General features: G+C 71.0%; 38 protein-coding genes and 3 pseudogenes. 12 read left to right on the top strand and 29 right to left on the bottom strand.

Annotated elements, in window-relative coordinates:
• Window positions 1-263 precede the first annotated feature (263 nt).
• Window positions 264-1,046 carry a 3-hydroxybutyrate dehydrogenase gene (locus DKT68_RS17000; RefSeq protein WP_109818392.1) on the top strand — a complete coding sequence of 261 codons (783 nt, stop codon included), beginning with the start codon at window positions 264-266 and terminating at the stop codon, window positions 1,044-1,046.
• A gap of 14 nt (window positions 1,047-1,060) precedes the next feature.
• Entirely contained in the window at window positions 1,061-2,980 is a 1,920-nt protein-coding gene (locus DKT68_RS16995) for a helix-turn-helix domain-containing protein (RefSeq protein WP_109818391.1), read from the top strand.
• A 49-nt stretch (window positions 2,981-3,029) separates the two neighbouring features.
• Here the strand turns inward: DKT68_RS16995 and DKT68_RS16990 are convergent, their stop codons facing one another.
• From DKT68_RS16990 to DKT68_RS16960, 7 genes are all read right to left on the bottom strand, one after another.
• Window positions 3,030-3,638, bottom strand: coding sequence for a TetR/AcrR family transcriptional regulator (locus DKT68_RS16990; RefSeq protein WP_109818390.1), 609 nt, complete (start codon window positions 3,636-3,638; stop codon window positions 3,030-3,032).
• A gap of 11 nt (window positions 3,639-3,649) precedes the next feature.
• Window positions 3,650-5,218, bottom strand: a complete 1,569-nt coding sequence (locus DKT68_RS16985; protein ID WP_109818389.1) for an MFS transporter — start codon at window positions 5,216-5,218, stop codon at window positions 3,650-3,652.
• Between the two features lie 269 nt (window positions 5,219-5,487).
• Entirely contained in the window at window positions 5,488-6,501 is a 1,014-nt protein-coding gene (locus DKT68_RS16980) for a branched-chain amino acid ABC transporter permease (protein WP_109818388.1), read from the bottom strand.
• On the bottom strand, window positions 6,498-7,379 hold the full coding sequence (locus DKT68_RS16975; protein WP_109818387.1) for a branched-chain amino acid ABC transporter permease: 882 nt from the start codon (window positions 7,377-7,379) through the stop codon (window positions 6,498-6,500). Before DKT68_RS16975 ends, DKT68_RS16980 begins: the two co-directional genes overlap by 4 nt.
• Entirely contained in the window at window positions 7,376-8,626 is a 1,251-nt protein-coding gene (locus tag DKT68_RS16970; RefSeq protein ID WP_201749077.1) for an ABC transporter substrate-binding protein, read from the bottom strand. Before DKT68_RS16970 ends, DKT68_RS16975 begins: the two co-directional genes overlap by 4 nt.
• A gap of 51 nt (window positions 8,627-8,677) precedes the next feature.
• On the bottom strand, window positions 8,678-9,370 hold the full coding sequence (locus DKT68_RS16965) for an ABC transporter ATP-binding protein (RefSeq protein WP_089016639.1): 693 nt from the start codon (window positions 9,368-9,370) through the stop codon (window positions 8,678-8,680).
• Window positions 9,357-10,118, bottom strand: coding sequence for an ABC transporter ATP-binding protein (locus DKT68_RS16960; RefSeq protein WP_109818385.1), 762 nt, complete (start codon window positions 10,116-10,118; stop codon window positions 9,357-9,359). The genes DKT68_RS16965 and DKT68_RS16960 overlap by 14 nt, the downstream gene beginning before the upstream one ends.
• Before the next feature lie 223 nt (window positions 10,119-10,341).
• Here DKT68_RS16960 and DKT68_RS16955 point away from each other — a divergent pair, with 223 nt between their 5' ends.
• Window positions 10,342-11,199, top strand: coding sequence for an SPFH domain-containing protein (locus DKT68_RS16955; protein ID WP_109818384.1), 858 nt, complete (start codon window positions 10,342-10,344; stop codon window positions 11,197-11,199).
• A 60-nt stretch (window positions 11,200-11,259) separates the two neighbouring features.
• On the opposite strand, the gene DKT68_RS16950 is transcribed toward DKT68_RS16955, so the two are convergent.
• The 6 genes from DKT68_RS16950 to DKT68_RS16925 form a co-directional block, all read right to left on the bottom strand.
• Window positions 11,260-12,636: a permease prefix domain 1-containing protein gene (locus DKT68_RS16950; protein ID WP_109818383.1), complete on the bottom strand. Its 1,377-nt coding sequence runs from the start codon at window positions 12,634-12,636 to the stop codon at window positions 11,260-11,262.
• Entirely contained in the window at window positions 12,633-12,998 is a 366-nt protein-coding gene (locus DKT68_RS16945; RefSeq protein ID WP_109818382.1) for a PadR family transcriptional regulator, read from the bottom strand. The genes DKT68_RS16950 and DKT68_RS16945 overlap by 4 nt, the downstream gene beginning before the upstream one ends.
• A gap of 501 nt (window positions 12,999-13,499) precedes the next feature.
• The gene (locus tag DKT68_RS16940) at window positions 13,500-13,979 is read right to left on the bottom strand and encodes a hypothetical protein (protein WP_201749076.1); all 480 of its coding nucleotides are present in this window, start codon (window positions 13,977-13,979) and stop codon (window positions 13,500-13,502) included.
• A 415-nt stretch (window positions 13,980-14,394) separates the two neighbouring features.
• Complete coding sequence (locus DKT68_RS16935; RefSeq protein ID WP_236646933.1) at window positions 14,395-15,534, bottom strand: alcohol dehydrogenase catalytic domain-containing protein; 1,140 nt, start codon at window positions 15,532-15,534, stop codon at window positions 14,395-14,397.
• Window positions 15,531-16,988 (bottom strand): aldehyde dehydrogenase family protein, encoded by a 1,458-nt coding sequence (locus DKT68_RS16930; protein WP_109818381.1) that lies wholly within the window; start codon window positions 16,986-16,988, stop codon window positions 15,531-15,533. Before DKT68_RS16930 ends, DKT68_RS16935 begins: the two co-directional genes overlap by 4 nt.
• Window positions 16,989-17,044: 56 nt before the next feature.
• Entirely contained in the window at window positions 17,045-17,710 is a 666-nt protein-coding gene (locus DKT68_RS16925; RefSeq protein WP_109818380.1) for a TetR/AcrR family transcriptional regulator, read from the bottom strand.
• 98 nt (window positions 17,711-17,808) lie between these two features.
• Between DKT68_RS16925 and DKT68_RS16920 the strand changes: the two genes are divergently transcribed.
• Window positions 17,809-18,981, top strand: a complete 1,173-nt coding sequence (locus tag DKT68_RS16920) for an acyl-CoA dehydrogenase family protein (RefSeq protein WP_109818395.1) — start codon at window positions 17,809-17,811, stop codon at window positions 18,979-18,981.
• Window positions 18,982-19,074: 93 nt separating this feature from the next.
• Complete coding sequence (locus DKT68_RS16915) at window positions 19,075-19,593, top strand: peptidoglycan-binding domain-containing protein (RefSeq protein ID WP_109818379.1); 519 nt, start codon at window positions 19,075-19,077, stop codon at window positions 19,591-19,593.
• Between the two features lie 64 nt (window positions 19,594-19,657).
• On the opposite strand, the gene DKT68_RS16910 is transcribed toward DKT68_RS16915, so the two are convergent.
• The 3 genes from DKT68_RS16910 to DKT68_RS16895 form a co-directional block, all read right to left on the bottom strand.
• Window positions 19,658-20,695: an aminotransferase class V-fold PLP-dependent enzyme gene (locus DKT68_RS16910; protein ID WP_109818378.1), complete on the bottom strand. Its 1,038-nt coding sequence runs from the start codon at window positions 20,693-20,695 to the stop codon at window positions 19,658-19,660.
• Window positions 20,696-20,995: 300 nt separating this feature from the next.
• Window positions 20,996-21,568, bottom strand: a complete 573-nt coding sequence (locus tag DKT68_RS30935; protein WP_146218390.1) for a PASTA domain-containing protein — start codon at window positions 21,566-21,568, stop codon at window positions 20,996-20,998.
• A gap of 121 nt (window positions 21,569-21,689) precedes the next feature.
• A complete protein-coding gene (locus tag DKT68_RS16895; protein ID WP_146218389.1) occupies window positions 21,690-23,870 on the bottom strand; it encodes an FUSC family protein in 2,181 nt (726 codons plus the stop codon).
• A 556-nt stretch (window positions 23,871-24,426) separates the two neighbouring features.
• On the opposite strand from DKT68_RS16895, the gene DKT68_RS30930 reads away from it, so the two are divergent.
• The gene (locus tag DKT68_RS30930) at window positions 24,427-24,612 is read left to right on the top strand and encodes a hypothetical protein (RefSeq protein WP_146218388.1); all 186 of its coding nucleotides are present in this window, start codon (window positions 24,427-24,429) and stop codon (window positions 24,610-24,612) included.
• Window positions 24,613-24,768: 156 nt separating this feature from the next.
• Here the strand turns inward: DKT68_RS30930 and DKT68_RS16890 are convergent, their stop codons facing one another.
• The 9 genes and pseudogenes from DKT68_RS16890 to DKT68_RS16855 all read right to left on the bottom strand — a co-directional run bounded on the left by DKT68_RS16890 (window position 24,769) and on the right by DKT68_RS16855 (window position 33,352).
• Entirely contained in the window at window positions 24,769-25,266 is a 498-nt protein-coding gene (locus DKT68_RS16890; protein ID WP_109818374.1) for a hypothetical protein, read from the bottom strand.
• On the bottom strand, window positions 25,253-26,266 hold the full coding sequence (locus DKT68_RS16885) for a hypothetical protein (RefSeq protein ID WP_146218387.1): 1,014 nt from the start codon (window positions 26,264-26,266) through the stop codon (window positions 25,253-25,255). The genes DKT68_RS16890 and DKT68_RS16885 overlap by 14 nt, the downstream gene beginning before the upstream one ends.
• Window positions 26,260-28,503 (bottom strand): ATP-binding protein, encoded by a 2,244-nt coding sequence (locus DKT68_RS16880; RefSeq protein ID WP_109818372.1) that lies wholly within the window; start codon window positions 28,501-28,503, stop codon window positions 26,260-26,262. The genes DKT68_RS16885 and DKT68_RS16880 overlap by 7 nt, the downstream gene beginning before the upstream one ends.
• Window positions 28,496-29,107 carry a toll/interleukin-1 receptor domain-containing protein gene (locus DKT68_RS16875; RefSeq protein WP_161556675.1) on the bottom strand — a complete coding sequence of 204 codons (612 nt, stop codon included), beginning with the start codon at window positions 29,105-29,107 and terminating at the stop codon, window positions 28,496-28,498. Before DKT68_RS16875 ends, DKT68_RS16880 begins: the two co-directional genes overlap by 8 nt.
• 272 nt (window positions 29,108-29,379) lie before the next feature.
• Complete coding sequence (locus DKT68_RS16870) at window positions 29,380-30,402, bottom strand: hypothetical protein (RefSeq protein WP_236646932.1); 1,023 nt, start codon at window positions 30,400-30,402, stop codon at window positions 29,380-29,382.
• 75 nt (window positions 30,403-30,477) lie between these two features.
• Window positions 30,478-30,675: pseudogene (locus tag DKT68_RS32710) on the bottom strand (helix-turn-helix domain-containing protein); the annotation flags it as partial.
• A gap of 211 nt (window positions 30,676-30,886) precedes the next feature.
• Window positions 30,887-31,147 (bottom strand): annotated as a pseudogene (locus DKT68_RS16865) (serine/threonine protein kinase); the annotation flags it as partial.
• Window positions 31,148-31,181: 34 nt separating this feature from the next.
• Complete coding sequence (locus DKT68_RS16860) at window positions 31,182-31,748, bottom strand: NUDIX hydrolase (RefSeq protein WP_109818368.1); 567 nt, start codon at window positions 31,746-31,748, stop codon at window positions 31,182-31,184.
• Between the two features lie 215 nt (window positions 31,749-31,963).
• Window positions 31,964-33,352 (bottom strand): cation:dicarboxylate symporter family transporter, encoded by a 1,389-nt coding sequence (locus DKT68_RS16855; RefSeq protein ID WP_109818367.1) that lies wholly within the window; start codon window positions 33,350-33,352, stop codon window positions 31,964-31,966.
• Between the two features lie 100 nt (window positions 33,353-33,452).
• On the opposite strand from DKT68_RS16855, the gene DKT68_RS16850 reads away from it, so the two are divergent.
• From DKT68_RS16850 to abc-f, 3 genes are all read left to right on the top strand, one after another.
• On the top strand, window positions 33,453-35,039 hold the full coding sequence (locus tag DKT68_RS16850) for an ATP-binding protein (RefSeq protein ID WP_109818394.1): 1,587 nt from the start codon (window positions 33,453-33,455) through the stop codon (window positions 35,037-35,039).
• Window positions 35,036-35,746: a response regulator gene (locus tag DKT68_RS16845; RefSeq protein ID WP_109818366.1), complete on the top strand. Its 711-nt coding sequence runs from the start codon at window positions 35,036-35,038 to the stop codon at window positions 35,744-35,746. The genes DKT68_RS16850 and DKT68_RS16845 overlap by 4 nt, the downstream gene beginning before the upstream one ends.
• 413 nt (window positions 35,747-36,159) lie before the next feature.
• Complete coding sequence (gene abc-f, locus DKT68_RS16840) at window positions 36,160-37,797, top strand: ribosomal protection-like ABC-F family protein (protein ID WP_109818365.1); 1,638 nt, start codon at window positions 36,160-36,162, stop codon at window positions 37,795-37,797.
• 23 nt (window positions 37,798-37,820) lie between these two features.
• Here abc-f and dnaE read toward each other — a convergent pair whose 3' ends face one another.
• Entirely contained in the window at window positions 37,821-41,351 is a 3,531-nt protein-coding gene (gene dnaE, locus DKT68_RS16835) for a DNA polymerase III subunit alpha (protein ID WP_109818364.1), read from the bottom strand.
• 143 nt (window positions 41,352-41,494) lie between these two features.
• On the opposite strand from dnaE, the gene DKT68_RS16830 reads away from it, so the two are divergent.
• The 3 genes from DKT68_RS16830 to DKT68_RS16820 all read left to right on the top strand — a co-directional run bounded on the left by DKT68_RS16830 (window position 41,495) and on the right by DKT68_RS16820 (window position 43,405).
• The gene (locus DKT68_RS16830; protein ID WP_109818363.1) at window positions 41,495-42,115 is read left to right on the top strand and encodes an L-threonylcarbamoyladenylate synthase; all 621 of its coding nucleotides are present in this window, start codon (window positions 41,495-41,497) and stop codon (window positions 42,113-42,115) included.
• Between the two features lie 102 nt (window positions 42,116-42,217).
• Window positions 42,218-42,763, top strand: coding sequence for an RNA polymerase sigma factor (locus tag DKT68_RS16825; RefSeq protein ID WP_109818362.1), 546 nt, complete (start codon window positions 42,218-42,220; stop codon window positions 42,761-42,763).
• A 78-nt stretch (window positions 42,764-42,841) separates the two neighbouring features.
• Window positions 42,842-43,405: a hypothetical protein gene (locus DKT68_RS16820; RefSeq protein WP_109818361.1), complete on the top strand. Its 564-nt coding sequence runs from the start codon at window positions 42,842-42,844 to the stop codon at window positions 43,403-43,405.
• 27 nt (window positions 43,406-43,432) lie between these two features.
• On the opposite strand, the gene DKT68_RS32420 is transcribed toward DKT68_RS16820, so the two are convergent.
• From DKT68_RS32420 to DKT68_RS16805, 3 genes and pseudogenes are all read right to left on the bottom strand, one after another.
• Window positions 43,433-43,792: a low temperature requirement protein A gene (locus DKT68_RS32420; protein WP_161556673.1), complete on the bottom strand. Its 360-nt coding sequence runs from the start codon at window positions 43,790-43,792 to the stop codon at window positions 43,433-43,435.
• Complete coding sequence (locus DKT68_RS32415) at window positions 43,762-44,610, bottom strand: low temperature requirement protein A (protein ID WP_109818360.1); 849 nt, start codon at window positions 44,608-44,610, stop codon at window positions 43,762-43,764. Before DKT68_RS32415 ends, DKT68_RS32420 begins: the two co-directional genes overlap by 31 nt.
• A 138-nt stretch (window positions 44,611-44,748) precedes the next feature.
• Window positions 44,749-45,345 (bottom strand): annotated as a pseudogene (locus tag DKT68_RS16805) (serine/threonine protein kinase); the annotation flags it as partial.

The following is a 45,345-nucleotide window of genomic DNA, read 5'->3' as shown; positions in this document are numbered from 1 at the left end:
CCAGCAGTACGTGTGTTCGACACCCTACTGCCCCCGCTCCCACCGGCCCCAGGAGACACGCCCGCCCCGGTCGATCATGAAGTTGTGGTGGGTCACAGATGCCACGAAGCCGCCCCGATCGGGCGCCCGACTCCGTGATCGACGGGAGTAGGGCGCGAGGCCCGGCGGGCGGGACGGCTGCCCCGGAGCCACACAGGACAGGTGGCGAGTGTGTGGCGTCGGCCCATGTGCCCGGGGCCACACAGCTCGTAACTTCTTGCGCCATGACGGCAGAACCCGTGGCGGTCCCCCACGTCGTACAGGTCGACCTCGCCGGTCGGACCGCCCTGGTCACCGGGGGCGGCAGCGGCATCGGGCGGGCGTGTGCCCTGCGGCTGGGCGCGGCCGGCGCCAAGGTGCTCGTGGTGGACCGCAACCTGGAGGCGGCCAAGGCGGTGGCCGCCGAGGCCGGCGGCCGGGCCGAGGGCGTGGACCTCGCCGACGCTGCGGCGGTGGACCGCCTCGACGTGGACGTGGACATCGTGGTCAACAACGCCGGGCTCCAGCACGTCGCGCCGTTGCAGGACTTCCCCGTCGAGCGCTTCGCGTACATCCAGCGGGTGATGGTCGAGGCGCCGTTCCTGATCATCCGCCGCGCGCTGCCCCACATGTACGCCCGGGGCTGGGGCCGGGTCGTCAACATCTCCTCAGTGCACGGGCTGCGCGCCTCGCCGTACAAGGCGGCCTACGTCTCGGCGAAGCACGCCCTCGAAGGGCTGTCGAAGGTGGTGGCGCTGGAGGGCGCGGCGCACGGCGTGACCGCCAACTGCATCAACCCGGCGTACGTGCGCACCGCACTGGTGGAGAGCCAGATCGCCGACCAGGCGGCCAGCCACGGCATCCCGGAGGCCGAGGTGATCGAGAAGATCATGCTGGCCCGGGCCGCGATCAAGCGGCTGATCGAGCCGGAGGAGGTGGCCGAGCTGCTGGCGTACCTCTGCTCGCCGCCGGCGGCGTTCATCACCGGCGCGTCGATCGCGCTCGACGGGGGCTGGACGGCCAACTAGTGGGCCCGAGCACAATGTCGACCATGTCGTCGCCGGTGGAGTTCCTGGAGCTGCTCGCCCGCGAGGCGGCGGCGGTCGAGTTCGAGGGTCCGCTGGTGGCCGCGCGGGCCGCCGGGGTGCCCGCCGACCGGCTGGCCGAGCTGGAGCAGGCCAAGTCGGTGGCGCTGCGGGTCCGCGCGCTGCTGGAGCGCCGGCGCCGCCGGGAGACGGAGCTGTCCGGCCTGTACGACACGGTCAGCGACCTGGCCGGGCTGCGCGACCTGGACGACGTGCTGCGGGCGATCGTGCACCGGGCCCGCAACCTGCTCGGCGCCGACGTGGCGTACATGACGCTCAACGACGACGAGCGCGGCGACACCTACATGCGGGTGACCGACGGGTCGGTCTCGGCCCGCTTCCAGCGGCTGCGGCTGCCGATGGGCGCCGGCCTGGGCGGGCTGGTGGCCCAGTCGGGCGCGCCGTACGTGACCGCGAACTACGGCGAGGACGAGCGCTTCCACCACACCGGGGAGATCGACGCCGGGGTGGGCGAGGAGGGCCTGGTGGCGATCCTCGGTGTGCCGTTGCGGCTCGGCTCCACCTCGATCGGGGTGCTCTACTCGGCCAACCGCTCGGCCCGGCCGTTCGCCCGGGAGGAGGTGGCGCTGCTGGTATCCCTCGCCGCGCACGCCGCGGTGGCGATCGACACCGCCCGGCTGCTGGCCGAGACCCGCTCGGCGCTGGCCGAGCTGTCGGCGGCGAACACCACGATCCGCGCGCACAGCAGCTCGGTGGAGCGGGCGGCGGCGGCGCACGACCGGATGACCGCGCTGGTGCTGCGCGGCGGCGGGGTGGAGGACGTGGCGGCCGCGGTGACCGAGGTGCTGGGCGGCGCGCTGCTGGCGCTGGACGCCGAGGGTCGGCTGCTGGCGCGGGTCGGCGAGATCGACGAGCCGGACCGGGCCGACATCGTCGAGGCGGTGGCCGCGTCCCGGACCGAGGGCCGCAGCGTGCGTCGGGGCACGCTCTGGTACGCGGCGGTGGTGGCGGGCGCGGAGAACCTGGGCGCCTTGGTGCTGCGCCCGGACGACGAGCTGGTCGACGCCGACCAGCGGATCCTGGAGCGGGCCGCGCTGGTGACCGCGCTGCTGCTGCTGTTCCGGCGCACGGTCGCCGAGGCGGAGGGGCGGGTCCGTGGCGAGCTGTTGGACGACCTGATCGCCCGGCCGCTGCGCGACACCGACGCGTTGCGCAGCCGGGCCCGCCGGCTCGGGGTGGACCTGGACGCGCCACACGTGCTGGTGGCGGTGGGCGACGACGCGATCGCGGCCACCGGCTCGGCCCGGCAGCGGGTGCTCTCCTGGGCCACCACGTACGCCTCGGCGCGGGGTGGCCTGGCTGCGGCGCGCGACGGTCGGGTGGTGCTGATGCTGCCCGGGCGCGACGCCGGTGGCAGCGCCCGTGCGGTGGCCCGGGATCTGTCCCGGGTGACCGGCCGGCCGGTGACGGCCGGGGCGAGCGGCCCGTCGGCCGGGCCGGCGACGCTGGCGGGCACCTTCCAGGAGGCGGACCGCTGCCTCACCGCGCTGGGGGCGCTGGGCCGTTCCGGGCAGGGGGCGAGCACCGCGGAGCTGGGCTTCGTCGGGCTGCTGCTGGGGACGGTGGGTGACCGGGGCGAGAAGGACGTGGCCCAGTTCCTCACCGCCACCGTCGGGCCGGTGCTCGACTACGACGCCCGGCGGGGCACGGCGCTGGTGAAGACGTTGGAGGCGTACTTCGGGGTGGGCGGCAGCCTGGCCCGCGCCGCCGAGCAACTGCACGTGCACGTCAACACGGTGACCCAGCGGCTGGAGCGGGTCGGGCAGTTGCTCGGCGCCGACTGGCAGAAGCCGGAGCGGGCACTGGAGGTGCAGCTGGCGCTGCGCCTGCACCGGCTGCGCGCCCCGGCCGGCTGACGCCCGCCCGGCGGGCCGGGAGGCGGACGCGCCGCCCGGCCCGGCCGGGTCAGTGGGCCTGGATACCCGCCAGCACGGCGTCGACGACCTGCCCCGGCAGGGTCCGCTCGTCCAGCTCCGGGTTCCACTGGAGGACCCGCTGGATCAGCATCGGCCCGGTGAGCAGGGCCATGGTCACCTCCAGGTCGATGTCGGGCCGGATGAACCCCTCGCTGATGCCGCGCCGCAGCACCTCGCGCATCAGCTGACGACGCGGGGCGATGATGTTCTGGTAGAGCCGGAAGTGGTCCGGGCTGCGGTTCACCTCGGGCACGAGGCACGGCATGATCTTCGCCGCCCGCGGGTCGACGTTCTGACCGATGGCCCCGACCAGCAGCACCAGGTCGTCGCGGACGGAGTGCCCCTCGGGCTGCGGCAGGACGCCCTTGAGCCGGCGCAGCGCGTCCAGCAGCAGCGCGTCCTTGCCGGCCCACCGGCGGTAGATGGTGGCCTTGCCGACCCCGGCGCGGGCGGCGATCGCCTCGATCGAGAGCGCCTCGATGGTGCTGCCCTCGGCGAGCAGGTCGAGGGTGGCCTCGATGATCGCCTCGTCGGCGCGGATGCTCCGCGGTCGACCGGGCGACCGCGGAGCATCGGCAGTGGACGTCATGTCCGACATTGTCCCCGAACCTATGCCGTCCCGGCCAACTCGGGCTCGGCGGCCGGCGCCACCGGAGCGGCGGCGGTGGTCTCCCGGCCGGGCATCCACCGCAGCACCACCAGGATCCCGAGCGCGGCGACGACCGCGGAGAGCGCCGCCGCCCAGTGCATGGCGGTGACGAAGGCGTCGTTGGCCGCCGAGATCAGCGCCGGCGCGGCCGGGCCGAGCTGCCCGGCGGCCGCGTACGCGCCGGAGATCGACTCGGTGGCCGCGTCGCGGGCCTGCGCGGGCAGGCCGGTCAGCGCGCCGTCCACGTCGGCCCGGTAGACCGCGGAGAGCACCGAGCCGAGGACCGCCACGCCGAGCGCGCCGGCCACCTGGCGGACGGTGTTGCTCACGGCGGAGCCCACGCCGGCCTTCTCCCGGGGCAGCGCCGACATGATCGACTCGGTGGCCGGCGGCATGATGTTGGCCATTCCGACGCCCTGGAAGAAGAACACGACCAGCACGACCCAGATCGGGGTGGACGCGTCGACGAAGGCGAACGCGGCGAGCGCCGCCGCGGTCAGCGCCAGCCCGACGGTGGCGACCGCCCGGCCGCCGTAGCGGCGGACCATCGCGGCGCTGCGCGGCGCGAAGATCAGCTGGGCGCCGGCGAAGGGCAGGAAGAGCAGACCGGTCTGCAGCGGGCTGTAGTCGCGCACCAGTTGCAGGTAGAACGAGCTGAAGAACATCACGCCCATCGCGGCGAAGAACACCAGGCCGACGATGGCCACCGGCGCGGCGAAGCGCGGCAGCTTGAACAGGCGGACGTCCAGCGACGGGTGGTCGCTGCGCCGCTCGTGCTGCACGAACCACGCCAGCACCGCCAGGCCGCCCAGGATCGAGCCCCACGCCACCGGCCGGCCGAAGCCGTGCTCGCCGCCGTCGATGATGCCGTAGGAGAGGGCGACCAGGCCGACCACGGAGAGCAGGACGCCGAGGACGTCGACCCGGCCCGGGCGCGGGTCACGCGACTCGGGGACCAGCACCGCGACCAGGACGACGCCGGCAACCACGACCGGCACGTTGATCAGGAAGACCGAGCCCCACCAGAAGTGCTCCAGCAGCGCGCCGCCGAGGATCGGGCCGATCGCCACCGCAAGCCCGACCGCGCCGGCCCAGACGCCGATCGCGCGGCCACGCTCACGCGGGTCGAAGACGTTGGAGATGATCGACAGCGTCACCGGCATGATGGCCGCGCCGCCGACCCCCATCAGGGCGCGGGCCGCGATCAGCTGTGCCGGGTCCTGCGCGTACGCCGAGAGCAGCGACGCCAGGCCGAACAGCGCCAGCCCGATCATCAGGAAGCGCTTGCGGCCGGCCCGGTCGCCGAGCACCCCGAAGGTGAACAGCAGCCCGGCGAAGACGAGCGTGTAGGAGTTGATGGACCACTCCAGCTCGCCCTGGCTGGCCCCCAGGCCGTGCACCGGGTCGGCCAGGGTGCGCAGGGCGACGTTGAGGATCGTGTTGTCGAGGACGACGACGAGGAGGCTGATCACCAGCACCCCCAGGATCGCCCACCTCCTCGGATGTCCCGTGTTGTCGTGCAGCTCCATACCCGGTTCTCCCCCCGGTTCGCCCGCGACGCAATACGATACGGGTCGGACTCGTAACTGCGGTCAGCCTACGGGCGGCATTAACGATACGGAACGGATCCGTATCGTATGTGTCCGGCGTCACGGCCGTTCGGGTGCCCGCTTCTCAGCCGCCTGACCGATCGCGTGGCTGCCAGGTCGGCGTGGTCGCGTGGACGTACCCCCGGGTGTGCGTTCGCCACCCGGGGGTACGTCGCGAGGGCGCGCGGCGGATGCGCCGGCGCGGAAATTTATCGGCGGCGCGCCGCCAGCCGGCGGGCCAGCGCCGAGGCGCTGCCCCAGATGCCGCGCCGGAACAACACCACAACGAGGACGAAGATGCCGCCGGTGACCAGGCCGATCGCCTCGAACCCGGAGAACGACAGCCAGTCCTCCAGCCGGACCACGATCCCGGCGCCGAGCACCCCGCCCCATAGCGTGCCGATGCCCCCGAGCACCACCACGATCACGGCCTTGCCGGAAGTGGTCCAGTGCAGCACGTCCAGCGAGACGAACCGGTGGCCGACCGCGAACAGCCCGCCGCCGAGGCCGGCGATGAACCCGGACAGCACGAACGCGGTGAGCTTGTAGCGGTGCACCGGGTAGCCCAGCGCCCGCGCCCGGGCCGGATTGTCCCGGATGCCGACCAGCACCCGGCCGAACGGCGAGTGCACGATCCGCCAGGCGGCGGCCAGCCCGAGCAGCACGATCGGCAGGATCGCGTAGTAGAAGTAGTAGTCGTCGGTGAGATCCCAGCCGAACAACTCCCGGGGGACCCCCTGCAGGCCGTTCTCGCCCTGGGTCACCGAACGCCACTCGTTGGCGACGTAGTAGACCATCTGCGCGAAGGCCAGGGTCACCATCGCGAAGTAGATGCCGGTCCGCTTCACCGCCAGGTAACCGATCGGCACCGCCAGCACGGCCGCGGCGAGCGCCCCGGCCAGCACCGCGAGGGGGAACGGCAGGCCGGCGTGGATCGCCACCAACCCGGTGACGTACGCCGAGGTGCCCCAGAAGGCGGCGTGCCCGAAGGACATCAACCCGGTGAAGCCGAGCAGCAGGTCCACGGCCACGGCGAACAGCGCCCAGCAGAGGATGTCCACCGCCACCGCCGGGTAGAGGCCGTTGGGCAGCCAGGCGGCCGCGGCCAGCCCGAGGGCGAGCAGCGCGTACCGCACCCAGCCGGGAGCGCGGGCCACGGCGACCAGCCCGGAAGGGGTCGCCGCCTTGGGCGTGTCGGCCGGGGTGTCCACAGTGCTGGTCATGCCGGCGCCTCCTCACGGCCGAACAGCCCCGCCGGTCGCCAGAGCAGCACCACGGCCATCACGATGAAGACGATCGTCTGCGACACGATCGGGAAGTTGGACAGGTACGCCTCGCCCCACGCCTGGACCAGGCCGATGCCGAAGCCGGCGGCCACCGAGCCGAAGATCGAGCCCAGCCCGCCGATCACGACCACCGCGAAGACCACGATGATCAGGTCGGCGCCCATCAGCGGGTTCACCGCACGCATCGGCGCGGCCAGCACGCCGGCCAGCCCGGCGAGCCCGATGCCGAAGCCGAAGACCGGGGTGACCCAGCGCCCGACGTCGATGCCGAACGCCCGGGTCAGGTCGGGCCGCTCGGTGGCCGCGCGGACCACCATGCCGATCCGCGTCCGGGTGAGCACCCACCACACCGCGACGCACAGCAGCACCGCGAAGCCGAGGATGAACACCCGGTACGTCGGGAAGTCGAACAACCCGAAGTTCACCGTCCCACTCAGCAGCGACGGGGTGGCGTACGGGCTGGACTGCACGCCGTAGCGCAACTTCACCAGGTCCTGCAGGATCAGCGTCAGGCCGAAGGTGAGCAGGAAGTTGTAGAGCGGGTCGAGCCTGGTCAGCCGGTGGATCACCGCCCGTTCCAGCGCCATGCCGAGTAGCCCCAGCCCCACCGGCATGATCACCAGGGCCGCCCAGAACGGCACGCCCGCCTCGGTGAGCAGCACGTACGCGCCGAACGCGCCGAGCATGTAGAACGCGCCGTGGGCGAAGTTGACCACCCGCAGCATGCCGAAGATGACCGCGAGCCCGAGGGCGAGCAGGGCGTAGAACGCCCCGCTCACCAGCCCGTTGAACGTGTTCTGCGCGAATCCGCTCACAGCTTGCAGTCCGCCGACGGCGCGCGGAACGCCTCCGCGGCGGGGATCGTCTTGAGCACCTTGACGTAGTCCCACGGCTCGGCCACCTCGGACTGCGGCTTCACCTGGGCCAGGTACGCGTCGTGCACCACCCGGTGGTCCTCGGCGCGGATCTTGCCGTTGCGCAGGAAGACGTCCTCGACCGTCTTGCCCTCCAGGCCCTTGACGACGGCGTCCGCGTCGTCGGTGCCGGCGGCCTGCACCGCCTCCAGGTACTGCAAGGCGGCGGAGTAGTTGGCCGCGTGCGCGAAGGTCGGCCGGGTGCCGGCCTTCTGCTGGAACCGGTCGGCGAACTCGCGGTTCTTGGCGTCGAAGTTCCAGTACCAGGCGTCGGTGTACGTGGTGCCGGCCAGCGCGGCCGGGGTGAGCGAGTGGATGTCGGTGAGGAACATCAGGCCCACCGCCAGCCCGACGCCCTTGTCCCGCAGCTTGAACTCGTTGTACTGCTTCACCACGTTGACCAGCTCGGCGCCGGCCTGCATCGTGCCCAGCACGTCCGGCTTCGGGTTCAGCGTCGGCGCCTTGAGCAGGAAGGTGGAGAAGTCGCCGCTGGTGTTCGGGAACGGCGCGCCGTCCTTGCCGACGACCTTGCCGCCGGCCGCCGTGATCGCGGTGGAGAAACTCTTCTCCATGTCCTGACCGAAGGCGTAGTTCGGGTACAGGATGTACCAGTTCTTGCCGATCTGCTCGGTGGTGGTCTTCCCGGTGCCGTTGGCCAGCATGTAGGTGTCGTAGGCGTAGTGGAAGGTGTACTTGTTGCAGCTCTTGCCGGTCAGGTCGGTGGTCGCCGCGCCGATGTTGAAGTAGAGCTTCTTCTTCTCCTTCGCCACGTCGGCGACCTTCAGCGCCGCCGACGAGGTGGGCACGTCCAGGATCAGGTCGACGCCCTTGCGGTCGTACATCTCCTGGGCCTTGGAGTTGGCCACGTCCGGCTTGTTCTGGTGGTCGGCGGTCTCCACCGTGATGTCCTTGGTCACCGCCTTGTCGCCGTACTTGGCGGTGAAGTCGGCGATGGCCATCTCCACGGCCGTGACCGAGTTCTTCCCGGACAACTCCGAGTACGCCCCGGACTGGTCGTTGAGCACGCCCAGCACGATCTTGTCGCCGGTCAGCTTCTGGTCGCCGCCCGACTGAGGTCCACCGCCGCCGCAACCGGCGACCAGCACCACCGCGGCCGACGCCGCGGCCACACCCACCGTCCTCCGCATGCCCACTCCATCCATTCCGCGCGTCGTCGCGCGGGTCGTTGTCGGAAGAAATCAGATCCCGAGGTACGCCAGCAGCTCGCGTTCCCGCGAGCGCACCTCGGAGTTGTCCATCGCCTCGGCGACGCGTCCCTCGGCCAGCAGGTAGTGCCGGTCGGCGACACCGGTGGCGAAGTGCAGGTTCTGTTCGACCAGCAGCACGGTCACCCCGTGCCGCTTGGCCTCCCGCAGCAGGTCACCGACCTGCTGCACGAGCAGTGGGGAGAGCCCCTCGGTGGGCTCGTCGCAGAGCAGCAGCCGGGCGCCCATCCGCAGCACCCGGGCCAGCGCGAGCATCTGCTGCTCACCGCCGGAGAGCATGGTGGCCGCGGAGTCGCGCCGGGTGTACAGGGCCGGGAACGCCTCGTACACGCGCTCCAGCGACCACGGGTCGGGGCCCACCCGGGGCGGCAGGGTGAGGTTCTCGGTGACGGTCAGCGTGGCGTAGCTGCCCCGGTCGTCGGGCACCCAGCCGAGGCCGAGCCGGGCCCGTCGGTGCGCCGGCAGCTTCCCGACGTCCCGCCCGTCCAGCTCCACCGTGCCGCGCTGGCCGGAGTGCAGGCCCATCACGCAGCGCAGCAGGGTGGACTTGCCGGCGCCGTTGCGCCCCACCAGGGTGACCACCTCGCCCGCGGCGACCTCGAGGCTGACGTCCCGCAGCACCTGCGCCTCCCCGTACCAGGCGGAGAGGTTCTCAATGCGCAGCATCAGCGGCTCCCAGGTAGGCGGTGATCACGCGCTCGTCCGCGCGGACCTGCTCGTACGGGCCCTCGACCAGGACCTTGCCGGCCTGGAGCACGGTGACGGTGTCGGCGAGCCGCCCGACCACGCTCATGTTGTGCTCGACCATCACCACGGTCCGGCCCTGCCGGACCCGGCTGATCAGCTCGACGGTGCGGTCGACGTCCTCCAGCCCCATGCCGGCGGTCGGTTCGTCGAGCAGCAGCACCTTCGGGTCGAGCGCCAGGGCGATGGCCAGCTCCAGTGCCCGCTTGCGGCCGTACGCCAGCGACTCCGAGGGGGCCTCCGCCAGCTCGGAGAGCCCCACCATGGCCAGCAGCTCGTCGGCCCGCTCGGTGTAGCGGCCCATCAGCTTCGCCGAGCGCCAGAACCGCCAGCCCAGCCCGCTGGACGACTGGAGGGCCAGCGCGACGTGCTCACGGGCGGACAGCTGCGGGAAGAGGCTGGTGATCTGGAACGAGCGGGCCACGCCGAGCCGGGCGACCTGCTCCGGTGGCAGCCCGGTGACGTCCCGCCCGGCCAGCTCGATCCGCCCGCCGCTGGGGCGGAGGAAGCCGGTGAGCAGGTTGAACAGGGTGGTCTTGCCGGCGCCGTTGGGGCCGACCAGCGCGTGCACACTCTCCGGCGCGACGTCGAGGTCGACCTCGTCGACCGCCCGGAAGCCCCGGAAGTCTCGGGTCAGCCCACGGGCCGACAGGAGCGCTTGCCCGGTCATCGCCTCATCCTCCGCAGGGTCGCGGCGACGTCCGATCGGTGACCGTGGTCACAGGGCCGTCGCGTGGAGGAAACCTACGGCCGGTCCCGCGAGTCGAGCCATGTCGATGGCATCCATATTCAGCCGGCAGGAGACGTGCGCAAACTCCACTCCCCGGCGTCGCCGCCTTGACCGAGCCCCCTAGGTTGATGATCCACACAGCCCAGCGGAAGGTCCCCACCCCATGCCCGTCGGCTTCACCATGGCGATCGTCTTCGCCGTCGCCCTGGCGGTCTGCGCCGTCCTGGCCCTCGTCACCCCGGCGCGGCCGCTGAAGCGGATGGCCGCACTCGCGGCGCTCGCCTTTCTCGCCCTCACCCTGCTGGTCGGTGTCACCTCCAGCGCCCACTCGGTGCCCATCCGCTCGGTCGGCATCGTCACGAGCTTCGGCAAGCCCACCGGCGAGGTGACCGGCTCCGGCCTGAAGTGGGTCGCCCCCTGGCAGAAGGTCGGCGAGTGGGACGCCGGCCGCCAGAAGTACGACCACATCGGCGGCGACAACTGCGTACGGGTCCGTACCGGCACGCTCGCCGACGCGTGCGTCGAGGTGCTCATCGAGTGGCAGGTCAAGCCGGAGAACGCGCCGAAGCAGTTCATGGACTACAAGGGAGACTTCGACAGCTTCCGGGGCCAGCGGGTGGGCGTGCAGCTCGACAGCGCGGTCAACGACGCGTTCGCCGCGTACAACCCGCTGGAGAAGATCGACGCCCAGACCGGCGACCTCAACGTCGACTTGAAGCCCTTCGCGGCGAACATCAAGACCAGCGCGGAGACCCGGCTCGCCGCCGACGTCGACATCCTCTCGGTGACCATCACCCGGGTGAACCACGACGACAAGACCGAGAGCAACATCAAGGCGTTCCAGGACAAGCTGGCGCAGACCCGCAACCTGGAGCAGGACCGCAAGAACGCCGAGATCTCCAAGCAGATCACCGAGACCAATGCGAAGGTCGACAAGGTGACCCGCTGCCTGGAGATCGCTGAGAAGAACGGCGCCAACCCGGGGCTCTGCATCAACCCGGGCATCGTCACCGGCAAGTGACCTGAAGCCGGCCCACCCGTGGCGGGTGGGCCGGCTTCCGCGTCGCGTTGGTGGCGCCGGCTAGGCGTAGCTGAACAACGGTGGAAAGACGAGGACCACGATCCAGGCCCACGCGGCGTACACCGGCAGGTAGCCGGTCTGCCACCGTTCGAGCGCCGCGAACGATGTGCGCCGACGGATGAAGGTCAGCAGGAGCCACGCCGACCACGCGAGGTTGACCAGCAGGATGACGTTCTCGCCGAGCGCGGCCGCCCGGTTGGGCGTTCCGCCGTACTCGTCGGTGATGCGTCCGGTGATCTCCAACAGCACCAGCACGTCGATGGCCAACGCACTGACCACGAGCGCGAGCTGGAGCTTGTCGAACGGGCCGGGCGGGGCCAGCGGATCGCGGGCCGAGAGCGAGTAGAGCAGCAGCCCCAGCACCACGACGAGCAGCAGGTCGAACAGGATCAGAGCTTCGCGCTCGACCTCGATGCCGTGGCTGGTCCAGACGACAGCGACGAGGAAGGCGAGCAGGGCAGCCGTGAAGAGCGGGGTGAACAGCCGGGTGAGGACCGGCGCGATGTTCTCGACGACACTCTGCTTGGCCTCGACCAGCCACCCGGCCACGACGACCGCGGCCGCGGCGCCGCAGGGCAGGAGCCACTGCGAGACGAACGCCTCCGGGACGATTCCGATGGCCGCGAAGGTGTTGAACAGGAACGCGGCGAGCACGCCGCCACCGAGGGCCATCAGGACGAAGTAGATGAACCACTCGCCGGTGAAGCGGATGAAGTCCATCCGTCGACGGGACGAGCGCCAGTCGTCCGCGACGTAGGCCAGACCGACCACGAGCCACAGGGCGATGGGAAGGTGGACGCTGCTGACGACCACGGACTGCGAGTCGTCCGCCAGGGGATAGGCGTTGGCCGCCACCGCGCCGAGGGCGAACAGCGCCACCAGCACCGCGATCACCACCGGTCGGGCTTGCCGGCGCCAGGCCAGGAACGCCGCCAGCCAGGGCAGCGCGAACAGGGTGGCGTTCCGCGCGTAGAACGAGCCGTCGTCGTCGAAGGTCAGCCCGAACAGCGCTGGCGCCTTGACGGACACCACCGCGCCCGCGGCGCAGCCGAACATGACCCACAGGTCCCGCCGGGAGCGCGTGCCGGCGGCCGGGCTGCCGGCGTCGCCGGTCAGCACCAACTGCTTCCACAGCCGTTCCGAATGCTCGCGGGCGAACTCGCGGGAGATGTCGTCGAGGCTGCCCATCCGCTTCACCGCGACCAGGAACGCCTCATCGGGGCTCAGGCCCGCCGCAACTAACTCGTCGACGGAGCCGCGAAGGTGGTCTTCCAACTCGTCGGCGTCCACCGCTTGCAGTTCCCGGCGACGCAGCACGTACTGGCGCCACTGCGCGAACTGCGCCTCCAACTGCTCCGGCCCGTCGTATGCCGTCATGCGAGGCCCTCCAGCGGGTTCACCGTCAGCGGTGCCCGATCGTGCCAGATTTCCTTGAGCGCGCCCACGACGGTGTCCCACTGCCGGCGCTGCTCGGCCAGCTCGGCCAGACCCTTGTCGGTGATGCGGTAGTACTTGCGTTTCCGCTCGCCGACGACCGACTGCCAGCTCGCCTCCACATAGGCGAGGCGCTCAAGCCGGTGCAGCAACGGGTACAGCAGCCCCTCGGTCCAGTCCAGCTCGCCACCGGACAGCTCGTTGATCCGCCTGAGGATGGCGTAGCCGTAGCTCTCACCCTCGGCCAGGATGCCGAGCACCATCGGTGTCGCCGAGGCGGCCACCAGATCCTTAGCGACCTTCACAAGACCTCACCACGCTCCCCCCAATCAAGCCTAGAACCATTATGCATAGTAGTGCTAGGCATAGGTGGACGCAACGGGCCGATCACCTGGCCCAACCAGCGGCCTGCGGTCGCCCTGCTCGACGACGTCCGGTCGCCTGGTCAGAACGGCCGGCGTACGGATGGTCCGTGACGCGGTCGTAGATCGCGCGCAGCCACGGCTGGCGGACCTCGCGCAGCCGCGCCAGCGTGGACAGGAACACCGCCACGTCGGGTCGAAACAGCCCGAAGGGCGTCAGCGGTGGCGGGTCGTCTCGACGGGAATCGGCGGGCGTCGTGGCGGCTCGCGGTCCGGCCAGGGTAAGGATCTTGACCGGCGGCCCCGGCGGGAGCAGAGCGTCGAGCGCGCGGCGGAACGTGTCGGCGACGAGGCCGTCCGGAACTGCCCGGGTATGCCTCGCGCCCGAGCACCAGCGGGAACCTCGCGGCGAGGGTGCCGCACATCTTCGACAGTCGACAGTTCTTATCGCGGAGCGTCAGGCACCGACGGCGGTAGCCCGTAGATCCCGGTCGCCGTCACGGTGGCGTCGTCGATGGCACTCGGGTCGATGCTCCAACGACCGGCCATTGTCAGGACGTCGTACTCGGCCGGCGCCGTCTCGAACCAGGCTGTCCACTCATCGTCCGACCAGTGTTCACACCCAGGCTCCATGCCGCGAAGGCCGACGCCCAATTCGATCTCGTCGGCTGTGGGGACACCGTCGAACAGCGGCACATCGCCTCGCATACCGTTGAAGCAGTAGGCGCGCACCAGCTCACCATCCAGGGCCCGCGCCCAGGCGTGATAGCTCGGGACTCGTTCATTGGCGAAGAACTGCACCTCGCCCAGCTGGCGACTCAGCACTCTGAGCCAGTTGGGGAAGGGCGGCTCGGTCGCGTCAAAACCCGTCGGTACATGGCGCCGGCCATGGGCGAGGGTCCAGCTTGGCACCGGCGCGGGCAACGTACACACCGTTCTGGTAGGCCCGGTCGGTGCCAGTCGTCCAGTCCAGGACTTCCCGGTCGTGCAGACCCAGCGCGTCGGCTACCTCGCCAGGGGTTCTGTTTCGGACAGCCAGCCAGGACGTCTTGTAACCAAATCCACCCACGCGGCCCATGATCTCAAGAGCCTGCCGCGCGGCCACCCAGAGGCATCTAGATGATCTGTGCCAAGGTCTCGGCGAGCGAAGGCGTTGTTACGTCGAGCGGTCCCGACCGGGCCGGCGACGCCGGTCGGGGCATGGGAGGGACCTGGCAAGGTAGATCTTGGACAGTTTCCGTTCTGCCCGAACGGTAACTGTCCAAGATCGCCAGGTGTGGCGGATGAATGGGGCTCGGTCACACCGCGTTCGACGGGCAACGGCGCCGAGCAACCTCGGCTAGTCCGGGGTGACCACCCAGCGGGCGCCCTCGCCCCGGGCAAGCCGGTCGAACGCCGAGGGCGCGTCGTCCAGCGGGAGCGTGCCGCTGACCAGCACGCCCAGATCCAGTGCACCGTCGGCCAGCTCGGCGGCCAGCACGGGCACCTCCCGGTCCGGGTCGGACGAGCCGTACACCGAGGAGCGCAGAGTCCGCGCGGAGTGGAAGATGTCCAGCGCGCCGAGGCTGACCATGTCGTCCTTGGCACCCATGCCGACCACGGTCACCGCTCCCCCGCGCCGGGTGAGCCGCCAAGCCGCCCGGATGGTGGCGGCGCGACCGACGCACTCGAAGGCGTGGTCGGCGCCCCGACCCTCGGTGCGCGCCCGTACCTCCTTGGAGAGCCGGTCGTCGGAGAGCAGGAAGTCGGTCGCCCCGGCGGCGAGCGCCAGGTCACGTTTCGCCTCGGCGACGTCGACGGCGAGGATCGTCGTGGCGCCGGCCCGACGGGCGGCGGCGAGCACGGCGAGCCCGACCCCACCGAGCCCGACGACGGCGACGGACTCGCCGGGCGCCACCCGGGCGGTGTTACGGACCGCGCCGACGCCGGTGAGCACCGCGCAGCCGAGCAGCGCCGCCTGTTCGGCGGGCAGCCCAGCGGGGATCGGGATGACGGCGCGTTCGGGTACCACCACCGCCTCGGCGAGCGCGCCCAGGCCGAGGGTCAGGTGCAGCGGGACGCCGTCGTCGGTCTCGCCGCGTGGCACGGTCGGGGCCGTGGTGGCGGCGCACAGCCACGGCTCGCCGCGCCGGCACCACCAGCAGGCCCGGCAGGCCGGCGCCCAGTTGAGCACCACCGGCGTGCCGACGGCCAGGTCCACGCCCGGCCCGGTCTCGGCCACCACCCCGGTCGCCTCGTGCCCGAGCACCAGCGGGAACCTCGCCGCGAGGGTGCCGTTGGCCATCGACAGGTCGGAGTGGCAGACACCGGCGGCGGTGATCGTCACCCGCACCTCGCCGGGGCCGGGCGCCGGCAGGCGTACCCGCTCGACCCGCAGCTCAGCCCCGGCCCCGCGCGCGACCAGGGCGCGGACGGTGACCGGCGCGGCCGCCGGGTCAGCGCCGACCGTCGGCGCTGCCGCCGGCTCGGGGCCGCTCATCGCTGGATCGCCTTGAGTTCGCAGAACTCGGCCAGGCCGTGCACGCCCAGCTCGCGGCCGAGGCCGGACTGCTTGTAACCGCCGAACGGAGCGAGCGGGTTGAACGGCGCGCCGTTGATGTCGACCGCGCCGGTGCGCAGCCGCCGGGCCACCGCGAGCGCGGCGTCACCGTCGGCGGACCAGACCGCGCCGGCCAGCCCGTACCGGGAGTTGTTGGCGATGGCGACGGCCTCGTCGGTGTCGGCGAACGGGATGACGGCGAGCACCGGGCCGAAGACCTCCTCCTGGGCGAGCGCGCTGTCCGGGTGCACGTCGGCGAAGACGGTCGGGGCGACGAAGTGCCCCCGGGCCGGCACCGGGGCGTCGGGGCCGCCGGCGACCAGCCGGGCGCCGTCGGCGAGGGCCCGGTCGATGTGGCCACGGACCCGCTCGGCCTGGGCGGCGGAGACCAGGGGGCCGAGCCGGGTGGCCGGGTCGAACGGGTCGCCGAGCCGGTAGCCCGCGACCGCCGTGGCGATCAGGTCGAGGGCCTCGGCGTACCGGTCGCGGTGCACCAGCATCCGCGTCCACGCGGTGCAGGTCTGGCCGGAGTTGAGCAGGGCGTTGCCGACGCCGACCTTGACCGCGGTGGCCAGGTCGGCGTCGGGGAGGATCACGTTGGCGGACTTGCCGCCCAGCTCCAGCGCGACCCGGGCGATCCGGTCGGCGGCCAGCCGCGTGATCCGGGCGCCGGTGGCGGTGGAGCCGGTGAACGAGACCAGGTCGACGTCGGGGTGCCCGGCGAGCGCCTCGCCGACCACCGGGCCGGTGCCGGGGACCAGGTTGAGCACACCCGGTGGCAGCCCGGCCTCGGTGACCGCGTCGAAGAGCAGGTACGCGGTCAGCGGGGTCAGCTCGCTGGGCTTGAGCACGACCGTGCAGCCGGCGGCGAGCGCGGGCGCCAGCTTCGCCATCACCTGGTGCAGCGGGTAGTTCCAGGGGGTGATCGCACCGACCACGCCGATGGGCTCGCGGACCACCAGCGAGTTGCCGATCGTCTCCTCGACCGGCGGGCGGGCGGCGAGCGCGACGTGGTCGCGCAGCACGGTCAGCGGCAGCCCGACCTGCACCCGGGTGGCGAGCTTGAGCGGGGCGCCCAACTCCAGCGCGATGGTGCGGGCGAGGTCGTCGGCGCGCGCGGCGAGCGCGATGTGCAGCCGGTCCAGGCACGCGGAGCGCTCGGCGGGTGCGGCGGCCGCCCAGCCGGGGAAGGCGGCGCGGGCCGCGGCCACGGCCCGGTCCACGTCGGCCGGGGTGCCGGCCGGCACCTGCCCGATCAGGTCACCGGTGCTCGGGGTCTCCACAGCGATCACGTCGCCGCCGGTGGACTCGGTCCACTCGCCGGCGATGTGCAGGTGGCGCCGGAGGCGCTGGGCGTCGGGCAGCAGCCGCGACGGCGGGGCGGCGAGGTCCATGTCGTCCCTTCGGGGGTGGGCGATGGGCGATGAAACTAGCGCTGGGAGTTTGGACGCTACCCGCTGGGCCGGGCGGACTCCACCGGGTCGAGGGGGCCGACGGTGCGGTCGTACTCGGCGGCCAGGCCGTGCAGCAGGGCGTCCAGGCCGAGGGCGAAGGCCCCCTCGTCCACGCTCTGCTGGTGCTCGGCGAGCCGGTGTGCCTGGCGCAGGTGCGGGTAGTGCGCGGCGTACAGCTCGGGGTCCTCGACGAAGCCGCGGGCGAACGACCCGAGCGCCGACCCGGCCACGAAGTAGCGCAGCGCCGCGCCGATGTGGGTGGCCCTGGCCGGCGGCCAACCGGCGCGCACCAGCCCGCCGTAGACCGCGTCGGCCATGGCCAGCCCCGCGGGCCGGCGCCCGGGCCCCTGCGCCAGGTACGGCACGATGTTCGGGTGCGCGGTGAGCGCCCGCCGGTACGACCAGGCCCAGTCGCGCAGCGCGGCGGCCCAGTCCCGGCTGGCGAAGCCGCTGGTGTCGACGGCGCCGGTGACCGTGTCGGCGACCGCGTCCAGGATCTCGTCCTTGGTGGCGAAGTGGTTGTAGAGCGAGGGACCGCGCACGCCCAGCTCGGCGGCGAGCCGGCGGGTGGAGAACGCCGGCAGGCCCTCGGCGTCGATCACCGCGGTGGCGGTCTCGACGATGAGCTGCCGGGTGAGCCGGGGCTGGCGTGGTCGGGGCACTGCGCTCCTCGCGGGTCTCCGCCATGGGGTCTGGACGCGGCAAAACTTACACCGCTAGTTTAAGGGTGACCGGCAGCACCGACGCCAGGAGGACCACCGTGGACTTTTCGCTGACCGACGAGGAGCGGGCGGTACGGGACACCGTCCGGTCGTTCATCCGCCGCGAGGTGATGCCGCTGGAGGCGGAGGTGCTCCGCCGGGAGCGGGCGCACCAGCCGGGCCTGGACCACTCCGAGCTGCGCGAGCTGCAACAGAAGGCCCGCAAGTTCGGCTTCTGGGGCCTGGCCACCCCGGAGGAGTACGGCGGGATGGACCTGCCGGCCGTGCTCCAGTCGCTGATCTGGACGGAGCTGGGCCACACGTTCGTGCCGTTCCGGTTCGGCGGCGAGGCGGACAACATCCTCTTCCACGCCACCGAGGAGCAGAAGCGCGAGTTCCTCATCCCGACCATCGAGGGCGAGCGGCGCTCCTGCTTCGCGATCACCGAGCCGGGCGCCGGCTCGGACGCGGCGAACATCCGGCTGTCCGCCCGCCGCGACGGCGACGACTGGATCCTCGACGGCGAGAAGACCTTCATCACCGGCGGCAACGACGCCGACTTCGCCATCGTGGTCGCGGTGACCGACCGGGAGAAGGGCGCCCGCAACGGCGGGGCCACCGCGTTCCTGGTGGACCGGGCCATGGGCTGGCGGTCGGAGTTCATCCAGACCATGGGCGAGGGCGGGCCCGCGTCGCTGATCTTCGACGGCGTACGCGTGCCGCACCGCAACATCCTCGGCGAGATCGGGCAGGGCTTCACGCTGGGCATGGAGTGGATCGGCAAGGGCCGCTACACCATCCCGTCGCACGCCATCGGCATCGCCGAGCGGGTCCTCCAGATGGCGATCGACCACGCCAACACCCGGGAGACCTTCGGCACGAAGATCGGCGCCAACCAGGCCATCCAGTGGATGATCGCCGACTCGGAGACCGAGCTGGAGGCGGCCCGCTGGCTGGTGCTGAAGTCGGCGTGGACGGTCGACCAGGGCATGGACCCGCGGCACGCCTCGTCGATGGGCAAGCTCTACGGCGCCGGCATGGTCAACCGCGTGGTCGACCGGGTGCTCCAGATTCACGGCGGCATGGGCTACACCCGGGAGCTGCCCATCGAACGCTGGTACCGGCAGGTCCGGCTGTACCGGATCTTCGAGGGCACCGACGAGATGCAGCGGCTGATCATCTCGCGGGACCTGCTGCGCGGGTACACGAAGATCGGCGGTCACCTGGCCTGAGCCGCAGTGTCCGCATCCTGACTGACCTGCAACGGGACAGGGTCGCCGAGCGTGTAACCGGCACAACCCGCCCGACCAGTCAGAGGGGGATGCATGTTCCTACGAATCAGGGCCGTTGCGATGGCGGTGGTCGCGATGCTCGGCACTCTCGCCATCTCGGCCGCGCCGGCGTCGGCCTCCGTCAGCCAGGGGTACGTCGCGGGCTCGGGCACCTGGACCGACGACTGGGGCGACGAGGGCCCCATCTCCGCGTCGACGCGCCGGTACAACAATGTCGTCGCCATGTGGCAGATGATCCTGTGGGCCGACGGCTATCTCGCCCGCTCCGGTGTCGACTGCCGGTTCGGGTCGGCGACGACCGCGGCCACGAAGAAGTGGCAGAGCGCCCGAGGTCTCGTCAGCGACGGCGTCGTCGGCCCCCGGACCCTGGCCAAGGCAGCGACCCGCCTCGGCGTATGGGAGGGCGAGGGGTGGTTCTACTACGACGGCGCCGGCACCGAGATCATCCACTTCGGTCGCCTCCCCAACGGGCGATGGGACATGAGCCTCGGTCCCGACCTGGAGTCGCGTCCCCTCTCGTACACCTCCGCGACCTTCAGCATCTGTTCCTGACCGCAGGGAAGACGGCCGGCCGTGACCCCTCGGGGGGCACGGCCGGCCGTCCGCACCCGCGGGCTCAACCGGTCAGCGCCGCCAGGGCCGCGTCCACATCGGCCTCGGTGGAGTAGACGTGGAAGGAGGCCCGGACCCGTCCGGCGCGCACCGCCGCCCGGATGCCGGCCGCCGCCAGGCGCCGCTCCGCGTCGGGCACGTCGACGGTGACGATGGCGCTCTCCCCCGGCAGCCGGCCCAGCCCGGTCAGGAACCGGTTGGCCAGCGCCACGTCGTGCGCCCGGATCGCCGGCACGCCGATCTCGGCGATCAACTCCAGGGCGGGCGCCGCGCCGACCCAACTGAACCAGGCCGGTGAGATGTCGAACCGGCGGGCGTCGTCGGCCAGCCGCAGCGGCGGGCCGTAGTAGGAGGCGTGCGGGTCGCGGCCCGCGTACCAGCCGGCGGCGTCCGGGCGCAGCCGGTCGCGCAACGCGGGGGCCAGATAGGCGTACGCGCAGCCACGCGGACCCATCACCCACTTGTAGCCGCTCACCACCACCGCGTCGGCGAGACTTCCGTCGAACGGCAGCCAGCCGCACGCCTGGCTCGCGTCCACCACGACCAGCGCACCGTGCGCGCGGGCCGCGGCCACGATCTCGTCGTACGCCGCGACGGCCCCGTCGGCCGACTGCACCAGGCTGAACGCGACCACGTCGGTGTCACCGTCGATCGCGTCGGCCAGCCCGTCCGCCGGCACGGTGCGGACCGTGACGCCCCGCTCCTCCTGCGCCAGCCACGGAAACAGGTTGGACGTGAACTCGATCTCGGGAACCACCACGGTCGTGCCGGCCGGCAGCGCCGCCGCGATTGGCGCCAGCATCTGCGAGGCGGTCGCGCCGACCGCCACGTCCTCGGCGGGCACCCCGATCAGGCCGGCGAACGCCGTCCGGGCCCGGTTGACGGAGTCACCCCAGCCCTCCCACGACGTGCGGCCGACCCGCCAGTCGGCCAGGGCCTCCTGCATCGCCGTCCAGGCCGGCTCCGGCGGCAGCCCGTAGGAGGCGGTGTTCAACCAACCGGGCTCCGGCTTCCACAACTGCTGCGCCTGCTCGATCTCCATGGCAACGACGCTAGGCGGGGCGGCGCGGGCTGGGCACGGCCAATCGGCGAACGGCGGCCTGCGGCCCATGGAGGAGCCACCTGCCAGCCGCGCTCGGCGGGCCGGTCCCTGACGAGCGTGATGACCCTGAGGTATAGATATGACACTGAGGTATCACGCTCATCGACATGCTGCCGGCTCTCCGGGCTGTTGAGCACTCGGGTCGGCCACAGCCATCGGCGAGCGGACCTGCGACCGACCGGCAGGCCGTCGACGTGAAGCCCCGAACCACCGAACACGGGTGTTCGGGGCCTCATCGCGTCAGCCCTGCTTGGTGCAGGTCAACACCACCAGCTCATCAAGGGCCACCTTGGCGCCCTTCTTGTGGGACTGCTTCGTCACCGTCCAGTTCTCCGGCAGGATCACGAACGTGTCGTTCTCGTCGCCGCTACCGAGCTTGATGGTGGTGATGCCAAGCCTCTTCAACTTGTCCTGAGCCACGGCAGCGTTCAGACCGACCAGGTCCGGCATGACAACCGTGACCGGTGCGGGCGGAGGCGCCGGCTTCGTCGTCGGGACCACGGATGGCGGCGCAGCGGCAGTGGTCACCGGCGCGGCCGGCGTCGCGGAGGCGGCGGTTGGCGTCGGCGCGGCCCCTTCGACCACGGCCCGCGCCGACGCCGAGGGCGTTGCCTCAGGGCTGTCGCCGCCGACGATCGCGCCGACGACGCCGATGCCGCAGCAGAGCAGCACGACAGCGCCCACGACGATGCCGACGATCGCCCAGGTGCCCAGCTTGCGCCCGCCAGGGACGGGCGGCGGCTGGAAACCGGGGTACCCCGCTGGTGGCGGTTGCGGGCCGGGGTAAGGCTGTTCGGGTGGTTGGTAGGTCACGCAGAGGAGTCTGCTGATCTTCACCAGTCTTCGACAGTGGCCACTCGGTCACTGAAGATCGACTAGGAGTGACCTGAGCTGTACAACAGGGTTTCGTGCCTCGCTAGACGTACTGCACCCGTCACCACTTCCGCTCCCGACTGACCGATTCGCCATCGGCGGGCGGGCGGATCCGGGAGAGGCTGTCGGCGAGACCGCCGAGCCACCGGTCGACCTCCACCAGATGCCGGACCGAGGACTGGGAGCCGACCTCGCCGAGCACCGGGCGGATCCGGTCGAGTTCGTGGACGCAGTCAGCCGGGACGGGCACCGGGCCGGACGGCCGGCCGTGCTCGACCTCGTCGGCGAGGTCGTCGTATCCCGATCGCAGTTGACCTGCGGAGTCCCGCAGCAACGCCGCCGCCGCCGGCCAGCCGGCGAGGCAGCCGGGTGGGTTGCGTCGCAGCAGCGACTCGGCGGCCGGCACCGCGCGGTTCCCGGCGGACAGGACGGCGTCCCAGTTCACGCGCCGGCTCGCCGGATCCTGCCGCTCCGAGTGGTACTGGCAGTAGGACGAGTCGACGAGGATCGTGCTCCTGCGGACCCGGTCGAGAGCCTGGTCGGGCGGCGGGCCGCCGAGCACCGCCTGGACGGTCTGCTCGACCACGTCCGCGCTGGCCGTCAGGTAGCGGGCGGCGTTGCGCCGCAGGTCGCGGCTCGCGCCGCGCGGCCACATCGCCACCCCGGCGAGCACACCGATCACGGCGCCGAGCACGACGTCGACCAGGCGGGCCTCGGCGAGTCGCCATCCTTCGGGGGCGAGCTGGGCGAAGACGAACGTCAGCAGCACGGTGAACAGCGCCTGCTGCCAGACCGGCCCCAGCAGGCGACCGACGCCGAAGGCCAGCATCAGGGTGAACGGCAATGCGACGGCGTACACGATCGGCTCCTGGACGACGAGCATCAGCCCGCCGCTGACGACGGCACCGGCGATCGTGCCCAGCACGGCGGGCCGCAGCGCCGTACGGGTGTCCGCGGCCGAGGTGCGCAGGACGGTCAGGGTCGCCAGGAGCACCCAGAAGCCGTGGGTCAGCTGGAACACCCCCGCGGCCACCCGGGCGACGGCCAGCGCCACGGCCAGCCGCAGCGAGCTGTGCAGGTAGGCGGAACGGGGAGCCAGGTGGGAGCGGAACTGCCGCCAGTACAACGTCCATGGGCCGTGCCGCGCGTAGTCGAACAGCCCCGAGTAGGCGTCCTCGCCGTTGAGCCGCGACCCGTTGGCCACGCGGGCGCCGACGGCGAGGACCCGCACCTGGTCGGCGAGGGCCAGCGCGGTGGCGTCCCGGCACAACCGGGGCACGTCCGGCGCGTCGCGGCCGTCGCCCTCTCCAACGGGGTACGCCACCTCGGCCCGCCCGATCGCGGCGTCCACCTCGCCGAGGTTGACCGACGGCGCACCCGGCGACAGGCTTTGGCCAGCGGCACGCGTCGTCTCGGCGCACGAGCGCAGCAGCCGCGCCGCCGCCAGGTCCGGGATCGGCTCGGGCGGCGTGTCCGCCGCCAACCGGTCCGCCTCGGCGAGCACCTCCCGTAACGCGGCCGCGCAGATTCGCAGCGCCCGGTCCCGTGCACCCGCTGCGGTGGGTGCCCACGCCGGAGAATTGCGGCCCAGCGCGAGCCCGTCCACCGCCGCGTACGCCCGCTCACGCCGCGTGTCCCGACCGCCGTTCGGGTCGGTCAGCGCCTCCGCCGTGAAATCGAGGAACGCCGCGACGCCGTCCGCCGCCTCGGCGAGGCGCTGCCGGTAGGTGACCGGCACCGGATCGGGCCAGAGGAACACCTCAGCCACGGCGAGCACCACGATGGCGAGCGTGACCCCCGCCAGCCGCTCCGGCAGGGTGTCCGGCTGGTACGGCGGGAACGACGCCAGGATGTAGAAGAGCTGGAACGCGCTGCCCAGCCCGACCAGTCGCGGATTGCCGACCCCGGCGAACGCCACCACGAACCCGATGACCAGCATCCCGACGGCGGCGGCCCAGGTGCTCCACGCCAGCAGGGTGCCCGCCGCGATGAGGGCCCAGACCACCGGCAGCGACGTCACCAGGATCCGCGCCCGCTGGGGCGCCGGACCGGGCAGCTGCGCGAACGAGCCGGCGGCGACGACGCCGAACAGACCGTACGTGGCGAGCATCGGGCTGCCCGCGCCGTAGCGGCAGACGTAGAAGATGACGGACGCGACGAGGGTCAGCCGTGCCGCGCGCCGCAGGACGGCATCCCCCGGGTCACGGCGGCGAAGCCGGCCCAGGAGGCTGGTTCCGAGCACGCCTGTCCCCCGGGTTCGTCGCGGCACCCTCCCCGGCCCACCATTCTCCAACGAGGGGCCCGGTGGCGGCGGGTTTCGCGACGAATAGCCCGCCGAGATGGCGCTCCGGTGACGGCCGGCAGATCCTTGCCCCCGTGGTCCAATGCGGCGGTCACGCTCTGCTCCCTCGGCGAGCGCCAAGCCTGGGCGGTCGCGCGCAGTCGGTGTGACAGGCTGCCTGACGTTACGGATCTTCAGTCCTCCTAGACGCGGCGGCGGGCGACCCAGAGTCGCCCGCGTGGGACCGCATCTGGCACCAAACGTGCCATCAGGGCACCTGTGATCCGGCGAGCGCCCGCCCGGTGCCGTGGATTGCCCGTACCTGCGCGGCTTTCCGGCTGGATGACCGGGAGAACGCCATCGTTCTCGGTGGGCGGATCGCGGTGGACGCTGACGCCGACGACCGCGCGGTCTAAGCCGGCGACATCGCCGCACTGCGGGCTCTGGCATTAAAGAGCCTCCCGACGGGCGCATCGAGTGACGCGAGTTTGTCTTTCTTTTGCAGGCCGTCCTCGGTATGGAAGGCGACGAGATCTGGGGCAAGGAACTCGACCACGTCAACGATGGCGAGGTCGACGTGCGGTGCCCGGCTTGTGAGGAAGAGTTGCTCGTCGAGCTCGATGAAAACGGTCCGGTTGAGCCGGGCCGGTCCTCAGAGTTGGCCGTTCGCCCTGCAGACAAAAGCCGTGCAGGCGGGACGTGAGTCGGTGGCCACGCGCTCACGTCCCTGTTCGGGAGGGCCAGCTGCACCTCGTGCGGCGCTTCCTTGCCGCTCGCGAACCACCTGGCTGGCATGTATCGCTCCGGCTTCGGACCGGACGACCCCGCCGTCTGAACCTTTGGCCTCGTTGGCTGTGCCTCAGGACGCCTCCACTGCAGCGACCCACATCTCAACCGGTCGTACGCAGTAACCGCCGGTCGAATTCTCCGGACAGTAACCTTGGTTCCACAGCCACAACCAGCCTAGAGCCACCATTAGGACGACGCCGAAATGCACCCGAGCGAGGCGTAGCGACGCCGGCGTTGCCAGTGCTGCCCACCGTCGAAGGCTCAGCGCAATTGTCACCACGGCATCGCCATACCCATAGATCAGTGCGGGGGGCCGATTGCCGGCTCTGCGGTAGACGAACGAGATCAGCACGTCGGGGAGGAGGAGCAGGGCGCCGAGCGTGACCGCCAGCCACCCGAGCCCTGCCGTAGCCAGCCGACCAAGCCATGGCAAAGCCCGGCGTACCAACAGCCGCAGGCCGATGATCACCACGAGGGCGAGTATCGGCAGCCACAGGACGGGTCGGGCCTGCGCTGGCAACACCGGCAGTCGCTGGATCCAGCCGGCGAGTAGGTCAAGAACCCTCATCCGTCACCCTTTGTGTCTCGGAGGATTCCACCGGCGGCCGGGGCGCCGGGGCGGGTTGGTCGGCGATCATGGCGGATTGCCCGCTCAACGCGGTCGGGGTGGTCTGCGCCCCGAGTCGGCTGTCCGTCCGGCCGACCACGGCCTTGAACCGGTCCACGACAGCCTCGACAGCTTCATCGAGGTCGCCGATCCGCAGCTGATTCCCCTCGGCGATCACCTTCAGCGCCTCGACGGCGAGCCGCTCATCCTTTTCGTACAGTGCGACCATGAAATTCGCGGCCTCGGTGGCCTTCTGCGGATCCTCCGCGGCGATGATGGCAGCAACGGCCGCAGGACCAGCAGCGAGCAGCCCAGCGAAGTGCTCCGTCCGCTGTTTGTGCCGGCCGAGCTCGCCCTCCTGGGTGACTCCCTCAAGCTCCTGCCGCCCCTTTTCCTTGAGCATCGCGACCTGATGCCGGAGCGACTCGATCTCCAGATCCTTTGCGAGCGTCCTCTGCTCGGAGTTGATGCTCAACTCCACCTGAAACGCGGAGATGACCAGTCCGCCACCGATCTCAAGAGAACCGGACGAGAGCTGGGCGCGGGCCTCTTCCTCGGCCGCCTGGGACTCCAATGCGGCAAACCGTCGAGTCACCGAACGCAGTCGATCGGTGAGATGCGCCTGGCATCGTGCCGCCGGCTCGGTCACGTTCTCCCGAACGACCGTTGCTGGTTCGGATACCCGCCAGGAGTACTTGACCGCAGCATCAAAATGCAGCGTGTCGCCGGCGCAGGGCAACTGGGCGATGAACGCTTCATCGTGAGCGGTGATGTCGACGACATACATTACCCGCGGGCCCCGCCACCACAGGTCCCCTGCCGTGTACGGGTGCCCGGGAGCAACGAGTTGTCCATCAGCGTTCTGAAAGACCAGCTGCGTGCCTGGCTGGGCAACCGGCCGACGCCGAAACGGCAGCCTACTGAGTTCCTCCCGATTCAGCACCGGATGCGTGCTCACCACCCGTGACTCCTTTGACTCAGCACATGCAACAATCTGGCGGCCAGATCCGGCGCCAGCGGTTCGGGGTCGCGCAATCGTCGGGCGTGGGCCGCGAGCAATCCCGCCTGTCGCTTCGTCATTGCCGCTTCCAGCAACAGACGGACGAGGTGCGGCTGCAGCTGCGGCGATCGTTCGGCGCTCAGCGCCCAGCGGCGGAAGACCCGGTGAACGGCCTGGTCACTTCCCGGCGCGATCAGCGCACGGCTCCACAGTCGGGCGATGATCGGTCGTGCCGGAGCGATAGCTGGGTCCGCCGCGCCCTCGGTCGCCATCCAGAGCAGGGAAGGCCAGTGCGTGTCACCGTCGGGAGTTCTCTCGACTCGCCAGAGAGTGGCAGCTACTTCCAGAAAGGCCGTCACACCCGCTGCCTGACGCCCCGCCGCCCGCTCAGCCGACCAGTTGTCCAGCAGCCGCAACAGCTCGATCTGCCGATCGCCGTCGGCGTCGGTCATCAGTTCGGCCAGGCTGTCGCCGATGCAGACGTGGAGCACGGCGTCGGGCTTCTCAGCCAGCTCGCTCAGCCGATTGTCTGGACCGGTGGCAAGCACGGCGCCGACGCTGGAGCCCAGGGCCCGCGCTGCCGTACGGCGCAGGGGGCCGTTCCGCTCACACCACTCCAGGACCATGCGGATGACCCGGCCTGCCGTGTCCGGGTGACGAGCCGGCAGTGACAGAGCAGCCACAGCCCGCTCTCGTTCGTCGCCGTCCCCGCTGCGCGCCCAAGGGGTGATGATGTCGCGGCGAATGGTGTCGAAGGCGAACTGACTGAGGTAGCCGATGGCCATCGCCGACCTGATCCTCACCCGGCCCTCGACGTCCGAGGCCAGCCCGTTCAACCAGGCCAGCACCAGGTCGCGGTCGTAATCATGCTCATGCCAGATGTGGCGTAACAGCCGTTCGGGATAGCTGCCGTCGAGAAAGGAGGCAATTTCCAGCTCGGCACGCCCATACCTGGTGTTCCGGGCTTCGTTGGTGATCCGCGCCCGAGCCGCCTGCAGCCGCGCCCTTCGGGGTCGGCGCGCCCGTCCTGACACAGGACCACCGCCCGCATCATCATCGCGCCAAGCCTGTTCCAAGCGGGCTGCCGCACGCGTCACCGCGTCGTATGTCATGGAATCCAGGACGGACAACGCCACGACGATCGACCGCTGGTCGGGGCCGTCGATGCCGTCGTACCAATCTTCGACGTCACGCTGGGCACGGTCCTGAAAGCGGATTAGGGCTTCCTCGAACGTGCCCCGGCCGCCCGCGGCCTCCGCCAGGTCGCGGGCCAGCTCGACCAGCTGCGACGCGTCGAACGAGCCGGGTTCCACCGTGGCCAACTGGTTGCCGAGCCCGTGCTCCGTCAACAGCGTTGCGGCCTCAGAGCTGGAGCCGAGCAAGTCGGTCAGATGGCTGGCCAGCACCTGGTCGGCTGGCGGAGGACAGGTGATCCGCTGAACGGCGCGCTCCACCCCATGATCCTGGGTACGGGCATCAGCGTCGAGGATGACGACGAGTTTGCTGTGCCGCTTCTGGAACCGGTCCTCCAGCGCGGGAAGATCTCGTGCGCGCAGGGTGGCGAGCTGGCGGATGGTGATCCGGTCCAGGATGAAGCCGCATCCTTCCGGCAGCGACTCGACCGGCACCGCCGCCAGGTCGCCGCTGAACCGCAGCTCGTGCACCTGCCGGAGGTCGGCGAGCAACCGTATTGCCGTGCTGGTTCCACCCCAGCGGGGTGACACGCGCAGCAGCATGAGGGATGCCTTGTCACCGGCGCGCTGGATTTCGCCATAGCCATCGGGACAGACGTACACCCTCACGACCTCGGCTACGGTGCGACGGGACACCGTCGTGAACACCAGGCCACTGCCATCGCCGCCTTTGACGCTGTCGCCGCCGCTGATCTGGCCGCTGAAGCTGTGTCCATCTCCCGTGATGAAAACCGCACTAGACCGGAGCCCGAATGAGCCTAGGCCGTCGGCCCGCGTCGCCCGGAACTCCTCCTGACGGCGAGTACGGTCCTCATCGCCCGCTCTGCCGTCCCCCTCGACGTCATCGGCGGCGGAGCGCGACTCTTTGCCGGCCCGCGCTCCGGACAGGGTTGCGGCCAGATCTTCCGCACCGTCGGCGACCGGCACCTCCGGCGCTGATTTCACCTCAGCGTCGTGATGGCCACTGAGGCTGTCCGCCTCGGAGCCGTCTCTCGTCTCAGGCACGATTGTCCCCGCCGATGATGGTGCCGCTGATGTCGTGGCCGTCCCCGTGCAAATACACCGCCGTGTGTCGCGCATCGATGCCACCGACCGGTGGATGCTCGTACCACCGAGGCTTCGCTGCGTCCTGCGGGACTGCAGCAAGACGGGGAACCTCCAACGCCAGTTGTGCGACGAGGGCATTCAGATCCACTGTGACGCTCCGGACCCGCAGCTCCATGAACTGCCGCCGGCTGAACTGCCGAATGTCAGATGGGAGTTCCATCGCGCGCGGGATGGACGTGTCGTTGAGCAACAGCGGGATCACCACCATGTCTCGCTTCAACGCATACCGGATCTCCCGCCGAACGTAGTCGCGCGGATGGTCCAACCGACGCTGGCCGGTGTCGTCGCTCAACGTCAGCCAACGCGGCCCGATCAGCGCGAGCAACACGGTGCTCATCTTCAATCGACGCCACAACTCGGGATCGAAGTCCAGGCCCGAGACCAGCGACCGGCTGTCCCGGAAGACGTTGCCGTCACCGAACTCCTGACGAAGCCTCTCGTCCACAAGTGCGGCGGCAGAGGCGTCGTCGTCAACCCGGTAGTTGATAAAAATTCCACTCATTGGCGGACCTTCCGCGAGTGCTCGCAGGCTACGTCGATCGGCGGGAAGCCATGCTTTCGTGCCCTGAAGAGAGTCGACTCTGATACGGCCAGCAGCGAAGCTGCCACTACCGTTCGATCCCCGGCTTTCCCGCCAGGCTGTCATCCAGCATCGGCGAAAAGCAACGTGTTGCCCTCGGCCGACCGGGCCGGCAACAGCACACGGGTGGGCGGAGGAATGGGCCGCCTTGACAGGCACAATCGGCGATTAAGGCCGATCACCTGGCGGCAGCGTCAATGCCTCACTACCTGAAGCGCCCGTGCGAGCGATGGCATCAATTCACGGACGGCCGGCTGACTGCGCCAACGCCGTAGGATTCGACTGAGATGACGCAGGTCGTACCGCACCGTGGCCGAGTCGAGCAGACGCATATCCGACACCACGGGATCAGCCACCGCACAGGCCTGGTCAATGTCGCCGGCTTGGGCGTGTGCCAGTGCCAGGCGCGCCCCATAGCGGGCTCGGGTGCGCATCGCCGACGCCGGCAACCTGGTTAGCTCGGCGGAGAGGATCTCGGCTGCGTCGCGTGGATGGCCCAGGTCGAACAGGCACCAACCCGTAGCGAACGCAACGGGGTCGGTCATCGTCGTGCTCCCGAGCACCGGCCCATCCACATCCTCTGTCACCGACTGCGCCATCAACGTGGCTGAACGGTCGAGACATCGCCGGCTGGCCCGTTCGTCTCCAGCCAGTGCGTGTGCCTGCGCCTCGCGCTGGGCGGCATGCGCCCGGACCCGGGCCAGCCCAGACCTGGCCTGCGCGTCCTGGGCGAGCGACAGGGTAGCTACCCAGTCGTCCCGGTACAGCGTCAGGTCCGCCCGACGCAGCAGGGCATATGCCGCCAAATCCTTGTCCCCACCTGACGCTGCCATCTCCACCGCCCGGTTGGTCCACCAGGCCGATGCGTCGTCATCACCCTTCTCCTGTGCCATCCAGCCGGTGTACTCGGCGAAACGGGAAGCCAGGCGAAGCGCGGCGGAGCGCTCGGGAGAACCGGGAGAATCGCTGATCAGCGCGCGCAGTGTGTTGGTGGCCACGACACTCATCTGAATGATCATGGAAGGATCCACGCACTGCCCCAGCCGGCGAAAATCGTCGAGCCACGAGCGGAAGGCGGGCAACACCGTTTCCACGGATCCGTGCGACTTGGAGCGCTCGGGGAGCACCCAGCTCATCATGCCGACGCCCACGCTCGTCATGGCGGTTCGCCGATCAAAGGCGCTGAAGGTGGTGCCGCCACCTGGATCCAACTGCATCGTCCACACCTCGCTCGGCTCCGCGGTGTCCGGCAGTGACTTGGCAGCAGCTGCGATAACTCGCCGGCTCAGCGCACCCTCGGCCTGGAGTGCTTGATCACAAAGGCGTGCAAGGTCAGAACTTGCGTGCTTCGCTCCGGACTCGACCTTTGACAGATGCCCCTTACTGAAGTTGGTTCGCCTGGCCAGGTCGGTCAACGAAAGTCCCGCAGCCATCCGCCGACGACGAAGCTCCTCCCCAAAAGTTACCGAAGGTTCAGGATCTCTGACCATGACACCTACCGCGTTTCCGTCGCCCTATACGGATGGATTCGGACAACCATAACCGCCACAGGCAACGTTCAGGACTAGTGATTTCGGGGAGATGGAGCGACGAGCTATTCGTGACCATGCCTGTTGGGCGAGGTGGCGGCGGAGCGACGATCACCCGCGCCAGCTCCAAAGCAGCGTCGCGATGTCATGCTCTGGCCGTACCCGGGTTGAGGAGCGCGCCAAGCCCGATCCGCGCGGCGCGGGCCACCGGCATCGGACCCTCTGCTTCGAGCACCTCATGCAGGGAACGGGACGGGACAAGCTCGATCACGATCCAGGGGGCGTCGCCCGAGTGCAGCACGTCGAAGACGCGTACCACGTAGACATGTAGCAGGCGGGCAACGGCCGGCGCCTCGCGCACGGACCGTTCGCGCATCTCCCGGCGCTCGTCGTTATGCAGGCCGGACGGTGTCACCAGTTCCTTGACGGCCACGCTCGATGCGGTCCTCGGCGCCCGGCGCTGATGCCTACAACTCCCCGCGCGCCTGTCGGGCGACCAACTCCAGCACCGCAATCACCGTGCCGGCTCCGACGATCTCGCCACTCGCCACGAGTTCGCGCGCCTCGGCCAGTGGGATCCAGGCGACCCGCTCGGCCTCGTTCACATCAACCGGACCATCCGTGTGCTCCGCCGCCCGGGAAAGGAAGAGCAGGTTCTCGGCGTCCGCGGTGCCTACCCATGGCTGGAACGACAGCAGCGGCTCTACCTGGTGCGGACGCCAGCCGGTCTCCTCCTCCACCTCGCGTACGGCGCACACCTCGGGCAGCTCGTGACCGTCGACGTAACCGCCGGGCAGCTCCCACACCCACCGGTCGAACACGAAACGGTGCCGCCTCATCAGCAGCAGCCGCTCCCGCTCGTCGAGGACCGCGACCATGGCCGATCGGGGTGCTCGGATCACGTACTGCTCGAACCGCACCCCGTCGGGCAACTCCACGTCAGCGATGCTCAGCCGCGCACGTCGAGTGTCGTCGACGACCCGCTCACCGTGGATGGTCCACCGGGTCAGCTCCGTCGGCTGCTCGTCCGTCATCGGCTCAGTATCGACGTACCGCGCCGAACTCGGTCGGCCGCCCAGCGGACTGGCGAGTGACGAGCCGTCTTGCAACGAGGCGTCGTAGACGGCCTCCCGCAGGTTGATGCACCGAGCCGGGTAGCGGGTGTGTGCCTGCGCTGAACCTCTTCGGTGCGGACGGGGTTCCCGCCGACGCGGCCGGCGGGAACCCCCGGTGATTCCTGACCGCGAGGTCAGGCCGGTACGCCGGCCGGCGCTGCCGGCTCGTCGGCGGACCGCCGCGACGCCGACTCGTCCTCGTCGTCGTGCTCGTCGAGCATCGTCGCCTCGTCGAACGGGTCGTCGCCGCGGAGTACCCCAACCGCCCGATCCCGATCGAACTCCCCCGTCCACGTCCCCACCAGCACCGTCGCCACGGCGTTGCCGGCGAAGTTCGTCAAGGCCCGAGCCTCCGACATGAACCGGTCGATGCCCACGATCAGCCCAACCCCGTCGACGAGATCCGGTCGGTGCGACTGAAGCCCACCAGCCAGCGTCGCCAGCCCAGCGCCGGTAACCCCCGCAGCACCCTTCGACGCGATGATCATGAAGAGCAGCAGCGACACCTGCTCGCCGATCGACAGCGGCTTGCCCAGCGCGTCCGCGATGAACAGCGACGCCATCGTCAGGTAGATGGCCGTGCCGTCGAGGTTGAACGAGTACCCCGTCGGCACCGTGATGCCCACGACCGGCTTACTCACCCCGAAGTGCTCCATCTTGGCGATCAGCCGCGGCAGCGCCGACTCCGACGACGAGGTCGACAGGATCAGCAGGAACTCCCGACCGAGGTAGCGCAGCAGCGAGAAGATCGAGATCCGGGCGATGAACCAGAGCAGCGCGCCGAGGATCACCAGCACGAAGATCAGGCAGGTGGCGTAGAAGCCGACCATGATCTGCGCGAGGCTCTTGAGCGCGTCCACGCCGGTCGCGCCGACCACCGCGGCCATGGCACCGAAAGCACCGATCGGCGCCAGCCACATGATCATGGCGAGCACCTTGAAGACCACCCGCTGGATGACGGCGATGGCGCTCAGCACGGGCTCACCGCGCCGGCCCATGGCCTGGACGGCGAAGCCGACCAGCAGGGCCACCAGCAGCGTCTGGAGCACCTCACCCTCGGTGAGCGCGGAGAACAATGTGGTCGGGATGATCCCGAGCAGGAACTCGGCCGTCCCGCCGGCCTCGTCGCCGGCGGCGGCCTTGCCCGCGCCTGCGAGGTCCTGACCCAGGTCCAGCCCGGAGCCGGGCTGGATGATGTTGCCGACCACCAGGCCGATGGCGAGCGCGACGGTCGACATGGTCAGGAAGTAGCCGAGGGCGAGGCCGCCGACCTTGCCGACCTTCGCCGCCTGCCGGACGGAGCCGACGCCCAGCACGATGGTGCAGAAGATGACCGGGCTGATCATCATCTTGATCAGGTTGACGAAGCCGGTGCCGATCGGCTTGAGTTCCTTGCCGAAATCAGGGGCGACCAGGCCGACCACGATGCCGGCGAGCACGGCGACGATGACGGCCAGGTAGAGGAAACGGGTACGGTCCCGACGGGCCGGCGGTGCCGGTGTGGTGGTGGATGCGGTGTCCATGTCGACAATGTGAAGCGCGTCTCACGTGTTGACAGCCTTGCGGTCATTCTGTTCACCGCGGAGGCACCAACGACAGCGGCGCGACGAGGAGGTGGTGGAGGTGGCCCGACGCCAGTGGAGCATCGCGGGGCAGCTCTTCGCCCTCCAGGCGGTGGTCGTGACGCTGCTCGTGCTGGCCGGCGCGGCGGGCGCCGTCTGGCTGGCCCGCAGCGACGCCCGGCAGGCCGCGCAGGAGGAGGTGCTCGCGGTCGCGCAGACCGTGGCCCGCTCCCCCGACGTCCGCGCGGCCCTCGCGACCGCCGACCCGGCCGGCACCCTCCAGCCGTACGCCGAATCGACCCGGCTCGCGACGGGCACCGACTTCGTGGTCGTGATGGCCCCCGACCGCACCCGGTTCTCGCACCCGACCCGGGAGCTGATCGGCCAGCCGTTCGTCGGGGAGATCGGCCCCGCCCTGGCCGGCCACCCGTTCACCATCACCAACGTCGGCACGCTCGGCGAGTCGGTGCGTGCGGTCGTTCCGGTGTACGACGACCAGCGACGGATCGTCGGCCTGGTGTCCGTGGGCATCACCACCTCGGCGATCAACCGCAAGCTGCTCGGCCAGTTGCCGGTGCTGCTGGGCGTCGCCGCACCGGCGCTCGCCCTCGCCGCGACCGGCTCCTGGCTGCTCAGCCGCCGGTTGCGCCGCCAGACGCACGGCCTCGGGCCTGCACAGATGACCCGGATGTACGAGTACTACGACGCCGTCCTGCACTCGGTGCGCGAGGGCCTCGTGGTGCTGACCACCGACCGGCGGGTGGCGCTGATCAACGACGAGGGGCGCCGACTGCTGGGGCTCGACGCGGACGCAGTCGTGATCGACCAGCCGGTGGCCGGGATCGACCTGCCGCCCGCGGTGGCCGACCTGCTCGGCTCCGGGCGGGACGCCCTCGACGAGCCCGTCCTGGCCGGTGACCGGGTGCTGGTGGCCAACCAGCGGACCACCCGCTTCGAGGGCGCCGTGCTCGGCACCGTGCTGACCCTGCGCGACCAGACCGAGCTGCGCACCCTGGCCAGCGAACTGGACTCGGTGCGCGCGCTGACCGAGGCGTTGCAGGCGCAGACCCACGAGTCGGCCAACCGGCTGCACACCGTGCTGACGCTCGTGGAGCTGGGCCGCCCCGACGAGGCGGTCCGGCTCGGCACCCGGGACCTGGCCCTCGCACAGCAGCTGACCGACCGGGTGGTCGGCGCGGTGACCGAACCGGCCCTGGCCGCGCTGCTGCTCGGCAAGTCGGCGCAGGCCAGCGAGCGCGGTGTGGACCTGGTGATCGAGCCGGACTGCCGCCTCGACGACAGTCCGCTGCCGACCAACGACCTGCTCACCGTGGTCGGCAACCTCATCGACAACGCCCTGGAAGCGGTGGCCGGTACGCCGGCGCCCCGCCGGGTGCGGGTCTTCGTCGGCGCGGTCGACGACGACCTGGTGGTCCGGGTCGCCGACAGCGGCCCGGGGCTGGCTCCGGACCGGGTGGAGGACGCGTTCCGGCGCGGCTGGTCCACCAAGAGCACCGGCCGAGGCCTGGGCCTGGCACTGATCGGGCAGGTGGTCCACCGGCACGGGGGTCGCTCCGAGGTGGGCCGCTCGGACGACGGCGGCAGCCTGTTCACCGTCCGCCTGCCGGTCGTCGGGGCGCGCCGATGACCGACATCCGGGTGCTGGTCGTCGAGGACGAGCCGCTGCTGGCCGAGGCGCACGCGGCGTACACGGGACGGGTTCCCGGTTTTGTGGTGGTCGGGGTGGCGCACACCGCGCGGGCGGCGATGGCGGCGCTGCGCGCCAACGACGGCGGCGACGTGGACCTCGTACTCCTCGATTTTCGGCTGCCCGACGCGCACGGCCTGGACGTCTGCCGGGCGCTGCGCGCGGCCGGCAGCAGCGTCGACGTGCTCGCGGTGACCTCGGCGCGGGACCTGGCGGTGGTACGCACCGCGGTCTCCCTCGGGGTGACCCACTACCTGCTCAAGCCGTTCACCTTCGCCGCGTTCCGGGACAAGCTGGAGCGATACGCCGACTACCGCGCCCAGGCGCTCGCCGACGGCGAGGTGGCCGCCCAGCACGAGGTGGACCGGATGTTCGCCACCCTGCGCGGCACGACCGGGCACAGCCTGCCCAAGGGCCTCGACGCCGAGACCCTGAACCGGGTGCGCGCGGCCCTCACGCACGGGTCCCGGCCGGCCGCTCCCGGCGAGGAGGTGGGCCTGTCCGCGACCGAGGTGAGCGGGCGCACCGGCATCTCCCGGGTGACCGCCCGGCGCTACCTGGAGTACCTGGTGACCGTCGACCGGGCCGCGCGCCACCCCCGCTACGGCACCCCCGGCCGCCCGGAGGTCGAGTACCGACCTCGCTGAGCGCGCCGTGGCTGCGCTTCGACAGCCGTCCGCGCCGTGTCGTGCGAGCCGGGCATGTCGTTTTCGAACGTGATACCTGTGAGTCATCAATATGACCCACAGGTATCACGGCCCGAAGCGACCGGCCAACGACCCGGGCCTTCTTGCCCGGGACCGCGGAGCCGATGCACCTGGCAGGGAACCCGGTGGCGGGCGGAAGGTCCGTTGTTAGACTCGGCCGAGTTGGGTGTCAGCGGTTGACGAGGAGACCAGACATGGCGGGTGACGACGACATCTCCGGGTGATACCGGATGTCTCAGGCCACCGTTCGGCGCGCGTCAGCGCAGCCGCCGTGGCCATGCCGTCGTTCCACCATTCCCCGTCTCGTTCCGGGCGGCTCCGGCGCGCCCACCCCACCCTCTGAGGTCACTCGCATGTCCGATGCGTTCATCGTCTGCTCGAACCTGTCCTTCTCCTGGCCGGACGACACCCCGGTCTTCTCGGAGCTGTCCTTCACCGTCCCCGGCGGCCGCACCGGCCTGGTCGCGCCCAACGGCGCCGGCAAGAGCACGCTGCTGCGGCTGATCGCCGGGGAGCTGCGGCCCAGCGGCGGCAGCGTCGCCGTCGACGGCGTGCTCGGCTACCTGCCGCAGACCCTGCCGCTGGCCGGCGACCTGACCGTGGCCGAGGTGCTGGGCGTCGCCGAGCGGATCGCGGCGCTGCAGGCCATCGAGGCCGGCGACGCCAGCGAGGAGCACTTCGCCACGATCGGCGACGACTGGGACATCGAGGAGCGCACCCGCGCCGAGCTGGACCGCCTCGGCCTGGGCGAGCTGTCGCTCGACCGGCGGCTGCACACCCTCTCCGGCGGTCAGGTGGTCTCCCTGGGTCTCGCGGCGCAGCTGCTCCGGCGCCCCGACGTGCTGCTGCTCGACGAGCCGACCAACAACCTGGACCTGGAGGCCCGGCACAAGCTCTACGACGTGCTGTCCGAGTGGAACGGCTGCCTGCTGCTGGTCAGTCACGACCGCGAGCTGCTGGACCGGATGGACCGCATCGCCGAGCTGGACCGCGGCGAGATCCGCTGGTACGGCGGCACCTTCACCGCGTACACGGAGGCGGTGCAGGCGGCGCGGGAGGTGGCCGAGAGCAACATCCGCAACGCCGAGCAGGAGGTCAAGCGGGAGAAGCGGGAGATGCAGCAGGCCCGCGAGCGCGCGGACCGGCGGGCCAGCAACGCCAGCCGCAACCTGAAGAACGCCGGCCTGCCGAAGATCTTCGCCGGCACCATGAAGCGGGGCGCGCAGGAGGCCGCCGGGAAGGCCCGCGAGACGCACTCGGCCCGGGTCGGCCAGGCCCAGGCCCGGCTCGACGAGGCCGGCCGGGCGCTGCGCGAGGAGGACCGGATCGTCGTGGACCTGCCGGACACCACCGTCCCGGCGGGCCGCACGGTGTTCACCGGGCAGGGGATGCGGGTCCGCTTCGACGACCGGGAGCTGTTCGCCGGTGACGGCGCCGACCTGGTGATCCGGGGGCCGGAGCGGATCGCGCTGACCGGGCCCAACGGCGCCGGGAAGTCCACCCTGCTGCGCCTCGTCGACGGCGACCTCGAACCGGCCGCCGGTGAGATCAGGCGGGCGGACGGGCGGATCGCGTACCTGTCGCAGCGGTTGGACCTGCTGGACCTCGACCGGACCGTGGCGGAGAACTTCGCCGCGTACGCGCCCGGCCTGCCCGACGCGCAGCGGATGAACCTGCTGGCCCGCTTCCTGTTCCGGGGCGCCCGGGTGCACCTGCCGGTCGGGGTGCTCTCCGGCGGTGAGCGGCTGCGCGCCACCCTCGCCTGTGTGCTCTGCGCCGAACCGGCGCCGCAACTGCTGCTGCTCGACGAGCCGACCAACAACCTGGACCTGGTCAGCGTCGCGCAGTTGGAGAGCGCGCTGACCGCGTACCAGGGTGCGTTCGTGGTGGTCAGCCACGACGAACGGTTCCTCGCCGAGATCGGCGTGCAGCGCTGGCTGCGGCTCGCCGACGGCCAGCTACGGGAGATCGCGGCACCCGACCGGGGCTGAGCCGGGCAACGTCCGCGGCCCGGTCAGCTCACGTTGGCCGGGCCGAGGACGCTCTTCAGGTCACCCATCAGCGCGGTGGTCGCCGCCACCCGGAACGGGCCCAGCCGCAGGGTGGTGGTGCGCCCGCCGTTCTGCAGCTTGACGTGCACCTCGGTGTCGCCGGGGTGCAGCACCAGCGTCTCCTTGAGTCGTTCCACCAGCGGCGGCGTGCACCGGTGCACCGGGATGGTGAGCGTGACCGGCTTGTTGGTCGCGCTGGTGCTGACGTCCGGCATCGACATGTCCATCGCCATGATCCGTGGGGTGTCGTCGCGGCGGTCCACCCGTCCCTTGACCACCACGATGGCGTCCTCGGCGATGTACTGCCCGATCACCTCGTAGGTGTTGGGGAAGAACAGCGTCTCCACCCCGCCGGCCAGGTCCTCCAGCGTGGCCGAGGCCCAGGCCCGGCCCTGCTTGGTGACCCGGCGCTGCACACCGGAGAGGATGCCGGCGAGCGTGACGACCGCCCCGTCGGGCACCCCGCCCTCCTCGGCGAGCGCGGCGATCGTCGTGTCGGCCGCCGCGCCGAGGATGTGCTCCAGGCCGAACAGCGGGTGGTCGGAGACGTACAGGCCGAGCATCTCGCGCTCGAACGCCAGCTTGTCCCGCTTGTCCCACTCGCTGTCGCCGATCACCGGCATCACCGTCGTGCTGCCACTGTCGGCGTCGCCGAAGCCCGCGCCGAAGAGGTCGTACTGGCCGACCGCCTCCTTGCGCTTCACATCGGCGTACGCGTCGATCGCGTCGGCGTGCACGGCCAGCAGCGCCTTGCGGGTGTGCCCCAGCGAGTCGAACGCGCCAGCCTTGATCAGCGATTCGATGGTCTTCTTGTTGCAGACCACCGCGTCCACCTTGGACAGGAAGTCGTAGAAGTCGGCGTACTCGCCCTTCTCCTCCCGGCAGCGCATGATCGAGGCGACCACGTTCGCGCCGACGTTGCGCACGGCGGCCAGACCGAACCGGATGTCCCTGCCGACCGGGGTGAACGGCCCGGCGGAGGTGTTCACGTCCGGCGGCAGCACCTGGATGCGCATCCGTCGGCACTCGGACAGATAGAGCGCCATCTTGTCCTTGTCGTCGCCGACGCTGGTCAGCAGCCCCGCCATGTACTCGGCCGGGTAGTGCGCCTTGAGGTACGCCGTCCAGTAGGAGACCAGGCCGTATGCGGCGGAGTGCGCCTTGTTGAAGGCGTACCCGGCGAACGGCACCAGGACGTCCCACACCGCCTGGATCGCCTCGTCGGAGTAGCCGCGCTCGCGGCAGCCGTCCCGGAACGGGATGAACTCCTTGTCGAGGATCTCCTTCTTCTTCTTGCCCATCGCCCGGCGGAGCAGGTCCGCCTGACCGAGGCTGTAGCCGGCGAGGATCTGCGCCGCGCGCTGCACCTGCTCCTGGTAGACGATCAGGCCGTGGGTCGGCTCCAGGATCTCCCGCAGCGGCTCCTCCAGCTCCGGGTGGATCGGCGTGACCTCCTGGAGGCCGTTCTTGCGCAGCGCGTAGTTGGTGTGCGAGTCGGCGCCCATCGGGCCGGGCCGGTACAGCGCGATGACGGCGGAGATGTCCTCGAAGTTGTCCGGCTTCATCATTCGCAGCAGGGACCGCAGCGGCCCGCCGTCGAGCTGGAACACGCCGAGGGTGTCACCGCGGGCCAGCAGCTCGTAGGCGAGCTTGTCGTCCAGCGGCAGGGCCAGCAGGTCGAGCTTCCTGCCGTGGTTGAGCTCGATGTTCTTGACCGCGTCGTCGATGATCGTCAGGTTGCGCAGGCCGAGGAAGTCCATCTTCAGCAGCCCGAGCGACTCGCAGGTCGGGTAGTCGAACTGCGTGATGATCGCCCCGTCGGCGTCGCGGCGCATCAACGGGATGTGCTCGATGATCGGCTCGGCGGACATGATGACGCCCGCGGCGTGCACACCGGTCTGTCGGATCAGCCCCTCGATGCCCTTGGCGGTGTCGATCACCTTGCGGACGTCCGGGTCGGACTCGTACAGGCCACGGATCTCGCCGGCCTCGGCGTAGCGGGGGTGCTTCGGGTCGAAGATGCCGGTGAGCGGGATGTCCTTGCCCATCACGGCCGGCGGCATCGCCTTGGTGATCCGGTCGCCGACCGCGTACGGGAAACCGAGCACCCGGGCCGAGTCCTTGATCGCCGCCTTCGCCTTGATCGTGCCGAAGGTCGCGATCTGGGCGACCTTGTCCTCACCCCACTTGTCGGTGACGTACTTGATCACCTCGCCGCGCCGACGCTCGTCGAAGTCAATGTCGACATCCGGCATCGACACCCGCTCGGGGTTGAGGAACCGCTCGAAGATCAGGCCGTGCTGGATCGGATCCAGGTCGGTGATGCCCAGCGCGTACGCGACCAGCGAGCCGGCGGCCGAACCACGACCCGGGCCCACCGAAATGCCCTGGCTCTTCGCCCACTGGATGAAGTCGGCGACCACGAGGAAGTACGACGGGAAGCCCATCTGGTTGATGACGCCCAGCTCGTACTCGGCCTGGACGACGTGCCCCTCCGGGATGCCGTTCGGGTAGCGGCGGGCCAGGCCGGCGAAGGTCTCCTTGCGGAACCACGACTCCTCGGTCTCGCCCTCCGGCACCGGGAAGCGCGGCATCAGGTTGTGGAACTCGAACATGCCCTTCGGGTCGACCTTCTCGGCGACCAGCAGGGTGTTGCGGCAGCCCTGCTGCCACAGCTCGGACGAGTCGACCGCGCGCATCTGGTCGGCGCTCTTGATGAAGTAGCCGCCACCCTCGAACCGGAACCGGTTGGGGTCGTCGATGTTGCTGCCGGTCTGCACGCAGAGCAGCACGTCGTGCGCGGTCGCCTGCGCCTCGTGGGTGTAGTGCGAGTCGTTCGTGACGACCGGCGGGATGTCCAGCTTGCGGGCGATCTCGGTGAGCCCCTCGCGGACCCGGCTCTCGATGGAGAGGCCGTGATCCATGATCTCCAGGAAGTAGTTGTCCTTGCCGAAGATGTCCTGGTAGCTCGCGGCGACCTTGAGCGCCTCGTCGAACTGCCCCAGCCGCAGCCGGGTCTGCACCGCGCCGGAGGGGCAGCCGGTGGTGGCCATGATGCCCTCGGCGTGCTCGGCGATCAGTTCCATGTCCATCCGGGGCCACTTGACGTAGTGCCCCTCCATGGACGCGCGCGAGTTGAGGGTGAAGAGGTTCTTCAGGCCCTGCGCGTTCTTCGCCCACATGGTCTTGTGGGTGATCGCGCCGTTGCCGGAGATGTCATCGCTCTTCTGCTCCGGCCGGCCCCACTTCACCCGCGCCTTGTGGTAGCGCGACTCCGGCGCCACGTACGCCTCGACGCCCAGGATCGGGGTGATCCCGGCGGCCATCGCCTGGTTGTAGAAGTCGTTCGCGCCGTGCATGTTGCCGTGGTCGGTGATCGCCACCGCCGGCATGCCGAGCCGCTTGGCCTCGGCGAACAGGTCCTTGAGTCGGGCCGCTCCGTCGAGCATCGAGTACTCGGTGTGCACATGCAGATGCGCGAACGAATCGGCCATGTGTGGCGCCCCCCGGCGATGTGGATCTTGGTGGTCGGACCCGACCGGGACCTACCCTACCGAGGTGATCTCGGCGGCTCCACCGTCCGCGCCGAGGGTGGTCCGCGTCTCCCCCCGGATGCGGATGCGCCTAGTCTCGGAGGATGGCGAGGTACTACGACGTACACCCGGAGAACCCGCAGCCCCGGGTCATCCGCCAGGTCGCCGACCTGGTCCGCGACGGCGGCCTGGTCGCCTACCCGACCGACTCGTGCTTCGCGCTCGGCTGCCGCCTGGGCAACCGGGAGGGCCTGGACCGGATCCGCGAGATCCGCCGCCTCGACGACAAGCACCACTTCACCCTGGTCTGCCGGGACTTCGCGCAGCTCGGCCAGTTCGTCCATGTCAGCAACTCGGTCTTCCGCCTGGTCAAGGCGTCCACCCCGGGCAGCTACACCTTCATCCTGCCGGCCACCCGTGAGGTGCCGCGCCGGATGCTGCACCCCCGCAAGCGCACCGTCGGTGTCCGCGTACCCCGGCACGTTGTCACCCAGGCGCTGCTGGCCGAGCTGAGTGAGCCGCTGGTGTCGAGCACCCTGGTCCTGCCCGGCGAGGACGAGCCGATGACCCAGGGGTGGGAGATCAAGGAACGGCTCGACCACCAGCTCGACGGGGTGGTCGACGCGGGCGACTGCGGCAGGGACCCGACGACGGTGGTCGACCTCTCCGGGCCCGAGCCGGAGATCCTGCGCCGGGGCGCCGGGGACACGGCCCGCTTCGAGTAGCGCACGCGGGCGGGCGGAGTCGGCTGCCGGACTGGACCGGGCCGACCGGCGACGACGGCCGTACGCTCGGAGGACGGCACAGCCGAGCATTGGACACCCGGCATGGCCCTCGACGACGACATCGACGCCCTGGCTCGGTCCGCCGCCCGTGGTGACCGGGAGGCGCTGGACGCCCTGCTGGCCGCGGTGCGGCCCGAGGTGCTGCGGCTGTGCGCCCGGTTCCTGCCCAACCGGGAGGACGCCGAGGAAGCCTGCCAGGACACCCTGCTGGCCGTCGCCCGCGGCGTCACCCGGTTCGAGGGCCGCTCCTCGTTCCGCACCTGGCTGCACCGGCTGAGCGCCAACCGGGCCCGGTCCACCTACCGGACCCTGCGCCGGCGCTGGGTGCTGGAGGCCGGAGACGTGCCGCTGCCCGACCGGGCCGACCCCCGGCGGACCAGCGTCGTCGCCGGCACCCGCCTGGACCTGCTGGACGCGCTCGACGCGGTGCGGCCCGACCTCGCCGAGGTGGTGACGTTGCGGGACGTCCTCGGGCTGAGCTACCCGGAGATCGCCACCCTGCTGGAGGTGCCGGAGGGCACGGTGAAGTCCCGGCTGCACCTCGCGCGGCGGGAGGTCCGGCGACGGCTCGCCGACGATGCGGGCTGAGCGCCCCGGACGACGAACGGAATCGACGGCGATGGCGACGAACGGGATGAGTGGACCACCCGACGAAGGAGCCCAGCCATGCGTCCCGCCCCGATCCGCCGACTGACCGGCACCGTGGCCGTCGCCCTCACCCTGGCCGTCGCGGTCGCCGGCTGCGGCAGCGAGCCGGTGTCGCCCCTGCCCGTCCAGCCACCCGCCACGTCCGGCACGTCCGGCACGACGGCGACGGCGACGGCGACGGCGAGCGAGCCCTCCACCGCCAGCGCGTCGCCGTCCCCGGCGGCGCCGACCACTAGGCGTCCGGTCGCGGCGCCGCCCGCACCGACCCGGACCCGGGGTACGCCACCCCGGCCGGCGCCCTCGTCGAGCGGACCGACCACGGCCTGCCAGGGCGCGGTCCGCTACGACCTGCCGCTGGCCGAGACCGAGCTCGAACTGCTGCGATCGCTCTGCTTCGCCACCGGCGCGGTGCTGCGGATCCAGGGCATCGGGCCCGGTCTGGTCACCGTCGACCGCCCGGAGCTGGTCTCCCAGCAGTACGAGGCCGGCGTGGTGGACATCCGTTTCGTCCGCCCCGGCACCGTCGCCGTCACGATCCCGCAGGAGGACCGGGCGCACACCATCACCGTGGTGGTCCGCTAGCCCGCCGCCTCGCGGTCCGGGTCGGCGTCAGGATGTCACCGGCGCCGGGGCCGATGGGCGCCGCGCCCGGAGGATCTCCCCGACCGCGACCGCCAGCAGCACCAGGCCGGCGGCGACGTTCACCGCCAGACCGGGTAGATGCGCCGCGAGCGGCGCCAGGGCGATCGTGACAGCGACGCCGATGACGTGCGACAGCGGCACCCGCTCGTAGACCTCGTTTTCGAGCAGCGCCCGACCGCAGAGAAAGAGCCCGGCGCCGCCCAGGATGAGCGCGGTCATGGTGGCGCCCGGCGGCTCCCCCGGCTGCTCCATGACCCGTTCGACGCCGGCCGCCGTGACGACCACGCCCGCGATCATCAACCAGTGGGCGTACGGATTGGTCTGCACCAGCCGGGTCCGGTGCCGGGACGACTCGATGGCGTCGCGGAGGGTCGCGCCCCCCGCGCGTAGCTCCACCAGAGCACCACGGCCGTCAGGAAAGCGGTACCGAAGGTGGCGAGCCGGTGCGCGCTGAAGGGCTGGTGGCTCAGGCTGAGGACACTGATCAGAACGAGTTCGCCCAGGCTGAGGATGTAGATCTGCTGGTACCGCTCGGCGAGGTGCTCCGGCACCACCCGGTACTGCGGCAGGGGCGGTCGGCCGGGGATCGGAAAGCGGAACCCGTAGGCGATGTAGTCCGCGGCCAGCGCGACCAGCCACACGGCGAGCCGCCACCCCGGGTCGTCCAGCAGGCCGCCGACCACCCAGAGGGTCCCCGAGCCGAGGTTCCAGACCAGGGCGCGCACCGAACGTTCCTGCTCCTGCCGACCCCGCAGCGACCGGATGAGCACCAGTCCCCGACCCAGGATGATCGCGGCCCAGGTGCCGCCGAAGATCAGCCCGTGGTCGCCGAAGGCGCCCGGCAGCGCGGCGGACATCAGCATGACGCCGAACATGGCGGCCAGGATCACGAACGGGATCGGTCGGGACCGCGGACTGTAACTGTCGGTGACCAAGGTCGTGGTGACCCAGACCGCCCAGAGCGTCGACAGGGCGAGCAGCGCCTGGGCGAAGCCGGTCCAGGTCGGCTCGGCCGCCATCTTCTGCGACGTCATGGCCAGACCGGCGACGAAGGCCAGGTCGAAGAAGAGCTCCAGCAGGTCCGCCCGCTGCGACCCGCTCGCCCCACGGTTCGGCGGTCGACGCGGACCGCGCGTCACCGGCATCGGCCCGGTGCCCCACCGAACCGGCGGACGGCGGAGGGCGCCGCGACCACGTCCAGATCGCGCTTCTCCGCCACCGTGACAGCTTCACACCCGAGGGACCGCCGTCGGGCGCGTTCGCCCGCACCGCGACGGCCCGCCCTACCGCACCCGCACCCCGGCGAGCAGGGTGTCCACGAAGTCGGGCCCACCGTCCGCCGGCGGCACGATCTGCACGTACAGCAGGGCGGCACGCTCGGGATGCAGCCCCGCCGACTCGACGATCCGGGGTCGCCCCCGGTCGCAGTGGTAGGCCACCACGGTCCACTCGACGTCCGCCTGGCGGGTGGTGCGGGCCGGCGCGGACGCGCAGTCCCCGTGCGTACGCTCGGCCAGGAACCCGGCCGGCGTGGTGCGCGCCGCCGTGGCAGCGGAGAGGCCGACAAACGCGCCGGGCAGCCGGGGATCGGCGGCCCAGCGACGCGGCTGCGGCGACATCACCAGCGCCGGTTCCGGACCGCCGTCGGCACCGTACTGACCGGCCCAGCTCGCCCCGGTGGCGGACCAGCCGGGCGGCAACGCCACGGTCAACGGCCCGGCGGTGTACGTCCCGGCGGCCGGCCGCCCGGAGCTGGCGCCACCGGTCTCGGCGCCGGCGGCGCCACCCACCGCGACGACGGCCACGGCGGCCGCCCCGGCCAGCCGCAACCCGTACGGGCGGCGGGCTGTCGGTCGGGGTGACGGCGGCTGCCGCCCGTA

The organism is Micromonospora acroterricola (assembly GCF_003172955.1).
Classification (GTDB): domain Bacteria; phylum Actinomycetota; class Actinomycetes; order Mycobacteriales; family Micromonosporaceae; genus Micromonospora; species Micromonospora acroterricola.
The sequence above is the reverse complement of the archived record's forward strand: the minus strand, read 5'-3'. Positions and strand labels throughout refer to the sequence as shown.

What these genes read in the sequence shown, in the direction of transcription:
- DKT68_RS16950 (WP_109818383.1), bottom strand. Translation starts at nt 12,636, where the DNA reads ATGACGGCATACGACGGGCCGGAGCAGTTGGAGGCGCAGTTCGCGCAG.
- DKT68_RS16955 (WP_109818384.1), top strand. Translation starts at nt 10,342, where the DNA reads ATGCCCGTCGGCTTCACCATGGCGATCGTCTTCGCCGTCGCCCTGGCG.
- DKT68_RS16985 (WP_109818389.1), bottom strand. Translation starts at nt 5,218, where the DNA reads ATGGAGCTGCACGACAACACGGGACATCCGAGGAGGTGGGCGATCCTG.
- DKT68_RS32415 (WP_109818360.1), bottom strand. Translation starts at nt 44,610, where the DNA reads ATGCCGGTGACGCGCGGTCCGCGTCGACCGCCGAACCGTGGGGCGAGC.
- dnaE (WP_109818364.1), bottom strand. Translation starts at nt 41,351, where the DNA reads ATGGCCGATTCGTTCGCGCATCTGCATGTGCACACCGAGTACTCGATG.
- DKT68_RS16970 (WP_201749077.1), bottom strand. Translation starts at nt 8,626, where the DNA reads ATGCGGAGGACGGTGGGTGTGGCCGCGGCGTCGGCCGCGGTGGTGCTG.
- DKT68_RS16825 (WP_109818362.1), top strand. Translation starts at nt 42,218, where the DNA reads ATGGCCCTCGACGACGACATCGACGCCCTGGCTCGGTCCGCCGCCCGT.
- DKT68_RS16995 (WP_109818391.1), top strand. Translation starts at nt 1,061, where the DNA reads ATGTCGACCATGTCGTCGCCGGTGGAGTTCCTGGAGCTGCTCGCCCGC.
- DKT68_RS16935 (WP_236646933.1), bottom strand. Translation starts at nt 15,534, where the DNA reads ATGAGCGGCCCCGAGCCGGCGGCAGCGCCGACGGTCGGCGCTGACCCG.
- DKT68_RS16870 (WP_236646932.1), bottom strand. Translation starts at nt 30,402, where the DNA reads ATGCAGTTGGATCCAGGTGGCGGCACCACCTTCAGCGCCTTTGATCGG.
- DKT68_RS16890 (WP_109818374.1), bottom strand. Translation starts at nt 25,266, where the DNA reads ATGAGGGTTCTTGACCTACTCGCCGGCTGGATCCAGCGACTGCCGGTG.
- abc-f (WP_109818365.1), top strand. Translation starts at nt 36,160, where the DNA reads ATGTCCGATGCGTTCATCGTCTGCTCGAACCTGTCCTTCTCCTGGCCG.
- DKT68_RS16875 (WP_161556675.1), bottom strand. Translation starts at nt 29,107, where the DNA reads ATGAGTGGAATTTTTATCAACTACCGGGTTGACGACGACGCCTCTGCC.
- DKT68_RS16980 (WP_109818388.1), bottom strand. Translation starts at nt 6,501, where the DNA reads ATGACCAGCACTGTGGACACCCCGGCCGACACGCCCAAGGCGGCGACC.
- DKT68_RS16860 (WP_109818368.1), bottom strand. Translation starts at nt 31,748, where the DNA reads ATGACGGACGAGCAGCCGACGGAGCTGACCCGGTGGACCATCCACGGT.
- DKT68_RS30930 (WP_146218388.1), top strand. Translation starts at nt 24,427, where the DNA reads ATGGAAGGCGACGAGATCTGGGGCAAGGAACTCGACCACGTCAACGAT.
- DKT68_RS16830 (WP_109818363.1), top strand. Translation starts at nt 41,495, where the DNA reads ATGGCGAGGTACTACGACGTACACCCGGAGAACCCGCAGCCCCGGGTC.
- DKT68_RS16960 (WP_109818385.1), bottom strand. Translation starts at nt 10,118, where the DNA reads ATGACCGGGCAAGCGCTCCTGTCGGCCCGTGGGCTGACCCGAGACTTC.
- DKT68_RS16930 (WP_109818381.1), bottom strand. Translation starts at nt 16,988, where the DNA reads ATGGACCTCGCCGCCCCGCCGTCGCGGCTGCTGCCCGACGCCCAGCGC.
- DKT68_RS17000 (WP_109818392.1), top strand. Translation starts at nt 264, where the DNA reads ATGACGGCAGAACCCGTGGCGGTCCCCCACGTCGTACAGGTCGACCTC.
- DKT68_RS16965 (WP_089016639.1), bottom strand. Translation starts at nt 9,370, where the DNA reads ATGCTGCGCATTGAGAACCTCTCCGCCTGGTACGGGGAGGCGCAGGTG.
- DKT68_RS16915 (WP_109818379.1), top strand. Translation starts at nt 19,075, where the DNA reads ATGTTCCTACGAATCAGGGCCGTTGCGATGGCGGTGGTCGCGATGCTC.
- DKT68_RS16855 (WP_109818367.1), bottom strand. Translation starts at nt 33,352, where the DNA reads ATGGACACCGCATCCACCACCACACCGGCACCGCCGGCCCGTCGGGAC.
- DKT68_RS16910 (WP_109818378.1), bottom strand. Translation starts at nt 20,695, where the DNA reads ATGGAGATCGAGCAGGCGCAGCAGTTGTGGAAGCCGGAGCCCGGTTGG.
- DKT68_RS16820 (WP_109818361.1), top strand. Translation starts at nt 42,842, where the DNA reads ATGCGTCCCGCCCCGATCCGCCGACTGACCGGCACCGTGGCCGTCGCC.
- DKT68_RS16990 (WP_109818390.1), bottom strand. Translation starts at nt 3,638, where the DNA reads ATGTCGGACATGACGTCCACTGCCGATGCTCCGCGGTCGCCCGGTCGA.
- DKT68_RS16845 (WP_109818366.1), top strand. Translation starts at nt 35,036, where the DNA reads ATGACCGACATCCGGGTGCTGGTCGTCGAGGACGAGCCGCTGCTGGCC.